The sequence below is a fragment of the Streptomyces diacarni genome, assembly GCF_003323715.1.
GTDB lineage: Bacteria > Actinomycetota > Actinomycetes > Streptomycetales > Streptomycetaceae > Streptomyces > Streptomyces diacarni.
The window spans coordinates 170,526-226,701 of record NZ_QOIN01000047.1 but is presented as its reverse complement, the minus strand read 5'-3'; the positions used below and the strand labels follow the sequence as shown (position 1 = coordinate 226,701).

Below are 56,176 nucleotides of genomic sequence, written 5' to 3'. Positions count from 1 at the left end.
GGCCGGCGCGGCGCGAAACGGAGCGACACGAAGCGGCACTGTGCCGCCCGGCGGTCCGTGGGCTTCGTGACGCGAAACGGCACTGCGCGGCCCGGCGCCCGCGCGCTCCGGGCCACTGCGCGCGCCGGTCCGCCGCCGCTGAGCGGCGGACCGCCACCGCCGGACGAGGGCCCGCGTGGATCTTTCACGATCCACGCGGGCCCTCGCGCGTTCCTGCCGGACGGCGTCTCCGGCGCGGCGGTCAGCTCTTTCGGGTGACGCCGGCCGATGAGTCCCCGCCCTCCGCCTCAGTGCCCCCGTCAGAAGCCGTGCCCCCGTCAGAAGCCGTGTCCTCGTCCGACGCGGCGTCCTCGTACGCCCGCAGAGTCGTCACCACCAGGGCCCGCTCGAGCGGGGAGAGGGTCCTGAGCGCGTGGCGCCAGGCGTCGGCGCCGCGCGCGAGCCAACCGGAGATCGTGGTGCGCTTGCCCTCGGCGATGCTCACGATGCGGCGCCGCCGGTCGTTCTCGTCCTCTCGCCGCTCCAGCACCCCTTTCCGACTCAGCTCGCCCACCATGAGGCTGACCGTGGTGGGTGCCACCTCCAGCCGTGCCGCCAGGTCGCTGACGGTGCTCGGGCCGTCGAAGAGGAGGAGTGAGAGCAGGGAGAGGTGGCGGGGCGCCAGCGCGAGGGACTGCAGCTCTTCGGGGACGGGGAGGCGCTTGACCCGGCCGACGATGCGGGGCATCAACTGCAGGAGCGCCCGCACGGCTTCGTCCTCGGCGAGGCCCCCGTCCCGCCGGGGATCCTGCTCGGTTTCCCTTCTGTGGCCGTCCGTTGACATCGCGCTGGCCTCCCATTAGCTTTGCAACCAAAGATGTTTTGACATCAAAGAGGAATCGGGCTTCTGCATGGTAGTCGCCCGTTTCCTCACCTTGCCGATAGGGGGAGAAGCCATGCCGCACTTCGAAGTGCAGATTCACGAGGCGGTTCTGGGAGGGGAGGACTCGCCGGTGAGCGCCCGGCTCGTGGAGGAGCTGACGGAGGCGGCGTTGACGGTCTATCCGGAGTCGTTCCGCGAGATCGTCGCCGTCGAGTTGATCGGCGTGGAGCAGGGGCGCTGGGGAGTGGGCGGGAAGCTGACGGAAGAGCCCTCCCCGTTCGTCACCCTGCGCTCGAAGGAGGCCATGTTCCACCATCCGAACTTCGCCCGGGCTCCGGAGAAGCTGATATCCGCGATCACGGACGCCGTCGTCGCGGTGCTCGGAGAGAGCGTGCGGGAGCGGGTGACGGTGCGGTTGGTGGGTGTTCCCGCGGGGCGCTCGGGCGTGGGTGGCCGGCTGGAGTGAGGCCCCGCGCCAGCGAGAGCGTCACGGTCAGGGAGAGCGCGGCGATGAGGGTCATGGCGGTGGCGGGGGAGGTCCGTTCGGCGACGGCGCCCGCGAGTGTGGCTCCCACGCCCTGCATGGCCAGCATGCCGGAAGCGTGCAGCCCCAGCGCGTGCCCGCTCAGGCTCTCGGGCGTCAACTCCAACAGCCGCTCCTGGAGCAGCAGGCTGGCGGCGAAGCCGACCGTCGCCAGCGTCACCAGCCCGGCCGCGAGGGGCAGGGGTGGGCGCAGGACGAAGAGGAGGAAGGGGGTGGCCAGCAGCGCGAGCATCGGCGCGGGCAGTCGTCTGCGCCACCGCTGGGGCACGAAGCGGCCCATGGCGGTGTCCCCGGCCAGCATGCCCACCGCGCCGCAGGCGAACAGCAGCCCGGCCTCGTGCGGAGCGTAGGGAACGTAGAGGGATTCGCAGCCGACTACCAGCCCGTTGGGCACCCACAGCCCCAGGTAGACGGAGCGGCGCGCGGGGGAGGACCACAGCAGGGAGTTGGTCCGCCAGGTCGCGGCCACGGACGGGCGGCCGGTGGCGCGAGGCGGGCGCCGACGGAGCCCCAGCCACGCGGTGCCGGCGCTCGCCAGGTAGAGCGCGGCACCGGCCAGCAGGGTGCCGCGCGGAGAGAGGAAGGTGACGAGCACTCCACCGAGTGCGTATCCGCAGATCTGGGTGATGCCGGTCGACATGTTGAGCACCGAACGCCCCAGGAGGTAACCGTCCTTGGCGAGGATTTCGCTGAGGAGTCCGTATCGCACACCGCCTCCGAGCGAGGCCAGCACACCCAGGGCGAGCAGTACGGAGAACGAGGCGACGACGGGCAGTCCCGGCACGGCCTGTGCGGCGGTCCCGAGGGCGAACGCGAGCGGCAGCCCGGCCAGTGCGGCGCGGGGTGGTACCCGGTCGGCGGCCGACAGCAGCGTCGTCGCGCCGATGAGCTGGGCCAGGGAGGGCCCGAACATGGCGAGGGAGGAGAGCAGAGGGGAGCCGGTGGCCGCGTAGATGAGCGTGCCCAGGGCCAGGCCGCTCACCGTGTGGCCCGCGACGTGCAGTGCGCTGGTGAGGAAGAGAGGGGCGAACTCGGGCGCCCGGAAAAGTTCGCGGTAGGTGCGCATGGAGGGAGTGTGGGGCGGCTCTGCGGAGGCGGTTACTGTTTCGCACCAGGGCGAAACGACGGCCGAAACAGCGGACGAAACAACGAGGGCACCAACGAGCGCCCCGAGGGGCGAACCGGCGGACGAGCCAACGGACGAGCCGGCGGACGAGACAACGGACGAGTCGGGGGGACGAGCCGGCGGACGAGTCGGGGGGACGAGCCGGCGGGTCACGGTCAACTCGGCCCGCGTCACGGCCGGGCGGTCACTTTCGGTTCGGGCGGCTGACGGAGGTGGGCTGTGGGGTGGTGGCAGATCAACGCCGACGTGCTCGCGGGCAGCCGCTTCGTGATCTCGCCGCTCGCGGAGGCGATCGCCGCTCTCAAGGTGCTGGAGAGCGGCAGCCCCACCCATCCCGGCGAGCGCGCCTGGCTCGACGCGCACCTGTCCGCCTACCGTGCCCGCCAGGCCGCCGACCCGGTCACGGCGCTGCTGATCCGCGCGGCCCTCGGATCCACGTGGAACGCCGACTTCCTCACGCCCACCCCCGAGCCCCGCGAACGCCCGCGCACGGAGGCCTCGTTCGAGGAGGAGGTCGAGCGCATCCGCGGGACGCCGCCCGCTGCGGCACGCGCCGACCTGCTGGTCTCGCTGGGGACGAGTGGCCCGCTGCCACCGCCGCTGCGCCGGGACGACCTGCCGCCCCGCACGGCGGACACCCTCACCTGGGTGTGGCGCGCGACGGTGCTGCCGTACTGGCCACGGCGCCGGCGGGCGCTGGAGGCCGACGTGGTGGCGCGCACCGCACAGCTCAGCCGCGGCGGCTGGGCGGCGGCGCTGGACGCCATGCGGCCCGGCATGCGCTGGCTCGGTGGCAGCCGGCTCCAGATCAACGCGTGGGACAACCCGCCCCGCGATCTGGCGGGAGGCCGCCTGATGTTCGTCCCGGTGACCCCACGCACCGGGTGGGTCTCCTGGGAGGCCGCCCCCTGCCGTCACGGCACCCCGGCGGACGGCCACGGGGTCGAACCCGGTGCCGGCCTTGACGACGCCCCGGACCCCGGCGGGCCCGACAGCTCGCGGACCGGGGCCCGGCCCCGAGGTGCGGAGGCCCGGCCCCGAGGTGTGGAGGCCGGGCCCCGGTACGCGGTGGTCTATCCCTGTGCCGGTGCGCTTGCCGAGGGGGAGGGACCGCCTGCTCCGCACGCTCTGGGGGTGCTGCTCGGGCGGGCGCGGGCTGCGGTGCTGGTGCTCCTGGAGTCCCCCATGAGCACCACCCAGCTCGTGGGCCTCACCGGTCAGAGCCTCGGGTCGACGGGCCGCCACCTGAAGGTCCTCCGCGATGCCGGGCTGGTGCACCGGCGGCGGGCGGGCCGCTCCGTCCTCTACTACCGCACGGCCGCGGGCGACACCCTCGTACGGGCTCAGCCCCGGCCCTGACCGCGGCCCAGGCCCAAGCCAGGACCCCCGTCAGGCGGGGGCCGGCCCAGGCGGGGGCCGGCCCAGGCCCGGGGGCGCCGGCCCACGGGTTCAGGCGCTCTCGAAAGGTGCGCTCAGACGCTCTCGGAGGGGGGTTCGTCCTGCTGGGACTGGGAGTCCTGCAGGTGGCGGCGGAGCTGCTTGATGGAGACGGTGCGGTCCTCGGGCGGGGTGTCGCGGGGGACCGGGCGGTCGAAGTGGCCGAGGTCGATCTCGTCGTGGTTGGCGCCCGCTCTGCGTTCCAGACGCAGCGGGTAGGGCTTGCCGTCGGCGGAGACGTGCATGGTGACGCGTGCCTTGTCCTGGGTGCGGGTGACGGGGACGGAGCGGTGGCCGCCGACCTTGCCCTCGTCGCCGCGCTTCCAGCGCGGTCCGGGTGTGGACATCGCGCCGGATGCGGCCCGGAAGGCGTCCAGGTCGCAGGCGGTGGTCAGGCCCTTTCCGCCGAGCTCGGGGTCGCGTGCGGTGCCCTTGATGTAGCGGCCCTCGAACTTCTTGGCGACCTTGTCGCCGGCCTCGGGGCCGAGCTGGGCCTTCCAGTACGCGGCGTCGGGCTTGAGCCAGATCGTGTTGCCGTGCTTGATCAGCCGCATGCTCCCGCCGTGCGGAACCGACATTTTCCCGGAGCAATTCGCCTTCTCGTCGAGGGTGAGATTGAGCCGGAGGTCGGGGGCCTCCATTCTCAGCCGCAGAGAGCGTGCGGAATTCAGCTCCTTCGAGGCTTTTTCCGCTATTTCCTCTCCTGACAACTCTGCGATGTCCGGCCCGTCACGGTCCGTCGCCGAGGGGGCGGCGTTCGCCGGGGCCAGAAGCCCGCCCGAGGCCGTCGTCGCAGCGCAGACGGCCACGACAAGTGCTGTGCGGTGCTGCTGTCGCATGGGGGTGGCTCCGATCCGCCATCGGGGAGACAGGCGCGGTCCGTCGGTCGGCAACCTGCCGTATGCGGACAAAGACGTACTCACCGTACGTTCCGCCGGGGGGTGGCGCACTTCGGCCAGTGATGAAGCCCACTTGGCAGCGAATTCTGGACATGAGATCGCGGAGACGGGGCAGGGTTCCGGATTGCCATCTCCCCAAAGGCATGGCAAAAGCCCCCATCGGGGGCACCGGGGCCGCCCCAGCTGTCGGCAGGGAGGTGCCCCAGGGAAAGCAGGAGCAAGGAAGGCAGTACCGAAGGTGTCCGTATCGGAGAGCATTCACATTGACGGCACGTGGCGCACGGCCGCCGACGGCGGCACGCGGGAGGTGCTGGACCCCGCTGACGCCACCACGCTCGCCGTCGTCGCCGAGGGTGACACAGCGGACACCGACGCGGCCGTCGCCGCCGCCCGCCGCGCCTTCGACCAGGGCCTGTGGCCGCACACCCCGACCGCCGAGCGCGCGGCCCTGCTGCGCCGGGTCGCCGACCTGCTCCAGCGCGACCGCGAGGAGATCGCGCTGATCGAGTCCCGGGACACCGGTAAGACGCTGGAGGAGGGCCGGGTCGATGTCGACGACGTGACGAACGCCTTCCGCTACTTCGCCGACCTGGTGATGAACGAGTCGGGCGGCCGCGTCGTGGACGCGGGAAGCGCGGAGGTGCACAGCGTCGTCGTCCACGAGCCGGTCGGTGTCTGTGCGCTGATCACGCCCTGGAACTATCCGCTCCTCCAGGCGAGCTGGAAGGTCGCCCCGGCGCTGGCCGCGGGCAACACCTTCGTGATCAAGCCCAGTGAGGTCACCCCGATGTCCACCGTTCACCTGGTGAAGCTGCTGGTGGAGGCCGGGCTGCCGGCGGGCGTCGCCAACCTCGTCACCGGCGCGGGGCTCCCCGTGGGCCAGCGGCTGGCCGAGCACCCGGACGTGGACCTCTTCTCCTTCACCGGCGGCCTGGTCAGCGGCACGAAGGCGGGGGCCGCGGCGGTCGCCGGCGCCAAGAAGGTCGCGCTGGAGCTCGGCGGCAAGAACCCGAACGTCGTCTTCGCCGACGCCTGCGCCACGGACGAGGGCTTCGACACCGCCGTCGACCAGGCGCTGAACGCCGCCTTCATCCACAGCGGCCAGGTCTGCTCGGCCGGCGCCCGGCTGATCGTCGAGGAGTCGGTCAAGGACCGCTTCGTGGCCGAACTCGTCTCCCGCGCCCAGCGCATCAAGCTGGGCCGCGGCACCGAGGAGGGCGTCGAGTGCGGGCCGCTGGTCTCCCAGCAGCAGCTGGAGAAGACGGAGGGCTATGTCGCCTCGGCGCTGGCGGAGGGCGCTGAGCTGCGGTGCGGCGGTGAGCGGCCGAAGCCGTCCGAGGTCCGTCCGGCCGGCGGCTACTTCTACGCACCGACGGTGCTCGACAACTGCCACCGCGGCATGCGGGTCATCCGCGAGGAGACGTTCGGCCCGCTGCTGACGGTCGAGACCTTCAGCACCGAGGACGAAGCTGTCACGCTGGCCAACGACACCGAGTACGGCCTCGCGGGCGCCGTCTTCTCCGGTGACACGGCGCGGGCACGCAGGGTCGCGGCGCGGCTGCGGCACGGCACGGTGTGGATCAACGACTTCCACCCCTACCTGCCGCAGGCCGAGTGGGGAGGCATGGGCAAGTCCGGCGTCGGCCGCGAACTGGGCCCGCACGGGCTGGCCGAGTACCGCGAGACCAAGCACGTGTACGAGAACCTGCGGCCGGCCCCGGTGCGCTGGTTCGGCGGCTGACCGACCGGGCCTCGCGCCCTCTGCCGCCCGGGCCCCGCGCCCTCCGACCCCAGCCCCCCGGATGTGGACCCCCTCAGCAACCTCACCTCCCGACCTCCCGTACCGAACGACGGACGACAGCGCAGCGCCACGGTGGCTCACCCCCTGTTTCCGGGCCACCGCGGCGCACCCGTATCAACCGCCGTTCCCCCCTCCGCCCCGAAACCCCCGCAAGTCCCCTGAAACCCCTTCGAACCCCCATCCCCCGAGTCCCCGCAAGTTCCAAGGAGCAGTACCCCATGTCCAGCTATGACTACGTGATCGTCGGAGGTGGGACGGCCGGATCGGTGATCGCCTCGAGGCTCACCGAGGACCCGGACGTCACCGTCGCCCTCATCGAAGGAGGGCCCTCGGACGTCGACCGGCCCGAGGTGCTCACCCTCCGCAAGTGGCTGGGCCTGCTGGGCGGCGAGCTCGACTACGAGTACACGACGACCGAACAGCCGCGCGGCAACTCGCACATCCTGCACAGCCGCGCCAAGGTGCTCGGCGGCTGCTCGTCGCACAACACCCTGATCTCCTTCAAGCCGCTGCCCTCCGACTGGGACGAGTGGGAGGCGGCGGGGGCCGCGGGCTGGGGCGCGAAGGACATGGAGCCCTACTTCGGCAGGCTGCGCAACAACGTCGTGCGTGTCGCGAAGAAGGACCAGAACGCCATCGCGCAGGACTGGATCGACGCGGCGAAGGAGGCGCTGGACGTCCCCGAGGTCGTCGGCTTCAACGACGAGCCGTTCGATGAGGGCGTCGGCTTCTTCGACCTGTCCTACCACCCGGAGAACAACAAGCGTTCCTCCGCCTCGGTCGCCTACCTGCACCCGCACATCGAGGCCGGTGACCGCCCCAACCTGCACATCCTGCTGGAGACCTGGGCGTACAAGCTGGAGTTCGGCGGCGGCGAGGACGGTGCCGGCAAGACCGTCACCGGCGTGCACGTCCGCTCCAAGGACGGCGAGGAGCGGCTGCTGACCGCGGGCCGTGAGGTGCTGGTGTGCGCCGGCGCGGTGGACACGCCGCGGCTGTTGATGCACTCGGGCGTGGGGAAGAAGGAGGACCTCCAGGCGCTGGGCATCCCCGTGGTGCACGACCTGCCGGGCGTGGGGGAGAACCTCATCGACCACCCCGAGTCGGTGATCGTGTGGGAGACGGACGGGCCGATCCCGGACAACTCCGCGATGGACTCCGACGCCGGCCTGTTCGTCAAGCGGGACCCGGACCACAAGGGCCCCGACCTGATGTTCCACTTCTACCAGATCCCGTTCACCGACAACCCCGAGCGGCTGGGCTACGAGCGGCCCGAGCACGGCGTGTCGATGACCCCGAACATCCCCAAGTCCCGCTCCCGCGGCCGCGTCTACCTCACCTCCGCCGACCCCGAGGTCAAGCCGGCGCTCGACTTCCGGTACTTCGAGGACGGAGCCGACTACGACGGCAAGACCCTGGTGGACGGCATCAAGCTCGCCCGCAAGGTCGCGCAGGCCGAGCCGTTCGCCAAGTGGCTCAAGCGCGAGGTCTTCCCCGGGCCCGAGGTGCGCGACGACGAGGAGATCAGCGAGCTGGTGCGCAAGGCCGCGCACACCGTCTACCACCCGGCGGGCACCTGCCGGATGGGTGCTCAGGACGACGCGCTCGCCGTCGTCGACCCGCGGCTGCGCGTGCGCGGCCTGTCCGGCATCCGCATCGCGGACGCCTCCGTCTTCCCGACGATGCCCGCCGTCAACCCCATGATCGGTGTGCTGATGCTCGGCGAGAAGGCGGTCGATCTCATCCGACCCGATTCGACAACGGCACCGGGAGGTGTTGCGTGATGTCCGAGACCGCTGAGGCCACTGAGTCCGCTGCGAACGCCGCGAACGACGAGAGCAACGACGCGCCCAGGACCAACGAGGCGAGTGCTGACAGCCCCGTCATCTCGATCCGCAACCTGTGGAAGGTGTTCGGGCCCAAGAGCGCCAGGATGCGCCTCCCGCACGACGAGCAGGTCAAGGGGCTGTCCCAGACCGAGCTGCGGGAGAAGACCGGCTGCACGGCCGCCGTGCGCGACGTCTCCTTCGACGTCCACAAGAGCGAGGTCTTCGTCGTCATGGGCCTGTCGGGGTCCGGCAAGTCCACGCTGGTGCGCTGCCTGACCCGGCTGATCGAACCCACCGCGGGAAGCCTCGACTTCAACGGCCAGGACGTGCTGTCCATGGACAAGGACACGCTGCGTGAACTGCGCCGGCACCGCGCGTCCATGGTGTTCCAGAACTTCGGCCTCCTGCCGCACCGCACCGTGCTCGACAACGTCGCCTACGGCCTGGAGATCCAGGGCGTCGGCAAGGCGGAGCGCCGTGAGCGCGCCGCCGAGATGGTCACCAAGGTCGGCCTCGACGGCCTGGGCGAGCGCCGCCCCGGGCAGCTGTCCGGCGGCCAGCAGCAGCGCGTCGGCCTCGCCAGGGCGCTGGCCGTCGACCCTGAGGTCCTGCTGTTCGACGAGCCGTTCAGCGCGCTCGACCCGCTGATCCGCCGCGACATGCAGGAGGAGGTCATCCGGCTGCACCGCGAGGAGGGCCGCACGATGGTCTTCATCACCCACGACCTGTCCGAGGCGCTGCGCCTGGGCGACCGCATCGCGCTGATGCGCGACGGCGAGGTCGTCCAGCTGGGCACGCCCGAGGAGATCGTCGCCAACCCGGCGGACGACTACGTGCGCGACTTCGTCCGCGACGTCCCCCGCGAGCAGGTCATCTCGGTGCGCCGCGCCATGCGCAAGGCCGAGAAGACGGAGGCGGGCAAGGGCACCGAACTCGCCCCCGACACGCTGGTCGCCGACGCCATCGAGGCCGTCGCCCGCAGCGGCGAGAGCGCCCGCGTCGTGGAGAACGGCCGCACCATCGGCGTCGTCGACGACGCCCGCCTGCTGAGCGTCGTCGCCGGACTCGACGAGGACGCCGTCGAGGGCCGCGGCGAGGACGGCGAGCCCAAGGAGGTGGCCGCCGTATGAGCACACACCATCCCGCGCCCGTCCCGGGCGTGCGCGACAGCCGGCCGGCCGAGGGGCTGATATGAGCACCACCACCCTCCCGCAGCCGAGCGAGGATAAGGAGAAGGAGAAGGCCACCGCGGCCGCACCCGCCACCACCGAGGTGAGCGGCGCCCGCGCGCTGCTGGCCAGGCCCGCTCTCGCGGCGTTCGGTCTCGTCCTCGTCGCCCTGATCGTCGGCGCCCTCGCGCTGGACGGCAACTGGCCCGGCGCGCTCAACTGGTCCTCCGGCATCAAGGACGGCCTGGACTGGCTCAGCAACTGGCTGACCGACAACCGCGCCACCAGCCCCCTGTTCCTGTACTTCCTGCTGCACATCAGCAACTGGTCCGAGGGCGGTGTCGACTACGTCTTCACCTTCCTCAACAACCTGGGCTGGCTGGGCGTGACGGCGCTGGCCACCGCCGTCTCCTGGTACGTGTCGGGAGCCGGGCTCAAGGTGCGCTCGCTGCGCATCGCCCTGCTGACCCTGTGCACCTTCGGCGTCTTCGGCGTTCTGGGCGTGTGGGAATACGCCATGTCGACGCTGGCCCTGATGGTGGTGGCGGTCGCCGTCTCCGCCGTCATCGGCGTGCTGCTCGGCCTGATCGCGGGCCTGTCGGAGACGGGCAACCGGATCCTGCGCCCGGTGTTCGACACCATGCAGGTGATGCCGGCGTTCGCCTACCTGCTGCCGCTGGTGCTGATCTTCGGCATCGGCTCACCGGCCGCGCTGGTCTCCACCGTCATCTACGCCGCGCCACCCATGGCCCGCCTCACCGCGCTGGGCCTGCGCGGCGCCGACCCGGCCGCGCTGGAGGCCTCCCGTTCGCTGGGGTCCGACCCCTGGCAGCGGCTGTGGACCGCGCGGCTGCCGCTGGCCCGCAAGGAGATGCTCCTCGGCCTCAACCAGACGATCATGATGGCGCTCTCCATGGTCGTCATGGCCTCCGTCATCGGAGCGGGCGGCCTCGGCGACAAGGTCTACCAGGCGCTGTCCAAGGACAACGTGGGCCTGGCCCTCATCCCCGGCAGCTGCATCGTGCTGATCGCCATCTGGCTCGACCGGGTGACCGCAGCGGCCGGCGACCAGCTCGACACCTCCCCGGGGAGCACCCGCACCGGCGGTGACGCCGGCGCGATCGCCCTGGAGAAGCTCGGCGGCTGGCTCGCCTGGGGCGTCTTCGTCGTCTTCGCCGCCGTCGGCACCCTCTTCGGCCCGATCGGGGAACGCTCCTGGCCCATCGACTGGACCGTCTCGATCTCCTCGCCGCTGACCAAGGGCATCGAGTCGTTCACCAAATCCATCTCCGACGGCATCCCCGTCATCGGCGGCACCGACGTGTGGGCCTCCCACTTCACCTCCTGGATCCTCAACCCGATGCGCGACGCCATGCAGGCCTCGCCCTGGTGGGGCGTCCTGCTGCTGGTGGCCGTCCTGGCCTGGATGGCGGGCTCCTGGCGCGCCGGGCTGACCGGTGTCCTCTCGCTCGCCGTCCTCGGCGCCCTGGGCCTGTGGGACAAGTCGATGGACACCCTCTCGCAGGTGATCGTCTCGGTGCTGTGCACGCTCGTCGTCGGCGTCGTCATCGGCATCCTGGCCGCCCGCTCCCGGTGGGTGATGCGGCTGATCCGGCCGATCCTCGACATCATGCAGACGATGCCGCAGTTCGTCTACCTGGTGCCCGTGGTCGCGCTGGTCGGCGTCGGCCGGCCCGCCGCGATCCTGGCGGCCGCCGTGTACGCGCTGCCCGCCGTCATCCGCATCACCACACAGGGCCTGCGCACCGTGGACCCGGCGGCCATGGAGGCGTCCCGCTCGCTGGGCAGCACCGGCTGGCAGCAGCTGCGCCAGGTGCAGCTGCCGCTGGCCCGCCCCTCCCTGATGCTGGCCTGCAACCAGGGCGTCGTCCTGGTCCTCGCCATGGTCGTCATCGGCGGCCTGGTCGGCGGTGGCGCCCTCGGCTACGACGTGGTCTACGGACTCCAGAAGAGCGACCTGGGCGTCGGCCTCTCGGCCGGTATCGCCATCGTCTGCCTGGGCCTCATGCTCGACCGGCTCACCCAGTCCGCGGGCACCGGCAAGCGCGGAGGTACGAAGTGAAGCGCACACGCATCATCAGGGGCGGGGTCGCGGCAGCCGCGGCCCTCGCCCTGGCCGCGGGCCTCAGCTCCTGCGGCAAGGCCGACCCGTACTACAGCGGCTCGCCGAACACCGTCACCCTGCCCATCGCGGCCTGGGCGGGCTCCGAGGCGAACGTCGCGGTGGCCAAGCAGATCCTGGAGAAGAAGCTCGGCTACCGGGTCAAGACGCTCCAGATGGACGAGCCCGTCATGTTCGACGCGCTCAACACCGGCCGCGCCGACGCCATGATGGAGGACTGGCGCGGCGTGCCGAAGAAGGAGAAGAAGTACGTCGAGGAGCTCAAGACCGTCGTCAACGCGGGTGAGCTCGGCGTGACCGGCCACATCGGCTGGTACGTGCCGACGTACTTCGCCAAGGAGCACCCCGAGGTCAAGGACTGGAAGAACCTTCCCAAGCTGAAGAAGTACTTCCAGACCCCCGAGAGCGGGGACAAGGGCCAGATGCTGGAGGGCTCCCCCTCCTTCAGCACCTACGACGCCCAGATCATCAAGAACCTGGACCTGCCCTACAAGACGGTCTACGCCGGCAGTGAGGCGGCCCAGGTCAAGGAGATCCAGAAGCGGGCCGCCAAGAAGGAGCCCTTCCTCACCTACTGGTGGACGCCGCAGTGGCTCAACTCCAAGGTCCCCATGACCGAGGTGAAGCTGCCCAAGCGCACTCCAGGGTGCGACAAGGTGCCCTCCAAGGTGGACTGCGCCTACCCCTACACCGCGCTGACGAAGTTCATGAACCGCGACTTCGCCGAGAACGGGGGCAAGGCAGCCGAGTTCCTCAAGAAGTTCCACTGGAGCACCGAGGAGCAGACCAAGGTCGTCAAGTGGATGACCATCGACAAGATGGACACCGACGAGGCCGCCGCCAAGTGGGTCGAGCAGAACCCGGACAAGTGGAAGAAGTGGATGCCCAACTGATCCACCGCCGCCACCGCTTCCGGTAGCGCACCCGCCCCCGTGACGGCCTCCGTCACGGGGGCGGACGCGTCTCGGCCGTGGGCCGCCGGGCCGGACGGCGCCGTACGCCGCCGGGCCGGACCACGCCGCATGCCGCCGAACCGGACCTCGCCGTGTGCCGCCGGGGCCGGACGGACCGCGGCCTGCCCCGACGAGGCCGGTCGCACCGTAACGCCCCCCGAGCCCGAAGGGCGCGGCACCCCGCTGGGGCAGAATTGGGCCGTGAGCCAGGCCGACCTCCCGCCCCCGCCGCCGTCCCGCCCCCGCGGCGCGGCGGCACCCGCGGGCCGCGGACGGCACCGGGCCACGCGCGCGGGGCGGCGCCCCCTGATACCCGCCGCGCTGGTCACCGCCTGCGTCGGCGTCCTCGTCGCCGTGGCACTCACCGGCACGGACGTGGCCACCGGCGGCACCGGAGAGGTGCGGATACCCGGCGGCGGCGTCACCACCCTGCTGCGCTCGGTGCTGTTCGCCGCGCTGTGCGTACAACTCGGCGAAGTGGCCGGGCGGCGGCTGGCGCGCGACGTCTCCCGCTCCCTGCCGGACACCCCGGCCAACGGGCCACGGCAGCCACCCGAATGGGCGGCGGGGGCGGCCCTGGCGGGCATGACCGCCGCCCTCGCACTCGCCTCCATGGCCGCGGCAGGCGACGGCCGCCTCGCCGCCGGGCTCCCCGAACTCAGCGAGATCTACGCGACCCGGGAGGGGCTGCTCGCCTTCTGCGAGGCCAACGGCTTCCTGCTCGCCGCCCTCTGCGTCTTCCTGCGGCGCCCCACCTGGGCCGCCGCGCCGCTCGCCGGAGTGCTCGTCGCCGAAGCGCTGCGCGCCCACCCCGAGAACTACACCCAGGCCCTCGGCGTCGGCCTCACCCTCGTCCACCTGGCCTGCACGGTGCTGTGGACGGGCGGCCTCGTCCACGCGCTGCGCACCATGCGCGCCTGGCACGGCGAACCCGGCGCTGCCCGCGCCCTGCTGGCCGCCTACGCGCGGCGGGCCTTTTGGCTGTTCGTCGCCCTGTGCGGGACGGGAACGGCCAGCACGCTGCGCAAGCTCCCCTCCGTCTGGTCCTTGACCTCCTCGGCCTGGGGCCGAACGCTGCTGGTCAAGCTGGCCGTCGTGGGCGCCGTCGCCCTGTGCGCGCTCGTCGCCCGGCGCGTCCTGATGCGGGACCGCACGCGGTTGACCTACGCGCAGGTGTGGCGCCCCACCGCGTGGGAACTGGCCGCGCTCGGCGCGGTGCTCGTCCTCTCGGCCCTGCTGACCGCCGCCCCGGCGCCCCGCGCCGGCTGACGAGGGGCGCGGCAGGTCACGGGAGCCGGCCCGTGCGCAGCTCGGCCGCCATCGACCGCACCCCCTCCGTCGCCCGCGCGGCGAGCCCCCCACCGAAGGTGACGCGGCCGACCCCGGCCCCGGCGAGCTCGGCGACGCCGGGCCCGCCGGTACGGGCCAGACCGTTGACGGGAACCCCGAGTTCGCGGACGAGGACCGCCAGATCGGCGGGCGGCGCCCCGATCGGGTACACCCCGTCGGCGCCGGCGGCCACGTACGCGCGCCCCCGCCGCAGCGCCTCGGCCAGCGGGTCGGCGACGCCGCGCAGGTGGGCGTCCACGCGGGCGTTGAGGAACGGTTCCGGACCGAGGGCTTCCCGTACGGCGGCCAGGAACTCCGCCTGCGCTTCGGCGTCCACGAGGCGCCCGCCCGCCGAGTCCTCCAGATTGCATCCGACGGCGCCCGAGGCGTGGAGCCGCTCGGCGAGCTCGGCCGGCGCCAGCCCGTAGCCCCTCTCGACGTCCGCGGTGACGGGTACATCCAGGGCATGCACCGCCCGGGTGATGCGGCCGATCGCGGCGAACATCTCATCGCCCGGGCAGTGCCCGTCGGCGTGGCCGAGGGACGCCGAGACGCCCGCGCTCGGCGTCGCGAGAGCGGGGAAACCCGCCTCGGCGAAGGCGCGGGCGCTGGCGGCGTCCCAGGGGCCCGGCAGTACCAGCGGGTCGCCGGGCGCCCTGTCGCGGTGCAGCGTGCGCAGCCTCTTGGCGGTGTCCATCAGGAGGCGCCCTCTTCCAGGCTCTTGGGGACCTCCCGGATCGCCACGTTGAACCGGTTCCAGGCGTTGATCGCGACGATCTGCCCGAGGAGCGCGGCCAGTTCCGCCTCGTCGAAGTGGGCCGCGGCGCGCGCGTAGACCTCGTCGGGAACGAAGCCGTCCGTCAGGCGGGTGACCGCCTCGGTGAGGGCGAGCGCGGCGCCCTCCCGCTCGGTGAACAGGTCGCCCGCCTCCTCCCACGAGGCGAGCAGGTCCAGACGCAGCTGCCGCTCGCCCTTCTCGCGGGCCTCGGTCAGGTGCATGTCCAGGCAGAAGGCACAGCGGTTGATCTGCGAGGCGCGGATCTTGACCAGCTCGGCGACCACCGGGTCCAGGCCGGCGGCGGCCGCGGCCTGCTGGAAGCCGGACATGCCCTTCATCAGTCGCGGTGCGGTCTGCCAGATGTTCATACGCCGTGTCGTCATGCCCCCGAGCCTAGGCAGGAATGGGCCACGCGTATGGTCCACTTCCATGGCGGATTCATGGGCCACTTCGCCGCCGTCCGGCGGCAGCGACCTCCACCTCGACCTCGCACTCTCCACCGGCTCCGGCGCGCGACGCCCCCGGGCTGCCCTGCTGGCCGCCCTGCGCGACGCCGTCCGCTCCGGAAGGCTGGCCCCCGGCACCCGGCTGCCGTCCTCCCGGAGCCTGGCCGCCGACCTGGGCCTTGCGCGCAACACCGTGGCGGGCGCCTACGCCGAACTGGTCGCGGAGGGATGGCTGTCCGCCCGCCAGGGCTCCGGCACCCGCGTCGCCGAACGCGCCACGCCGGCACCCCCGTCCCGCCCCCGCGAACGCCGCAGTCCCGGGCGCGCCGCTTCGTACCGCGCGGGGCAGCGCCGCGGCCCAGCCCACCCGGTGGGGGGCACCCTGCAGGAGCGGGCCCGTGCGGCCCTCGCGGAGCGCAGGCGCCAGCGGCCCCCGCACGACCTGCGCACCGGCGCGCCCGACGTCTCGGCGTTCCCCCGCTCGGCGTGGCTGACGTCGGCCCGCAGAGCGCTGACCGCCGCACCCGCCCACGCGTTCTCGCACGGCGACCTGCGGGGCACCGCCGAGCTGCGGCGCGCACTGGCCGACTACCTGGCGCGGGCGCGCGGCGTACGCGCCGACCCCGGACGCATCGTGGTGTGCGCGGGCTTCGCACAGGGCGTCTCCCTGCTGTCGAGGGTCGTCGCCGGGACGGCCGCCGTGGAGGAGTACGGCCTGTTCTTCCACCGCGAGCTGCTTCAGGCACGGGGCGCGCCCGCCCGTCCACTGCCCGTGGACGCGCACGGCGCGCGCACGGAAGTCCTCGACGCGGACCCCGGGTTCGCCGACGTCGGAGCCGTGCTGCTGACCCCCGCGCACCAGTACCCGCTCGGTGTGCCGCTGCACCCGGACCGGCGGGCCGCCGTCGTCGACTGGGCGCGGCGCAGCGGCGGACTCGTACTGGAGGACGACTACGACGGCGAGTTCCGGTACGACAGGCAGCCCGTGGGAGCTCTCCAAGGACTCGACCCCGAACGCGTCGTCCACCTCGGCACCGCCAGCAAGGCGCTGGCACCGGCGCTGCGGCTGGCGTGGATGGTGCTGCCCGACCACCTCGTGGACGACGTCCTGGCGGCCAAGACGCCCGCCGAATGGGCCCAGGGCAGCCTCGACCAGCTCACGCTCGCCGACTTCCTGGAACGCGGCGCCTACGACCGGCACGTGCGCGCCATGCGGCACCGTTACCGCGCCCGGCGCGACCGGCTCGTCGAAGCGCTGGCCGCCCGCGTACCCGAGGCGCGCGCCACCGGCATCGCCGCCGGACTGCACGCCGTTCTCGCCCTGCCGCCCGGCGTGGGGGAGGAGCGCGCGCTGCGGGCCCTGGAGCGGGCGGGCGTCGGCCTCGACGCGCTCACCGGCTTCCGGCACCCGGCCGCGCAGGGCCCGGCCGCCGCGGGCCCGTCCCTGGTCGTCGGCTACGGAAGCCCCGCCGAACACGCGTACGGGGCGGCGCTGGACGCGCTGTGCACCACCCTCGCCTCGCTGCGCCCCGGAGCGGAACCCGCACCCGGCCGAAGAGGGGCTTGACGCACCGCACGGCGTACGTGGAGGCTCCACGGGCCCGTACGGAAGCCGTCCACGGGCATCCGGTGGCCCAGACGGCAGACGGCAGACGGCAGACGGGGGTGTGCGGCGCCATGCCGACAGTGGAGGAGAACGGTCTCAACGTCATCGCCGAGGCCGAACGCAAAGGGCGACCCGCCCAGCTGTTCTGGCCGTGGTTCGGCTCCAACGTCTCCGTGCTCGGACTCGGCTACGGCTCGTTCGCGCTCGGCTTCGGCCTCTCCTTCTGGCAGGCGCTGTTCGCCGGCATCGCCGGCATCCTCGTCTCCTTCCTCCTGTGCGGGCTGATCGCCGTGGCCGGCAAGCGCGGCTCCGCACCGACGATGGTCCTCAGCCGTGCCGCCTTCGGAGTCCGCGGCAACCGGCTGCCCTCCGCCGTCTCCTGGATACTGACCGTCGGCTGGGAAACCGTCCTGGTGACGCTGGCGACCCTGGCGACGGCCACCGTCCTCGACCGCCTCGGCTGGGGCGGCGGCACGGGCACCAAGATCCTCGCCCTGCTCGTCGTCTCCGCTCTCACCGTCGCCGCCGGAGTCATCGGATTCGACCTCATCATGCGGCTCCAGACCGCCATCACCGTCGTGACAGGCGCCCTGACCATCGGCTACGTGGTGCTGGTGGCCGACGAGATCCACTGGAACCGCGTCGCCGCGCTGCCCCACGGCTCCACCCAACAGGTCGTGGGCGCACTCGTGTTCGTGATGACCGGGTTCGGGCTCGGCTGGGTCAACGCCGCCGCCGACTACTCGCGCTACCTGCCCCGGCGTACACGTGGCACGGCCGTCGCCGCCTGGACCACGCTCGGCGGCTCGCTGGCGCCCCTCCTGCTCTTCGTCTTCGGCCTGCTGCTGGCCGGCTCCTCCACCGACCTGAACCAGGCGGTCGCCGCCGACCCCATCGGCGCCCTCACCACCCTCCTCCCGCTGTGGTTCCTCCTCCCCTTCACCCTGGTCGCCGTGGCGGGCCTGGTCGGCGGCGCGGTCCTCGACATCTACTCCTCCGGCCTCGCGCTGCTCGCCGTCGGCGTGCGCGTCCCGCGCTATGTCGCCGCCGGAATCGACGGCGCGCTGATGGTCGCGGGCACCGTCGCCCTCGTCTTCCTCGCCGACGACTTCCTGTCCACCTTCACCGCGTTCCTCACCACCCTCGGCGTCCCCATCGCCGCCTGGTGCGGCATCATGCTCGCCGACCTCGCCCTGCGCGCCCGCCCCTTCGACGACGCCGACCTCTTCAGGGCGGCAGGCCGCTACGGCGACATACGGTGGCTCCCCGTCACCCTCCTGGCCGCCGCCACCGCCGTGGGCTGGGGCCTGGTCGCCAACACCGGCGCCACCTGGCTCGACTGGCAGGGCTACCTCCTGGCGCCCCTGGGCCTGGGCGGCCGCGACGGCACCTGGGCCGGCGCCAACCTGGGCCTGCTGGTGGCGCTGGCGCTGGCCTTCACCGTCACGCTGGCGACCCAGCGCCGCACCGTCCGCGCACAGGAAGCCGCCGGGCCCCGACAGTAGCCGCACGCGGCAGCCCACCGCCGGGCCCGACGGCTGTCACACCCGGGTGCGACGATTCCTCCCGCGCTCGCCCGCACGAGCGCCGCCTCTTGCCCTGCCACACCACCGAATGGGAGCAGCACGATGGGTACATGGGACGCCGGCCCCTTCGACAACGACGCCGCGGCCGACTTCGCCGGCACCCTCGACGACGCGGCGCCCCACGAGAGGCACGCTCTCCTCGCAGCGGCCCTCCGTGAGGCGACCGGAACCGCCGACTACCTGGACGCCGACCTCGGCCAGGAAGCCGTCGCCGCGGCCGCCCTGGTCGCCGCCCAGCACCCCGAAGGCGCCCCCGCCGCCCGGGCCACCGGCCCGCAGCATCCCCTCCCCGACCTGACCGACCTGCGCCCCCTCGCCGTCCAAGCCCTCGACCGCGTCACCACACAACCGTCCGAACTCCTCGACCTGTGGACCGAGTCGCCCACCTCCCCCTGGCCCCCGACGATCACCGCCCTCCGCCACACCCTCACGGCTCCGGCCAGCTGAGACAGAGCGAACCCGCGTCACTGACCCGTCACTTACCCGGCGGGCGGCTGTAACGCTCCAGCGCGGCCTTGCCGGTGGAACTGTCGAGGAAGACCAGCTCCCACGGCCCCGAGTTCACGTCGAAGTCCTTCCCGAAGCCGAGCCACTTGCCGGTCATCCGCCGCCCGGTCGGCTCGACGAGGAGCTGAAGCGCGCCGTGGTAGCGGGCGCCCGCGTAGTAGCCACCGGCCGCGGTCTGCTCCGTCCATGTCCCGGTGACCACGTTGCGGTCCACGGTCATCTCCAGCGCCAGCGGCGAGCCCGGGTTGCTCGACCCGTCCGGCAGCGATTCCCCGGTGAGCCGGTTCCCGTGCTGCACCAGCACGACGTGATGGACCCCGGTGAAGGTGGCGCCCCGACCCGAGCTGAAGTACTCGTAGCGGCTCAGCCAGACGCCGCCGTAGTGCGGGGGCGGCTGCTGCTCGTGCCGCGCCCGGGCCCCCGCGCCACCGGCCGTTCCCGCTCCCCCGACTGATCCGGCTTCCCCGGCTTGCAGGTCGTGTCCGCCGTGCCCGTCCTCCCGCACGCGGGCGCCCGGCACCGGGAGGCTGAACCCGAGCGACTCCACCGGCCGCCCGGTGACCCGCTCCAACGCGCGCGCGTACACGGGGCGTGGAGTGCGGCTGATTCCTGCCTCCCAGCGCTGGACGAGCCGCTTGCTCGCGTCGTTCGGCTCCCCGGCCTCTTCTCCGGAGCGCCGCAGCACCCTGGCCAAATCGTCCTGGCTCAGGCGCAGCCCGATGCGCACGGCACGCAGGACGTCGTTCGGAACATGCTCGGCTGTGGCCATGGGCCCACGTTAGGACCAAGCGCTCGCGTATGACACCGGTTTGACGCCTTTGGGTGACTCCGGTCGGGCGCCCCGAACGTCGTCGCACTGTCCCGCCGACGGCGACGACCATGAGCGGCACCCGTGGAGAGGAACACAGAATGCCGGAGAAGAGTGAGCCGCTGTTCCACGAAGACATGCGGCTGCTGCCATGGACGACGGACACCGGGAAGCCCTGCTACCTGGCGGCGGACGCCGAGGGCGGGATGATCTCGGCGCTGGCCGACGGGACGGAAGCACGGCAGACGCGGGACGCGGTGCTGGCGTTGCGGGAAGCCGAAGACGTCCTGGCGAACCCCGCCGCCGGAGCCCTCGCTCTCCGGCTGGCGCCGCACACGTGCGCGCGCGCCCTCGCGAACGCCCTGCGCGTCGCGGAGAGCCGAGGGCTGCGGCTGGGTGCTGTCGATCCGGACGGCACCTAGGCAGGCGTCATGACTCCAGCACCGCGCGCAGTTGTTGCAGGCCCCAGTCGAGGTCTTCCTTGGTGATGACCAGGGGTGGGGCGAGGCGGATGGTGGAGCCGTGGGTGTCCTTGACCAGGACGCCGCGGGCCAGCAGTTTCTCGGAGATCTCACGGCCCGTGCCGTGCGAGGGGTCGATGCCGACGCCGGCCCACAGGCCGCGTCCGCGGACCTCGCGGACGGCCGCGCCCGGCAGCAGGGCGAGTTCGCGGTGGAGGTGTTCGCCCAGTTCCGCGGCGCGCCGCTGGTACTCGCCGCCGCGCAGCATCTCCAGCACCTCCAGTGCGACGGCGCAGGCCAGCGGGTTTCCGCCGAACGTGGAGCCGTGCTCGCCCGGACGGTGAACGCCGAGGACCTCGCGCGAGGAGACGACGGCGGAGACGGGCACGACGCCGCCGCCCAGCGCCTTGCCGAGCACGTACATGTCGGGGGCCACGCCCTCCTGTTCGCAGGCGAAGGTGGCCCCGGTGCGGCCCAGTCCCGACTGGATCTCGTCGGCGATGAACAGCACCCCGCGCTCGCGGGTGAGTTCGCGGACGCCGGCCAGGTAGCCGGGCGGCGGCACCAGGACGCCGGCCTCTCCCTGGATGGGCTCCAGCAGCACGGCGACCGTGTGTGCGTCGAGCGCGGCCTCCAGCGCCGCGAGGTCGCCGTACGGCACGGTCTCGAAGCCCGGCGTGTAGGGGCCGTGGTCCGCGCGGGCCTCCTCGTCGGTGGAGAAGCTGACGATCGTCGTCGTACGGCCGTGGAAGTTGTTGTCGGCGACGATGATCTTCGCCTGCCCGGCGGGCACGCCCTTGACGCGGTAGCCCCATTTCCTTGCCGTCTTGACGGCCGTCTCCACCGCTTCGGCGCCGGTGTTCATCGGCAGCACCATCTCCATCCCGCACAGGTCGGCGAGTTCGGAGGCGAAGTCGGCGAAGCGGTCGTGGTGGAAGGCGCGGGAGGTCAGGGTGACGCGGTCGAGCTGGGCCTTCGCCGCCTCGATCAGGCGAGGGTTGCGGTGGCCGAAGTTCAGCGCCGAGTACCCGGCCAGCATGTCGAGGTGGCGGCGGCCCTCGACATCGGTCACCCACGCGCCGTCCGCGGTGGCGACGACGATGGGGAGCGGGTGGTAGTTGTGCGCGCTGTGGGCCTCCGCGGTGGCGATGCTCTGCGCGCTCGTGGCGGTGGAGAGGGTGGACATCGTCGTCTCCGTCTCTGTGCGTACCGGTGCCGCGGGGTGGGGCGGCACCTCCCATCTTCCCTCGGCGCCCGTGCCGCCGTCCCTGTCCGGGGGACGCTTGTCCCGGTGGGGTGGGCGCGGGGCCCTGTGTCCGCGCGGTGCCGCGGGGGCGTACGCCGGAGCGGTACCGCGGCCCGCGGGGCCCCGGCACGGGGCCACGGGGAGGCGCACCGGGCGCCGGCGCACGGGCGGGACGGCAGGGGAGAGCCACCCGTGCGCCGCCCGTGCGTCAGCTCACCCGTAATCGGGTCACGGGAGGGCGTGCGCACCTGAGAGAATGGCGGCATGGCCAATGATCGTCCTCGTGTGCTGTCCGGGATCCAGCCCACCGCCGGTTCGTTCCATCTGGGCAACTACCTCGGTGCCGTACGCCAGTGGGTGGCGCTCCAGGAGACCCACGACGCCTTCTACGCGGTCGTCGACCTGCATGCCATGACGATCCCGAAGGACCCGGCCGAGCTGCGGCACAACTCGCGGATGGCCGCGGCCCAGCTGCTGGCCGCCGGGCTCGACCCGGAGCGCTGCACGCTCTTCCTGCAGAGCCACGTGCCCGAGCACACCCAGTTGAGCTGGATCGTGGAGTGCCTGACCGGTTTCGGTGAGGCGGCGCGGATGACGCAGTTCAAGGACAAGTCGGCCAAGCAGGGCACGGATCACACCAGTGTGGGCCTGTTCACGTACCCGGCGCTGATGGTGGCGGACATCCTGGTCTACCGGGCGCATCAGGTGCCGGTCGGTGAGGACCAGCGCCAGCACCTGGAGCTGACGCGCACGCTCGCGGAGCGCTTCAACGGGCGGTACGGGGCGACGTTCCCGGTGCCCGAGGTGCACATTCCCAAGGAGACGGCGAAGATCTACGACCTGCAGGACCCCGGGGTCAAGATGAGCAAGTCGGCCTCCACTCCCAAGGGCATCATCGAGCTGCTGGACGAGCCGAAGACCACCGCGAAGAAGATCAAGAGCGCGGTCACCGACACGGACACCGTCATCCGGTTCGACCAGGACAAGAAGCCCGGTGTCAGCAACCTGCTGACGATCCACTCCACCCTCACAGGGGCCGGAATCCAGGAACTGGAGGATAAGTACGCGGGCAAGGGCTACGGTGCGCTGAAGACGGATCTCGCAGAGATCGTCACGGACTGGGTGACACCGTTCCGCACGCGGACGCAGGAGTTCATGGACGACCCGGCGTCGCTGGACGGGATCCTGTTGGACGGCGCGGAGAAGGCCAGGTCCGTGGCGTCGGACACGCTGCGGGACGTCTACGACAAGGTGGGCTTCGTGCCCGGCAGGCGGTGAAGGGAGAACTGATGGGCGCGGGAGCGACCGACGCGGGAGCGACCGTCACCCTCGGTGTATCGCTCGCCGTCCCCGAGCCGTACGGCACGCTGCTGCAGGAGCGGCGGGCCTCTTTCGGTGACGCGGCGGCGCACGGTATTCCCACCCACATCACGCTGCTGCCGCCGACCGAGGTGCCCGCCTCGGCGCGGCCGGCGATCGAGGCCCATCTGGCGGGCGTCGCCCTGGCCGGGCGGTCCTTCCGCGTGCGGCTGTCGGGCACGGGGACGTTCCGGCCGCTGACTCCGGTCGTCTTCGTGCAGGTCGCCGAGGGCGTCGCGGCCTGCACGCGGCTCCAGGAGCGGGTGCGGGATCCGGAGGGCCCACTGGCGAGGGAACTGCACTTCCCGTACCACCCGCATGTGACGGTCGCGCACGGCATCCCGGAGGCGGCCATGGACCGCGCCTTCACCCAGCTGGCCGACTTCGAGTGCGCCTGGACGGCCGGCGGCTTCGCCCTCTACGAGCAGGGGACGGACGAGGTGTGGCGGCTCCGGCGGGAGTTCCCCTTCGCCCCGCGGCCCGGCATGCCGCCGGGCCCCGCCCGCCCGCAGGGCCCCGCGCCGGCCGCGGCCTCGTCACTCGACGTGACGCTGCCGCCGGCCGCCTGCCGACCGCCTCACCAGCGCCGCACCGCCCTCCGCCCGTCCGCCACGCTGTAGCCGGTCTGGGCCCGTGCTGTAGCCGGTCTCTGCCGGTGCCGTAGTGCCCCCTGTCGGCCGACCGGCTGATCCGGGCTGATCACGGACAGTCGCCGCCTGCGGCGGTGGCTGGAAAACGCCGTGACGGGGCAGGGGGCACGTGTGGAAAAACTGACGAAGCTGCCGCTGGTGGGCCCCCTCGTCGCGTGGTTCTTCACCACCCGGCTCTGGCACGTCTACGCGCACCTGGACGCCCGCAAGTGGACGCGGCTGGCCGCCGCGATCACCTTCACCAGTTTCCTGGCGCTGTTCCCGGTGCTCGCCGTCGGCGCCGCCGTCGCCGCCGCGCTGCTCCCGGACGACCAGATGCGGCAGCTTCAGGACACCCTCACCGACCAGGTGCCCGGCATCTCCGACCAGCTTCAGCTCCAGTCCCTGGTCGACAACGCGGGCACTGTCGGCACGGTCGCGGGCGCGGCGCTGCTGTTCACCGGCGCCAGCTGGGTCGGCGCGCTCCGCGAGAGCCTGCGCGCCGTGTGGGACCTGGAGGAGGACCCCGGCAACGTCGTCCTCCGCAAGGCCACCGACCTGGGGACCCTGCTCGGTCTCGGCCTGGTGGGGCTGGTCTCCTTCGGCGGTTCGGCCTTCGCCGTCACCGCCGTGACCCGGGTCGCCGAGTGGCTCGGTCTGACCGAGGGCGGCGTCGGTACGGTGCTGCTGCGCACCGCCGCCTACGCCGCCGCCATCGCCGCCGACTTCCTGCTGCTGTGGTACGTGCTGACGCTGCTGCCCCGCGTGAAGCCGCCGCGTCGCGCGGTGCTGGCGGCGGCCCTGCAGGGTGCCGTCGGCTTCGAGCTGCTGAAGCTGCTGCTCGGCGGCTACCTCCAGCAGGTGGCCGCCAAGAACATCTACGGCGCCTTCGGTGTGCCCATCGCCCTGCTGCTGTGGATCAGCTTCATGACGAAGCTGCTGCTGTACTGCGCGGCCTGGACCGCCACCGCGCCGGCCCCGGGCCACGGCCCGGACACGCAGCAACCGGTCAAGGAGCTCTTCGACGACGGCGACGACGGCGACGACGGCGACGACGGCGACGACGCTTCCGACGGCGACGGCGACGGCGACGGCGACGGCGACGGCGACGGTGGCGGTGGCGGCGGGTCCGGGTCCGAGGACACACCCGGCGACCGGGCCCGGGCCGGTTCCGGCACCGGTTCCGGCACCGGCGTCGTCGCCGACGACAGCGCGGGCGACCGCGACGTCAGCGGCGGTGGCGACGCGCCAGGTCGGGAAGCGGCCACCGGCGGTGCACCCCGTACGCCACCAGACCGAGAAGGACCAGAACGCCCGCGGTGATCCCGATGGCCGTGCCGGCGCCGCCCGAGGGCTTGCCGTCGGTGTGGGCGGCCGCGTGGGCGTCCGAGGAGCCGCCGGCCTCGCCGCCCTTCGGGGTGCCCCCGCCGCCGCCCGCGCTGCTGGGTGCCGCCAGCTCGCCCACCGGCTCGACCTTTCCGGCGGCGTCGAAGCCCCAGTCCAGCAGCCTGGCGGTCTCCTTGTAGACGCCGTGCGGCTCCTCGCCGTCCGGGTGCATGACGGTCACCAGCAGCACCCGGTCGCCGCGCTGGGCGACGCCGGTGAAGGTGTTGCCCGCGTTGGTCGTCGAACCGTTCTTCACGCCCGCGATGCCCGGGTACGGGTCGATGCCCACGTCCCCCGTGAGCAGGCGGTTGGTGTTCTGGATCTGGAAGCTGCCGCGCTTGGTCTTGCCGTCCTTCTTCTCCGTCTCGCCGGGGAACTTCGCGGTCGCGGTCGCCGCGTACTCGCGGAAGTCCTTGTTCTGCAACCCGGCCCTGGCGAAGAGCGTCAGGTCGTAGGCGGAGGAGACCTGTCCGGGGCGGTCGTAACCGTCCGGGCTGACGACCTTGGTGTCGTTCGCGGTGAGCGCGCGCGCCTTCTCGTTCATCTCCTCGACGGTCTTGTCGACGCCGCCGTTCATCGCGGCGAGCACGTGCACCGCGTCGTTGCCCGAGCGCAGGAAGACACCGAGCCACAGGTCGTGCACGGAGTACGACTCGCCCTCCTTGACGCCGACCAGGCTGCTGCCCTCGCCCATGCCCTCCAGGTCGGCGGGCACGACCTTGTGCTCGCGGTCGCTGGGCAGCTTCGGCAGCACCGTGTCGGCGAACAGCATCTTCAGTGTGCTGGCCGGGGGCAGCCGCCAGTGGGCGTTGTGCGAGGCGAGCACCTGGCCCGACTCCGCGTCGGAGATGACCCACGAGCGCGCCGAGAGCTTGGTCGGCAGCTTCGGCGCGCCCGCCTTCAGGTTCACCTGGGTGCCGGGGCGGCCGAGCTGTGCCCCGCCCACGGTCGACATCTGGGCCGGCGGCCTGGGCTCTTTGGCGGTGTCCGCCGGGTTCTTCTCGTCGGCGTGCGCGGGCATCGCGGCGGGGACGGTCAGCAAGGAGAGCGCGAACGCCGTGGAGGCGAGCGCGGCGGCACGGCGCGTGCGCGGGGCGCGGGGCACGCCCGAGCGCGGGGTGCGGTCTGAATAATGCGAAGAAATGGGCACCCTGCGAACGTACAGGCCCCTGCGCGCGTTGGGGACGCCGAGCCCCGGCACACACGCCTCCGGATCCGCCAACTCGCCCAGTGCGCTAGGCCAGGAGAGGGTCCGGGGTCGCCCGCCCGGCCGACACCGGACCGGACCCGCGGCGGGGCCCCTCACGGGGCCGGCCGCAGCGCGACATCGTGCCGCATCGTGCCTGCCGCACCGGACACCAGCAGGAACTCCGCACTGGGCGCGTGCGAGGCGCTGGAGATCACCAGGGTGTGGCCGCCCGGCGCCAGACCGGTCACCTGGTAGGCGCCGCCGACCGTACGCACCAGCGCCTGCCGCTTGCCGCGCGCGTCGACCACGGTCAGCCACGCCTCGCAGCCGCCCGGGTGGAGCGGGCAGTGCACGAAGCCGTCGACGGTCACGGCACCAACGGCCCCGGGCCCGGGCCCGGGCCCGGCCCCTGCCTCGTGCCCGGCCTGGTCGGCCCAGTCGGCCCCGGCCCCGGGCCCGGCTTCGGCTGTCGGCAGGAGGGCGGGTGCGGGTGCGGCTGCGGTGCGTTCGCCGGAAGCGCCCGGCGCCTGCCCGGCGGGGGAGACCGGACCGGACCGCTCAGCGGCACCCGCCCGACCGGACCGCCTGTCCGCGTCGTCCGGCCGCGTGTCCGCGTCGTCCGGCCGCGGGTCGGTCCCGTCGAGTCGCGGGTCCTCGTGGCGCGCGGCGGAGGCGGCGAACGCCTGGGCTGCCAGGGCACGGTGCAGGTCTTGGCGGTGCGCCCGGGAAGCGGACGGCGGCCGCACGCCTGAACCGGGTACGGGGTGCGCGTCCGGGGCGGCGGCTTCCCCTGCCGCACCCTCGTGCGGGTCCACGGCGGGGGCGAGGGCGATCCGCATGCCGCGGTTGTCGGCGAGGCTTGCCAACACCTCGTCGAGGGCGGCCAGTTCGCGCAGCGCGGCCCGCACCGAACGGTCGGCGCCCGACCGGTCGGGCGCCGACCGTTCGGTGCGGGATCCTGAGAGCGCCGGCGGCGACGCCTCCAACTCGCGGATCAGCGGGCTGACCCGTACCCAGGTGCCGTCGCCGTCTTTGCCCCCGCCGGTGGCGAGCTGCCGGTCGAGGGAGCGCAGGGAGCCGGCGAAGACCTCGGTGATCCGGTCCACGCGGACGCGCAGCTCGGGGGCGGCGTCGAGGTCGACGTCCGCGGCCACGGCCAGCGAACGGGCATGCCGGGTGGCGGTGCCCAGCAGCGCCAGGAGGTTGTCCCCGGTGCGGCCCCGCGCGCCCAGCGGCATGCGCACCAGCGGGCGGACGACGGACTGCATCTGGTACAGCGCGGCGTCCACCGCGCGGGCGGCGCCGCGCAGCCGGATGGGGGCCTCCGGCTCCTTCCAGCGGGTGGCGACCTGCGCGATCAGGTCCTCCAGCGCGGACAGGTAGCCGCGGGCCGCCTCCCGCCGCACCTTCGACGTGGCGACGGGGAAGACCGCGGCGGCGCACGCGGTGGCGACCAGCACGCCCAGCCCGTTCTCGACGAGGCGCTCGGCCAGCAGCCGGTCCATGCCCTCGTACGGGGTGGTCAGCCCGTACAGCTGGGTCAGCGCGACGACCAGGCCGACGACCCACAGGGCGTACGCGCGCGACATGCCCCAGGCACCGAACGTGATGCCCGCGACGATGACCGTCAGCATCGCGTAGACGTGCCCGTGCCCGACCGCGTGCAGCAGTGCGATGCCCAGGACCGCGCCGATCGCGGTGCCCACCATGCGGTGGCCGAACTTGCGCAGCCGCTCATGCGTGGTGTTCGTACCGAACAGCGTGATCATCACGCCGACCAGGCCCCAGTAGAACCGCTGCCCGTTGATGGCGTCGGCGAGCGGAATGGTGATCGCGGCGGCGAGCCCCGCGGTCAGCGGGGCCCTCAGATACGGGATAGCGCGGCGCCAGCCGGTGTCCGGGACCTGCGCCTCGGCGACCCGCTGCGCGGCAGGGCCGGACGCGGCGGGACGCCCGCGCTCCAGCAGGACGGTCTGCTTGAACGGCACCCTGGCGCGGGCGGTGGGCGCGTTCCAGCCCAGGCTGAGCCAGCAGGCCAGGGCGTCGGCGAGCGCGTCCAGCAGGTCGGCGACGCGCCGCGCCGCGGCCCGCACCTCGGCCTCCTCGCCGCCCCCCTGCCCCCGGGCGGCACCGGCGGGTGTGGGCGCGGTCGCCTGCTGCCGGATCAGTTCCGCCGCGGGACGCAGCGCGTCGGCCCGGCCCAGGTGGGTGTCGCGGGCGAGAACGAGCCCGACGACCAGCGCCTCACGCAGCCGGGACGGCACGTGCCGCTGCGTCAGCTGCTGGGTGGCCTGGCCGATGCCCTGGAGCGCCAGCTCGGCGTCGAAGAGGTATTGGTGCAGCAGCTCGGCCGCCTCGGGCTCCGCGGCGACCTCGGGCTGGGCCAGATTGCCGTCGATGGTCAGGGTCGTCACGTTGAGCCGCCGCAGGGCGCGGCGCATGCGTCGGGTGGCGACGGCCGCGTCGGCGTCCGGGTCCAACGCGGTGGCGGCGGCGTCCGCCACCCGGCGGGCCTCCACGACAAAGGCGCGCTGAGTGCGCAGCAGATCCTCGCGCGGCATCGGGTGGCACAGCACAAGCCGCACACCCAGGACGGCGACCGCCGTGGTGACCGCGATGACGAGCAGCCAGCCACACGAGTGCAGCGGGATCGGCGTCATCATGCCCACCAGAAAGGCGTTGAACATCATCATGCCGGTCAGCAGCGCGATCGTGCCGAACTTGAGCAGGAAGAACAGCAGGGCGATCGCCACGCCCATCAGGCACAGTTCGAGCACCCGGTCCTGGTGCAGCCAGGCGGAGACCGGCAGGATCGCGGAGAAGGGGATCGGCAGCCACAGGATGGCGCGGGTCAGCCGCAGCGGGGTGTTCTCCGCGACGGCGAACGAGCTCATCAGCCCGATCATGCCGCCGACCATCATGCCCAGCATGGCCGAGACCCCGGTGGCCGCGGACATGCCGTACCCGACGGCCAGGGCGGTGACCATCGAGGTGAGCGTGCGCCATCCCGCCTGGAGCTGGCCGAGCCCGGGATCGGCGGCCAGCACCCAGTCCCACCAGTGACGCGGCCCGCTCACCCGGCGCGGGGCGGGCGGGGCGGCTGCGCCGGGGGCGGCGTCGTCCGGGGCGACGCCGCCCGTGCCTCTTCCCCCGCCCGTGCCTGGTCCCGTGCTCGTGGGCACGCGGTCACCGGCGTCGCTGCCGGCCGAATCGGCGGGCCCCTCGGTGCCGGGGGACGGGCGTGCTGTCCGGGGGGTCATGGTGGCTGATGTGCTCAACTGGCCTCCGATTCCAGGGACGTCAGGAGGGTGCATACGGCTTCGCGGGCGACCGCGACGGTGTGCTCGGGGTCCTCGGCGTGCGTGTGGAGCCCCTGGAGCAGCGCGGCGGCCATGCGCCGGCGCCCCTGCTCCAGCAGCTCACGGCCGAGCGGGGTGATGTGGGCCTCGGTGGCGCGGCCGTCCCGAGCGCAGGACCTGCGCTCGACCAGCCCGCGCGTCTCCAGCTCCTTGAGGACGGTGGTGACCCGCGGCTGGGTCAGCCCGGTGTGCGAGGTCAGCTCGGACACCCGGCGCGGCCCCTCTTCGAGGGCGTCCAGCGCGGTGGCCGAGCTGCGGGGGAGCCCGAAGTCCCCGGTCCGGAACAGGAGCCGTGAGAGCCTCCCGATGCCGCTCAGCAGGCCACGCGCCGCCTGCTCGATCCGCTGCTCGTCGCCCGTCGACGCAGTTTGCATTCCTTAAATATATAAGCGAACGATGAAAACTGTTTGCCATTTACACCTTTCGGTGCTGTGGAAGTCGTCACATGGGTGAGGGTGGGGTTGCGTGACGCGTGTGGCCGCAGGGGCTTCGGCCCCCCCGGTGCCCGCTCCACTCGACTTTGCGTTCCTTTTGCAAACAGGCGTGGCGCGCGGGGCATCTTGCGGCGGTGCCCACGGCGGGATCCCTCGCAGCTACGCGCGGCTACGCGGCTACGCGGCCTCGTGCTCGGCAAGCAACTCCGCAACCTCCGGAACGTCTGCGTAACGCCGAAGGCTCTTCAGTACGACGCGAACCCGTTCCGCTGTCCGTTCGCTGGTCACGTCAGAGGAGAGACCGATGACCCTCTCGGCTGTTCCCGCCGCGGCTTCCGGCTCGTTGGCGTCCGCGTAGGCAACGGCAAGCCACGACAGGTAGAGAGCCATTTCTCGTGTGTGTGTCGCGTCGTACGCGTTGAGTACGTCTCTGAGTAGAGGAACCGCGCGCAACGGCCGGTGCAGTTCGGTGTACACGCGGGATTCCATGACGCGCAGTTCCCCGGCGTCCACCCAGTACAGGTAAGCGGGCGGTTCGCTCCCTTCCCCGTCCTCGCTGAGTGCTTCCGACGCTTCTCCCAGGGCCCGGATGGCTTGCTGCGCGTTGTCGACGCCCCCCCGCTTTCGTGTGGGCCCAGGCCACACGATCCAGGTACAGCGCACGTGCTTTCGGCGCCGCCGTTTCCCCCGCGTCGTGCAACGCCACCCTGGCCAGCACAAGGCCGTCTTCTTCCCGTCCTGTGTTGCTGAATTGGTAAGCGAGTGATCCGGCGACGTTCCCGGCCAACGTGTAGTCCTCCGCCTGCCTGGCCGCGCTTACCCCCAGCCTGTAGATGCGTTCCGCCTCGCCGTGCTGCCCCGCGTCACTGGCGATCCACCCGGCAATCTGCGCCAACTCGCCAATCTGTCGCAGGAACTGTCGGCCGACCTTTGCCGTATGAATGCCTTCCCGGTACAGCCGTACAGCGGAGCGCAACTCTCGCAGTGCGGGCCGGATGAGATCACCGCCGGCCAGTACGTCGTCAGCGAGACGGAGACCGTGCACACGCTTTTGCAGGTCGACCACCTGCCCCATGCCGATGCGGCGCCCCTGGCGAATGCTGAGAGGAGTCAGGGGGTCGTCGCCCTCGGGGAGGAAGTCGGCCAGCGTCGGCAACGGGTCTCCGACAGGCGCGGGCGTCCCGCCGGTAGCCCGCGTACTGGTCACGAGGTCCGAGCATTCACGCCGCTGCCGTGGCCCTTGCCAGCGCATCCTCGTGTTCTTTCACCCAGGGGGCACTGCGGAACTGCTCCGGAAGCCCCGCGAGGCCGGTACGGATGTGGTCCGCAGCGTCCCCGTACCGCCCCAACTCCAGTGCGCAGAGACCCATGTTGAGTCGGTTGAAGGAGGGCGTGAGCCAGTACGCCGTTTCCGGCGGGGGCAGGGCCACCGCGGCGTCGGTCAATCGCTCCGCCACATCCGTGAGTCTCAGCGCTGCGTCTGTCTCACCCATCGCGGCGAGCCCGGCGGCCGACTGGAGATAGTCGCCGATGCGCTGCGCCGGGTGTGCCCCTTGCGTGTTCGCCGCCGCACCGAACCAGCGGGCAACCGCGCGCGGCCTTTCCTGCCGGCGGGCAACGTACCCACGAAAATTCAAGGCCTGCGCTGCGAGCGTCCCGTTGCCGACGTCGTCGGCGATTTCCCATGCGTCGTTCAGCAGGCGTACTGCCTCGCTGTCGTTGCGCACCTGCGCATGCATCCACCCCGCGAATTGCGCCCATTCCGAGGCGACCTCTGCGAGTCGGTCACGCTGCGTCCCTCTCGCCCCTTTCAGCATGCGCACGACTTCCCGCATCTGTGCCATGGTCGCCGGAATGACGGAGGCAGGCTGTGCGCTGTCGTCCAAGCGTCGGTAGGCGGCGAGAACAGCGGCCAACGCGTCCACCGCTCCCGCTTCGACGCGCGAGGGGTTTCCAGCAGTACGAGAGATGCGTGCCTCGCCGTCTTCGCTTACCACGGTTGCGGCCAACGCGCCGTCCGCTCCCACGAGTGCGTCGAGGGCTTTTGCGAGCTTCCCCGACGGTTTCTGCTTCCCGCTGAGTACGCGGGACAGATACGCGGGATCGTAGTGCGTCGCACGCGCCGCCGCTTTCAACGAATACCCGGCGTCGTGCAGGAGGCGGTGAGCAAGAACCGTGAAGCCACTCATCGTGCGTCCCTGGGGGTTGACCGGCTGTCCCGCCATGGTAGTCAACTCCGGTCAACTTCCGCGTGAGCGCTGCGAGTCGAAGAGTTGGCAGACGACAGACCCCCGCGACCGCGTGACCGGTCCGGGGGCGTGGCCGACGACTTACGGGAGTCGCTGACGTGATCGGCGTTACCGACACACGCGATCCGCGTGTTCGAAAAGGCTGTCTGGATTGCGCGTGGTACCGGGCGCAGCTCTCGCGGGGCGACACGAGCGAGATCACGGCGGACATCTCCGCGCTGTTTCGAACGCCACCTGCGTGCGGGGCGCCACACGCCGCGCACCGTTCGGAGCGTACCGACATGTGGAAGCTAGGGGATCCCGTGCGGGACGTGCGTACCGGCGCGGCGGGCACCATCGCTCAGGTCACCGGGCCCGCGCCCCACATCTACCGCCTGGCCGTCCCCGTTCCCGTCGGTCCTCCGCTGGCCCTCTACCGCTACGGGGATGAACTGCGTCCTATGCCTGCGGCCGTGGGCGCGGACGCGCCACCGTGTTCGCGGTACAGGGTCGAAGTGGTCGAAGGCCGCTCCTACCTGATCGATCCCGCCGGTCACCGGGTGCACACTCCGGACGGGCGTGCGCACTGGCCGGATGAGCCGACGGCGCAGGCGGTCGCCGACACGTTCAACGGCTAGCTCGGCGAATAGCCCCATTCCCGCGGCCCCCCGGGCGCATGGGTGGGGCTCTTTGCAGTCAGCGGCGATTCGCGCGGATGCCTCGGAAGCCGAGCACGCCGATCGCCGTGCCCAGCAGGAAGGAGACGATGGCGAGTGTCAGGTGAACCCAGAAATAGCCGGTCGGATCCCCGTTGTCGAAAGCCAGGCCGCTGGCGTCCTTGAACAAATTCTTCGCGAAGGTGACCCACACCACCCAAGACCAGACGCCGAAGGCGAACAGGAACCAGGAAACCAGGCGTCCGATCTTCATGGATTGTTCCTTTTCGTTCAGGGGCTTGCGGCACCACCGTACGCACTCGCCTCCCTGTGGTTCGCCGCCAGGGGTCCCACACCGTCCGGCGGGCAGCGGACAGGCGTTCGGGGGTGGCGGGGGTCGACCGGCTACCTTGGACCCACCTGCTGCCGGCGATCACCCGCTGGAACGGCGATCGGTCCGAGAGGCTTGAGGGCGGCCCGGCGTAGCTGACGGGGGCGGGCAGGCCCGAGAGCGAGGGGGAGGAACAGCCATGGCGGCTGTGTTCGTACTGGTGGGGCTCGTCGTGCTGTGCGCGCTCGTGGGCGCCCACCTCTACCTGTGGCGGCGTTTCGTCCGCGACGTGACGGCGCCCGGCGGCTGGTGGCGGCGTACCGGGACGGTGCTGGCGGTACTGCTGCCGCTGACCACGATCGGTGCTCTGGTCTCCGGCCAGGCCGGAGCCCCCTTTCTGCTCGAACAGATCCTCGCCTGGCCCGGCTACCTGTGGCTGGCCTGCCTGCTGTACCTGATGCTGGCGCTGCTCGCCGCCGAGTTGGTGCGGTACGTACTCAGGCGTACGCCGTGGGGGCGGGCGCGGGCCACCGCCCCCCGTACCGGCGGTCCCGAGCCGGCACCCGCCCCGGAGCCGGCGCCGTCGGAGTCCGCACCCGCGGGCCCCGACCCCGCGGGCCCCGACCCCGCCCCCGCAACCGGCGGCACCGCCGGTTCCCTCACCGTTCCGCTCTCCGCTCCCGTACCCACCCGGCGGGTCTTCCTGGCGCGGACTCTCGCGCTCACCGCCGGGGCGGCCGGGCTCGGTACCACCGCGGCCGGGGCCTACGGCGTGCTGAACGGGCCGACGCTCAAGCATCTGACCATTCCGCTGGCCAAGCTGGGCGAAAGAGCGTCCGGGTTCCGGATCGCGGTCGTCAGCGACATCCACCTGGGGCCCATCCTGGGCCGGGCGCACACGCAGCGGATCGTGGACACGATCAACCGCACGCAGCCGGACCTGGTGACCATCGTCGGCGACCTGGTCGACGGCACCGTCGGCGACCTGGGTCCCGCCGCCGAGCCGCTGCGCGCGTTGCGTTCCCGCCACGGCTCGTACTTCGTGACGGGCAACCACGAGTACTTCGGGGACGCCCACGCCTGGGTCGATCACCTGCGCGAGCTGAACGTCCATCCGCTGGAGAACGCCCGCCGCGAGCTGCCCGGATTCGACCTGGCGGGCGTCAACGACATCCAGGGCGAGGCGCAGGGCGAAGGCCCCGACTACGACAAGGCGCTCGGCGACCGCGACACCTCACGCGCCGTCGTGCTGATGGCGCACCAGCCGGTCATGGTGCACGAGGCCGCCGACCACCACGTCGATCTCCAGCTCTCGGGCCACACCCACGGCGGACAGCTGTGGCCCGGCCCCTATCTCGCCGCCCTCGCCAACCCGACCGTCGCCGGGCTGGATCGCTACGGCGACACCCAGCTGTACGTCACCCGCGGCGCCGGCGCCTGGGGCCCGCCCGTCCGCGTGGGCGCGGAATCGGATGTCACCGTCGTCACGCTGGCCGCCAAGAGCTGAGAAGGCGCCTCGAAGGCGCCTCGAAGGCGCCTCGAAGGCGCCGGGGGAAGGCGCGCCTCAGTTCAGCAGCTTCACCACCTTCGGCCACGAGTCGGCGCGGGCCCGCTGGTCGGCCTCGGAGGTGCGGGTGACCGCACCGTCCGCGCCGCCCTCCTGGCCCGGCTGGGCGTAGGGGAACCAGTTGACGTGGTGTCCCGCGTCCGGATAGACGAGCTTCTTCGCACCCTGTCCCGCCATGCGGCCCGCGGCGGCCTGCGAGCCCCACATCTTGTCGTTGCCGCCGGCGACGGCGAGCACGCTGCCGCGCACGTGGTCGAGGGGGATGGGCCCGGTGGGGATCGCCTCGCCGTGGTCGGTCCAGGCGGTGGTGCCGGTCAGGTACGGGCCGTTGACCTTGGACGAGGGCGCGTACGCGATGACGTCGTGGAAGACCTCGGGGCGCCGCTGGCCGAGCAGCTGCGCCGCCTCGCTGCCGCGCGAGTTGCCCATGACGGCCAGCCGGTCGGGGTCGGCCCCGTCCTGCTTGCGCAGCAGCTCGCCGGCGCGGGTGAAGTAGTCGAGGTCGATGTCGTCGATGCCGTTCGGGCGGTCCGAGCCCTTTCCGCAGCGGAAGTAGCACACCGACATCGCCGGGTGCCCGTGCGAGGCGAGCAGCGCGGCGGTGTAGGTGCCCGCGTTGCCGCCCTCGGAGCCGCCGAAGACGAGGACGGGCGCCTGGCGGGCCCCGCCCTTGGGCGGCAGGTACAAGTCCCCGTCGACCTTGTTCTCGTCGACGGTCAGCTTGCGGTGGGTGGTGCCCTCGGTCAGCCACTGCCGCACCAGGTCGCGGCGGGCCACGCGCTGCCCCTTGTGCTCGCCCGTGGTCGCGGTCGCGGTGAACCGTACGGTGTAGGCGCGCTGCTCGGCGGGCGGGCCTGGATGGTAGGAGAAGGCCTTGCCGCTGCCGGTCATCTTCGCCGTACGCCCGCCCGCGGGCAGCATGCCGGACAGCAGCCGCCCGGTGCCGTCGCGCCCGAGGTCGACGGTCCCCTCGCTGTCGGCGGTACGTGTGACCGTGGCCGCCCATGTCCCGTCACGCTGGTCCTTGGCCTGCGCCCGGACGGAGACCCGGGTGCGGGGCGTGAGCCCTTCCAGCCGCACGGAAGTGGGCTGGTCCGCGCGGGCGCGGGGGTGGTCGGTCTCGAAGCGCACTCCGTCCCGGCCCGAGGGCTTGGCGGCGTTGCCCGCCGAGGTGCCGCCGTCCTCGCTCGCGCAGCCCGCCGTGGCGAGTGCCACGACGAGGGCCGTCGCGGCGGTGGTCCGTACGTTCGCCATGCGTCCCATCCGGCGCACGATACGGTGCGCGCCTCCCGCCCGCCGTGGTCCCCCTCCCTCCGGCCCGTCCTCCCAGCGCCCCTCGGCCCTTCCCGCCCGGTCTCCTCAGCCCTGCCTCCGGGCCTCTCCCGGCCCTCCCTCCGGTGCGCTGAGCGCCCCCTCCCTCCGGGTGCCGACCGTCCCCGTCGGCTGTCAAGCGTCTCCCTCCCGCCGGCTGCCGACCGTCCTGCCTTCGCGTCCCGGATGCCGTGGCCGTCACCCGGGCGTGGCACCGGCGGGCGGGCCGTCCGCCGCCTGCGGGCCCGGGCCCGGGTCCGACGACGAGGCCCCCGGCGCGACGTCCGCGACGTCCGCGACGTCCGCGCCGCCCGCCGGGCGCGGCCCGTCGGAGGTGAAGCGTCGTACGGCCGGGACCGCGGCCGTGACCGCTCCGGCCGAGGCCAGCACGGCGGCGGCCGTCAGCGGCACGGCGGTGCCCCACTGGGAGGCGGCCCAGGGGCCGAGGGCGTAGCCGACGGGCATGGCGGCGAGGGAGAGCAGCCAGTCGTAGGAGGTGACGCGGGCGAGCGCGGTCGGCGGGATGGCGTTTTGCACCGTCGTCTGCCAGGTCGGGTTGAGGTAGCCGAGCCCTGCCATGGCCACGCCGTACGAGGTGATGGTCCACGGCGCTGGCGCGGCGGCGGCGAACAGGGCGAGGGGGAGGCAGAAGAGCAGGCCGAGCAGGTTGACGGTGAGGACGGGGCGGCGCGGGTAGACGCGGGAGGAGAGCGCGTTGCCGACCAGCAGGCCCACGCCGCCGGCCTGGACGACCGCGACCCACACGCCTTCCCCGCCGAGTTGTTCCACGGCCACGGCGGGGCCGAGGACGAGCAGCAGGGAGATGGCGACGTTGTGGACCGCGTGGGCCAGCAGGCTGGGCCAGTACCAGGCGCGGCTGATCACCTGTGTCCAGCCTTCGGCGAGGTCGGCCCGGAACGAGCGGGCCGCCAGTGGTATGTGGGTGACCCGCAGCAGCGTCAGGAGGCAGGCGCTGAGGGCGAAGGTGGCCGCGTCCAGGAGGAACGCCCAGCCGGGGCCCACGGTCAGGACGAGGAGTCCGGCGAGGGCGGGGCCGCCGAGTCTGCCGGCGCTCTCGGCGGTGGCGACCAGTGCGTTGGCCCGCTGCCGGTCCGCCGCCTCGACGGTGCCGGTGACCAGCGGGTACAGGCAGGGCATGGCGAAGGCGGAGGCGGCGCCGCCGACTGCTTCGGCGGTGGCGAGTACTGCCAGCGAGGGGTCGCCGCCGAGTAGTTGCAGGCCGACGAGGAGTTGTGAGGCGCACCGTACGAGGTCGGTCGTCAGGGCGACGGTGCGGGCGCGGAAGCGGTCGGCGAGGACGCCGCCGACGGGCAGCAGCAGCAGTTTGGGCAGCATGGCGCAGCCCAGGACGAGGGCGAGGGCCGCGGTGGATCCGGTGGCCCGCAGCACGGCGAGGCTGAGTGCGGTGGGGATGACGGCGTCACCCAGCAGGGAGAGGGCGCGCCCGGTGAACAGGAGGCGGAAGTCGCGGTGGCGTAAGGGGTGGGGGCGGCGGTTGCCGGCTTCGGCGGGCGGCATGGTCGCACGGTAGGGCGGCCGGAGGCGGGAGGGGAGGGCGTTTTGCCGGGGGCTGAAAGGTTGTGCCAGGGTGCATGTGTCAGGCTGCCTGACACATCTGGTCCGCGCGCCGCACACCGCCACCCCCCAGGGAGATCCCATGACCATCGAGTACGCCACCCGCTACCGCGGTACCTCCCGCATCCCCGCCGAACCGGGCACGCCGTACGTCGTCGAGAAGGGCGAGGGCGACCGCGCCCACCTCTTCGGCGACCTGATCACCGTCTACGCGGGCGGCGAGCAGACCGAGAACCTCTTCAACTTCTTCACCGTCGAGGGGCCCAAGGGCGATCTCATCCCCGCCCACGTCCACGCGGACACCTACGAGGTCTTCTACGTCACCCAGGGCGCGGTCCGCCTGTTCGTCGAGGACACCGCAGGTGAGCAGCAGGAACGGCTGCTCACCCCCGGGGACTTCGGGTTCGTGCCGAAGAACTGCCCGCACGCCTACCGCATGGAGCGGCACCACAGCCAGGTCGTCGGCGTCGCGGCGGGCCCCGGCGGCACCTTCGAGCGGTTCTTCGAGAGTATGGGGACGCCCACCGAGCGCCACGGCGCGCCGCCCGAGCCGGTCGTTCCCGCGCCGCACGCGTTCGCCACCGTGCCCGAGCGGTACGACGTGCGCTTCCTGCCCGACCACCAGTGGAGGACGACGTGAACCCCGTCGACCCCGCCTTGCTGAAGGCGATCCCGGCACCGCACCCGGACGTCGCCCCGCTGCCGCCCGCCGCCGTCCTCGACGACGGCGTGCGGATGCTGCGCGGCGTGCCCTACGCGCTGCCCGAGCGGGTGCGCCCGTTGGAGCTCGACCTGTGGCTGCCCGCCGCAGGGTCCGGAAAGGACCCCGCTCCCGTGGTGCTGTACGCGCACGGGGGAGCCTGGATGCGGGGGCGGCGCGACGATCTGGGGATGCGGACCCGCGACTGGCGTCCCGGCCCGTTCGCCCGGATCGCGGCGGCCGGATGCGCGGTCGCCTGCGTCGACTACCGGCTCAGCGGCGAGGCGCCCTTTCCCGCCCCGCTCACGGACCTGCGCGCGGCGCTGCGGTGGCTGACGCTGCGCGCGGCCGAACTGGGAATCGACACCGGCCGCACGGTGGCCTGGGGCGAGTCGGCGGGCGGCCACCTCGCCTCCCTGCTGGCCCTGGCCCGCCCCGAGCCGGGGCCGACGCCCCCCGTGCCGCACCTGGCGGGCGCCGTCGTCTGGTACGGGCCCAGCGATCTCACCGCCCCGCGGGGCGGCTTCTCGCCGGCCGGCCCCGGCACCCCCGAGGCCCGCCTGCTGGGCGGTGTCCCCGCCGACGTGCCCGCACTCGCCCGGGAGGCGTCCCCGTTGCGGCAGGTGCACGCGCAGGCGCCGCCGTTCTTCCTGGTGCACGGAGCGGCCGACACGATGGTGGACCCCTCGCACAGCGAGGACCTGGCGGCGGCGCTCCGTCAGGCGGGCGGCTCCGCCCGCCTCCGCCTCGTCCCCGGCGCCGACCACGGCTGGTTCGGCGCCGAGGAGCACGAGGTGGCCGACGTGTTCGGCGCCTCGCTGCGCTTCGTCCGCGACGCGGTGTCCTGACGCACCTCGGCTGCCGCGCGGCCGTCATGGCAGGCCGGCTGCCCGGTGCGCCGCGCGGCCGTCACGGCAGGCCGGCCGTCACAGCAGTCCTGCCTCCTCCAGGCGGGCGCGCACGCGGGCGGTCTCCGCGGGGGTGTGCGGGCGCATCGGGGTGCTGACGACGGGCGTGTCGATCAGCCCGAGGAGCGCGAGCGCGGTCTTGAAGCCGCCCAGCCCCCCGGTGGTGCCGGAGGCCGTCCCCGGCTCGACGGCGTCGACGAGCGCGAACAGGGCCGCGAGCCGGTCCTGTTCGGCCCGCGCGCCCGCCCAGTCCCCGCGCCGCGCCGCCTCGCAGAGCCGCACGTAACCGCGCGGGTCCACGTTGCCCAGGCCCGGCACAACGCCGTCGGCGCCCGCCAGCAGCATGCCGTCCACGACCACCTCGTGCCCGGTCAGCACGGAGAAGGCCCCCCGATCGCCCAGGGCGCGGGCGCCCAGCAGCAGCTTGCGGAAGGAGACGTCGTCGCCGCTGGAGTCCTTCACGCCGGCCAGCACGCCCTCGGCGGCCAGTTGGAGCAGCAGGCCTGGCGCCAGCTTGGTGTGCACGCACACCGGGACGTCGTAGGCGAACAGCGGCACCCCGATCGCGGAGGCCACCGCGCGGAAGTGCGGGGCGAGTTCGCCGGCGTGGGTGCGGGTGTAGAAGGGCGCGGTGGCCACGATCCCGGCCGCGCCCGCCTTCTCGGCGACCCTGGCGCGCTCGACGACGCGCCGGGTGGCGGTCTCGATGGCTCCGGCCAGCACGGGCACCTGCCCGGCCGCCGCGCCGATCACCGTCTCCAGCACGGTCTCCTGCTGTTCGTGGGTCAGATAGGCGGTCTCGCCGGAGCTGCCCAGCGCGAACAGCCCCGACACCCCGCCCTCGATCAGGTGGCCCACCAGGCGCTCCAGCGAGGCGGTGTCGACCGCGCCCTGTTCGGTGAGCGGGGTGACGACAGGCGGGATGACGCCGGTGAACGAAGAGGCGGTGGTGCTCACTTGCTGCTCCTTGCCAGGGTGGTCGTGGAACCGGGTGCGGGTCCCTCACCGGTGGCCGCGTCCGGCGCACCGGTCATCGGGTGGACGCAGTGCCACCGGTGTCCGGCCTGCCCGAGGGACTGAGCGGGGAAGGCCGCCGTGCAGGCGTCGTCCGCCTTCCAGCACCGGGTGCTGAAGGGGCAGCCGCGCGGCGGGTGCGTGGCGGACGGCACGGGTCCGCTCAGCACGACGCGCTCGGTCGTCTCCAGCAGGCTGGGGGTCGCCGAGAGCAGCGCTTCGGTGTACGGGTGGGCGGGGGAGGCGGTGACGTCCGCCGAGGGGCCCTCCTCGACGATCCGGCCCAGGTAGAGCACGGCCAGCCGGTCGGAGAGGTAGCGCACGGTCTGGATGTCGTGCGAGATGAAGACCATGCCCAGGCCGAGCCTTTCGCGCAGGTCCACCAGGAGGTTGAGGACCTGGGCGCGTACGGAGACGTCCAGCGCGCTGGTGGGCTCGTCCGCCACGATCAGCTCGGGTTCCAGCGCCAGCGCGCGGGCGATGGCCACGCGCTGCCGCTGCCCGCCGGACAGCTGCCCCGGCAGGGAGGTGCGGGTGTGCGGAGGCAGGCCGACGAGGTCGAGGAGCTCGGTCACCCTCGCGTCCCGCTGCGCCGGGGTGCCCTTGCGGTGGACGTCCAGTGGGTCGCGCAGGATGCGCTGGACCGGCAGCCGCGGGTTGAGGGCCGTGGACGGGTCCTGGAAGACGACGCCGACCGAGGAGCCGAACTCGCCGCGCCGCCGCGCGTCCGGCAGCCCCCACAGGTTCTCGTCGCGGAAGGCCACCGTGCCCTGGGAGGGTTTCTGCAGTCCCGTCAGCACCCTGGCCAGGGTCGATTTGCCGCACCCCGACTCGCCGACCAGGCCGAGGATCTCGCCGCGCCGCACCTGGAGGGAGACGTCGGTCAGCGCGTGCACCGTGTCCCGGTGGAAGAGGCCGCCGCTGCGGGCGCGGTGGCGGACGTGGACGTTCTCGAGACGGATCATCGGGTGCTCCCCTCCAGGCTCGGCTCGTCCGCCGCGCCCTGGGCGGGGTGGTGGCAGGCGAATCCGTGCGCGCTTGTGGTGCTGGTGCCCCTGTCCACCAGGGCGGGCGTCGTGGTGCGGCACACGTCGGTGGCGGCGGCGCAGCGCGAGGCGAAGCGGCATCCGGCGCCGAAGCCGCGCGGCGCCGGCACCACGCCGGGCACCTGGTGCAGCCGCCGGGCGCCGGCCTCCAGGGAGACGACCGAGCCGAGCAGGCCGCGGGTGTAGTGGTGTGCGGGTGCGGTCAGCAGCGCGTCGGTCCCGCCGGTCTCGGCGATGCGGCCGGCGTACATCACCGCCACCCGGTGGGCGAGGTCACCGACCAGGGCCAGGTCGTGGGAGACGAGGACCATCGCGAAGCCCAGCTCCTTCTGGAGCCGCTCCAGCAGCTCGACCACCTGGGCCTGGACGGTCACGTCCAGGGCCGTGGTGGGCTCGTCCGCGATCAAGAGCCGGGGGTCGCGGGAGAGCGCCATGGCGATCAGGACGCGCTGGCGCTGGCCGCCGGACAGCTCGTGCGGGTAGCTGCGCAGGGTGCGCTCGGGGGAGAGGCCCACCAGCTCCAGCAGTTCGGAGGGCGTCTTCGTGCCGCCGCGCGAGGTGAGGCGGCTCAGCTGCTTGCCGACGAGCACCGAGGGGTTGAGGGAGGAGAGCGCGTCCTGGTAGACCATCGCGATCTGCGGGCCCATCAGCGTCCGCCGCTCGCGGGAGCCGAGCCGCAGCAGGTCCTTGCCCTGGTAGTGGATGCTGCCGCTGGTCTGCGCGTTGGGTGCCAGCAGGCCCATGACGGCCAGGCTGGTGATGCTCTTGCCGCATCCTGACTCGCCGACCAGGCCGAGCGTCTCCCCCTCGCGGACGGTGAAGGAGACGTCGTCCACGACGGCGACGTCGCCGTAGCGGTCGGGGAAGCGGATGGAGAGGTTCCGCACGGACAGCAGCGTGGGGGCGTCCTGGGGCACGGGCTTGAGCGCCGGCGGGTGTGCCCGCCGCCGCTCGGCGAGCCTGGCCAGCGCCTGCCCCACGACCGCGGCACCGGCCGCCTCGCGGTCGTAGGCGTCGGCCGTCCGCGCGTCCGCGGCCTGCCGGGCGGGGGCGGCGGTGTCCGAGCCGTGGGCGGGCGCGGCGGCGGCGTCGGTCATGCCTTCGGAGAGGATGTTGAGCGCCAGCACGGTCACCAGGACGGCGAGGCCGGGGAAGAAGGTCGCCCACCAGCCGCCGGCCAGCAGGATGTCGCGGCCGTAGGACAGCACGCTGCCCCAGCTGGGGTCGGGGTCCTGCACGCCGGCGCCGATGAAGGAGAGGCTGGCCTCGAAGATGATCGACTCGGCGACCATGACGGTGGCGAACACCATGACGGGTGCCGCGCAGTTGACGGCCACGTGCCGCAGCACGATGTGGCCCCGCCTGGCGCCGATGACGCGTTCGGCGGCGACGTAGTCCTCGCCGTACTGCTCCATGACGTTGGCGCGCACGACGCGGGCCAGCGAGGGGGTGTAGACGACGGCGATGGTCAGGATGATGACGGGGATGCTGGTGCCGAAGACGGCCACCAGGACGGCGGCGAGCGCGATCGGCGGGAAGGACATCACCACGTCGAGCACGCGCATCACGGTCTCGTCGGCCCACTTGCGGGAGGTGGCGGCCAGCGAGCCGAGGATGCCGCCGGCCACCAGGGCGACGGCGGTCGCGCCGAGCCCGATGACCAGCGAGTAGCGGGCACCGTGCAGGACCCGGGCGAAGACGTCGCGGCCCGCCCGGTCGGTGCCGAACAGGTGCTCGGAGCCGGGCGCTTGTACGGGCTGGTCCATGGCCAGCGGGTCCTGTGTCAGCAGCGGGGCCAGCACGGCGCCGAGGACGACGAGAAGCAGGACGCCCAGGCTGACGCGGGAGGTAAGCGGCAGGGAGCGGAAGCGGATACCCGGGCGGGCCAGCTTCCTTACACGCGCACTGAACATCTCACACCGTCCTGATACGCGGGTTGACCAGCAGATAGAGAAGGTCGACGAGAACGTTGACGACCAGGAAGGTCACGGCGATCGTCAGCACGGTGCCCTGCACCAGCGCCGTGTCGTTGCCGGTGACGCCCTCCAGGATGAGTTTGCCCATGCCGGGCAGGTCGAAGATCGCCTCGATGACGACGGCGCCGCTGAGCATGTAGCCGACTTTGATGCCCAGCACGGTCAGCGGGTTGACCAGCGCGTTGCGCAGCGCGGAGCGCAGCACCACGCCCTCGGGGAGTCCGTTGCCGCGCGCGGTGCGTACGTAGTCGCGCTCCAGCTCCGCGACCAGCGAGGTGCGCACCAGCCGGGCCAGCGAGGCGGAGACGGCCAGCGCGATCGAGACCGCGGGCAGCGTCATGGTGTGCAGCCAGCCCGTGAACGAGTCGGCCGGGTTGGTGTAGCCGCCCGTCGGGAAGAGCGGCGTGTTGAGCGCGAACTGCTGGATGAGCAGCACGCCGAGCCAGAAGGAGGGGATGGCCACACCGGCCATCGAGACCACCCGCACGACCTGGTCGGGCCAGCGGTCGCGCCACACGGCGCCGATGACGCCGAACACCACGGCGAAGACCACCGCGAGGACGAGGCTGAAGAGCGTCAGCTGGAACGTCAGCGGGAAGGCGGTGGTGATCCGGTCCGCCACGGGCGTGCTCGGCGGCACCGTCGAACCGAGATCCAGGTGCAGCAGGTCCCCGAGGAACCGGAAGTAGCGCACGAACAGCGGGTCGTTGAGCCCGTGCTCCTCGGCGAAGGCCTCGCGTGCCTTGGCGGAGGCGCCCTCACCGAGCGCGTTGTAGGCGGGGTCGGTGGGCGAGAACTGCATGACCACGAAGACCATCAGCGTGATGCCGAGGATCATCACAGGCAGCATCGCGATCCGGCGCGCAGCGAGCCGGAGGAAAGCAACCATCGTCGTGTCCCTAGCGGGTGAAAGGTCGGTGGGCGGTGGCCGGGCGGGCCGCGGCCCGGGAGAGGACCGGCGCGGTGCCGGCTGCCGCCGGGCCGTGCCGGAGGTGAGCGGCGGTGCCGGGCGGTGGCCGGCGCGGTGCCGGGCGGCGCGGCCCGGTCAGGCGCGGGCGGTGTCGAGGAAGGAGAGCCCCGTGGTGGGCAGCGGTGCGAACCGCGTCAGCTTCTCCTCGTCCCAGGCGCTGGGAAGCCTGCGGTGCAGCAGCGGGTAGAGCGGCACGTGCTCGGCGACCAGGTCCTGGGCCCTGGCCCACAGCCGGTCGCGTTCCTTCGCGCTCTCGGCGCGTGCGGCGTCGTCGAGGTGGGAGGTGAGCTTCCGGTAGGCCGGGTCCTTGGCCCACTTGTAGCGGGTGGTGGGCCACAGGCCGTTGTAGAACCAGCGCATCAGCAGGTCGACGTCGTTGCCGAAGACCGAGGGGTCGCCGGGGGCGAGCAGCGCCTGGTAGCCGCCCTGGTCGACCTTGGCGTACTGGGCGGGGGACTGGGCGATGTCGAGCGAGGTGCGCACGCCCACGGCGTCCCAGCCCTCCTTGATCAGGGGAGCCGCGTCGTTGACCCAGGCGGTGTCGGTGACCAGCAGCTTCACCGAGAGCCCGCGGACGCCCGCCTCGTCGAGCAGCTTCCTGGCCCGGGCCGGGTCGTAGTCGTAGACCGCCTCGGCCCTGCGGTGGTCGGGGTGGTCGCGCTGGAGGTAGCCCACGGCCGCGTCCGCGCCGCCCAGCAGGGCGATCCGGATGAGCTTCTCGGTGTCGACGGCGTAGTGCAGCGCCTGCCGCACGCGCTTGTCGTCGAACGGTTTGCGGGAGCAGTTGAACATCAGGAACAGCAGCCCGAAGGAGGGCACCGACTGCACGGTGCTGAATCCCTTCATGCGCGGGATGTCCAGGTACGGTACGTCCTCGATGGCCTGGACCCGCCCCGACTCCAGTGCGCTGACCCGCGCGGAGGGGTCGGAGATCAGCCGCCAGACCATCCTCTTCGCGCGGGCGGGGTGCTCGCCGTTGTACTTCTCCCACCTGGCGAACGTGATGCGGTCCTCGCGGACGGCTTTGACGAACCGGTAGGGGCCCGAGCCGACCGGATGGGCGTCGAACCGCTTGGAGTCCTTCTCCACGATCTTCTTCGGCACGATCCTGACCACGGAGATCCGGGAGGGGAACAGCGCGAAGGGATGCTTCAGCGTGAACTCGACCGTGCGTGCGTCCACGGCCTCGACCTTGTCGAGGAAGGGGATGAACTGCGCCATCACGGAGGCGTTGTCGGGGTCCATGACGCGCTCGAAACTGAAGACGACGTCCTCGGTGGTCACCGCGGAACCGTCGTGCCAGGTGGCGCCGTCCCGGAGGGTGGCGCGGTAGGTCCTCTCGTCGAGCTTGTTCGGGAGCGCGGTGGCCAGCCCGGGGCGTGCCTCCAAGGTGGCCGGGTCGAGGTCGACGAGGCCCTCGAAGAGGTGCATGTTGGCGGCGAAGGGCGTGGCGCCGGAGGTGATCATCGGGTCGAAGCCGGTGGACAGGGTGTAGGAGATGCCGGCTTCGATCGTGTCGCGGCCGGCCTCCCGGCCCGCGAACACCGTCGAGTCGGGACCACCGCACGCCGACAGGCTCGCCGTGAAAGCGGTCGCGGCGCCGAGGGCGCCGCTCATGCGGAGGAAGGTCCGTCGCTCGACGGCGGCGGGTTTCCGATCCGGCATAGTTCCTCCACACGAGGGGGTGGGGCAGGTGCACAGCACACAGAAGAGGCAGCGTCAGACGTATGATGTCTGATGATGGCCCGGAAGCTAGCCCGGTGACGGAAGAAGGGTCAAGAGGGTGGGAGGTTACGAAATGAACGCGGGTCGCACCGGCCGGCAGTTGCTACGGCAGGAAGTAACCGAGGGGATCAAGCGCCATATCCTCCACAACCGGCTCAGGCCGGGCGATCCCCTGCCCACCGAGGCCACGTTGTGCGAGGAGCTGGGCGCCAGCAGGTCCAGCGTGCGGGAGGCCGTCAAGACCCTCCACGCCCTCGACATCGTGGAGGTGCGGCACGGCCACGGCACCTACGTCGGACGGCTGAGCCTGTCGGCGCTGGTCGAGTCGCTGACCTTCCGCGGCATGCTCAGCGTCGACGACGACATGCAGGTGATGGCCGACCTGCTGGAGGCGCGCGAGCTGTTCGAGCGCGGCATGGTCGTGAAGTTCACCGGCGCCGCCGACCACGCCTACCTCGACACCCTGGACGGGCTCGTGCACCGGATGCGCGAGAGCGGGGCCAAGGACGGCACCGGATTCGTCGAGTCGGACCGCGCCTTCCACGCCCACCTCGTCGGGGCCTCGGGCAACGCGCTGATCGGCCAGCTGTCCATGGCCTTCTGGGACGTCTACACGGTCGTGGCACCGTACCTGAACGTCGTCAGCGCCGAGGACGAGCAGGACACCATCGCCGCGCACCAGCGCATCGCCGACGCCGCCCGCGCGGGCGACCCGGAAGAGCTGGCCGCCGCGCTCGCCGACCACTACGCGCCGCTGCGCCGCAGACTGGCCGACTCCCGCGCCGCACGGGCCGGCGGGGTTCCGCACGACGGACAGGAGGCCGTCCCCGCGGGATGAGCCGAAGTCCGCGCTCTTGACGCACCCGGGAGGCCTCTCTAGGGTCCCACAAACATGAGACGTCTGACGTCATCTCACCCGGGTGGAGCTGTCACGCGGGACGTCGGACAGAGAGGCCAGCCCTGCCGATGCCCTCCCCGGACCCCGCACGCCTGTCCGCCGTCCCGGCCCTGCGCGAACCCGACGACTTCGACGCCTTTTGGACCCGCACCCTGCGGGAAGCCGACAGCCGCGCCCAGCCGCCCCGCTTCACCCCCGCGGACTGCGGACCCGCGCTCCTGGACACCTACGACGTCACCTTCACCGGTTACGGCGGCGCCCCCGTCCGCGGCTGGCTGAGAACGCCGGCCGGAGCCGAGGAGCGCGCCGGCCGCACCGGGCGCGGGCTCGCCTGCGTCGTGGAGTTCCTCGGGTACGGGCGCGGCAGAGGCCTGGAGCACGAGAACACCCTGTGGGCCTGCGACGGCTATGCCCACCTGCTCATGGACACCCGCGGCCAGGGCTGGTCGGCGGCCGTCGGCGACACCCCCGACCCGGTGCCCGCACCCCACGGGGCCGTACCCGGCTTCCTCACCCGCGGTCTCGAGAGCCCCGAGGACCACTACTACCGGCGGCTGTTCACCGACGCCGTCCGCTGCGTCGCCACCGCGCGCGCCCACCCCGCCGTCGACCCGGCCCGCATCGCCGTCACCGGCGTCAGCCAGGGCGGCGGCATCGCCCTGGCCGTCTCCGGACTCGTACCGGGGCTCGCCGCCGTCATGCCGGACGTGCCGTTCCTCAGCGACATCCCGCGCGGCGTCGCCGAAGCCGAACAGCCGCCCTACACCGAGATCGCCGCGTACCTGAGCCTGTACCCGGACCGCACCGAAGGCGCCTTCGCCACCCTCGCCTACCTGGACGCCGCCGTGCACGCCTCCCGCGCGAGCGCCCCGTCCCTCTTCTCCGTCGCCCTGCGCGACGGCATCTGCCCGCCGGCAGCCTGCCGCACCGCCTTCGACCGCTACGCGGGGCCGAAGCAGATCCGCACCTACCCCTTCAACGGGCACGAGGGCGGCGGACCCCACCACCAGCGCGCACAACGCGCCTGGCTGCGCACGATCCTGCCCTGACCGGCCGCCCCGCGGTCGTACACCCCCACCGGAGAGGACCCCCGCATGCGCACATCCGCCAGAGCTCTCGCGGCGCTCACCGTCCTGGCAGCCGCCGGAACCGCCCTCACCGTCCCCGCCACCGCCACCGCGGCGCCCGCCGGACTCAACGCCAGGGCCGCCATGAACTGCTCGACCGGGCAACTGCAACTCATCCTGGAGAACCAGTCGGGCTCCGAGCAGACCTTCACCGTCGAGGGACCCGACGGCGGGGCCAGCTACACCCGCACCGTCGCCGCCGACTCCAGCACCCAGCTGGAGTGGAAGCGCGCGGACGGCACCGCCTACCACCTGGTCACCACCGGGTCGGGCGGCTTCCAGCGCACCCAGCGGGGCACCGTCGGCTGCGGCCTGGAGTCCGGCACCCCGCAGCTCAACACCACCAAGCTGTTCGGCACCGACACCACCTTCCACGGGCTGCTCGGCGACGACGGCAAGGAGTACGACGGCACGGCCGAGTCCGTGCGCATACCCGCCTTGGCCACCACCAACGACGGCACGATCCTCGCCGCCACCGACGCGCGCGTCGAGGGCAGCGGCGACCTGCCCGGCAACATCCAGGTGGGGCTGCGGCGCAGCACCGACAACGGGGCGAGCTGGGACGACGCCCGCATCATCGCGCACGCCGACAAGACCGACACCGGCACAGGCGACGCCAGCTTCCTCGTCGACCGGGAGAGCGGCAGGGTCTTCCTCTTCTACAACTTCGCCCGCCCGGGCACGAACTTCTTCCAGGACGGGCCCGACGGCGGCCAGCACCTCACCTACCTCTCCAGCGACGACAACGGCAAGACCTGGAGCGACCCGGTCGACGTGCACGCGCAGATCAGGCAGCCCGGATGGAAGAACCAGTTCGCCTCCTCAGGGCACGGCATCCAGACCTCCGACGGGCGCCTGCTCCAGCCAGTCGTCTACCGCGACGAGCGGGGCACCCACACCGGCAACCTCATCAGCGACGACCACGGCAGGACCTGGCGGGCCGGCGCCGAGGCGGGCAGCGACGTCAACGAGAGCAAGGCGATCCAGCGGAGCACCGGCGACATCGTCCAGAACATGCGGCACAACAACGGCGGCGCCCGCTACTACGCGACCTCCCCCGACGCGTCGGGCGCCTTCGGCGCCATGACCCGCGCCGACGCGCTGCCCGACCCGGGCAACAACGCCGACGAGATCTCCTACCTGCGCCCCGGCGCGGGCAAACCCGGCCTGACAAAGACCGCGCTGTTCAGCAACACCGCTGCTACGAGCGGCCGCAACGAACTCACCGTCCGCCTCAGCGAGGACGACGGCGCCACCTGGCCCCACCGCGCCGTGATCAAGCCCGGCCAGGCCGGCTACTCCACCATGGCGGTACTCGACGACGGCTCCCTCGCCACCCTCTACGAGGTCGGCAACACCGGCGGTCTCCACTTCGCCCGCTTCACCCCGACCTGGCTACGCGGCTGACCTTCCCCATACCCGCCCCTTCCCGAAAGTCCTCAAGCGCCGGACGGGCTGAAATCAGCCCGTCCGGCGCTTGAGGACCGGGGGCCTGGGGGCGGAGCCCCCAGGAAACGGAACGTCAGAAGCGACGCGTGATCAGCGCGCGCTTGACCTCCTGGATGGCCTTGGTGACCTCGATGCCGCGCGGGCACGCGTCGGTACAGTTGAAGGTGGTGCGGCAGCGCCACACCCCGTCCTTGTCGTTGAGGATCTCCAGCCGCTGCTCACCGGCCTCGTCACGCGAGTCGAAGATGAACCGGTGGGCGTTGACGATGGCCGCGGGGCCGAAGTACTGGCCGTCGTTCCAAAAGACCGGGCAGGACGACGTGCACGCCGCGCACAGGATGCACTTGGTGGTGTCGTCGAACCGCTCCCGGTCCTCGGCGGACTGGTACCGCTCGCGGGTCGGCTCGTTCCCGTTCGTGATCAGGAACGGCATGACGTCCCGGTACGCCTGGAAGAACGGGTCCATGTCGACCACGAGGTCCTTGAGGACCGTGAGGCCCTTGATCGCCTCGACGGTGATCGGCTTGTCCGGACCGATGTCCTTGATCAGCGTCTTGCAGGCGAGCCGGTTGCGCCCGTTGATCCGCATGGCGTCCGAACCGCAGATGCCGTGCGCGCAGGAGCGGCGGAACGTCAGCGTCCCGTCGATCTCCCACTTGATCTTGTGCAGCGCGTCCAGGACGCGCTCCTTCGGGTCGATCTCCAGCGTGAAGTCCTGCCACTGCGACGCGTCGGAGACCTCCGGGTTGAACCGGCGGATCCGCAGCGTCACCGTGATCAGGTGCGAGGCGCTGTTCTCGGCCGAGTCGACAGGCCCGGCGGAGTCGTTCTTCTCTAGTGTCGCTGTGCCCATCAGTACTTACGCTCCATCGGCTGGTAGCGGGTCTGCACGACCGGCTTGTAGTCCAGCCGGATCGACTCGGTGCCGTCGTCGCCCACCTCGCGGTACGCCATGGTGTGCCGCATGAAGTTGACGTCGTCGCGGTTGGGGAAGTCCTCGCGGTAGTGACCGCCGCGCGACTCCTTGCGGGCGAGCGCGGAGACCGCCGTCACCTCGGCCAGGTCCAGCAGGTTGCCCAGCTCGATGGCCTCCAGCAGGTCGGTGTTGAACCGCTTGCCCTTGTCCTGGACGCTGATGTCGCGGAAGCGCTTGCGCAGGGAGCCGATCTCCTCGACGGCCTCCTTCAGCGTCTGCTCCGTACGGAAGACCATGACGTTCTTGTCCATGGTCTCCTGCAGCGCCCTGCGGATCTCGACCACGCGCTCGCTGCCGGTGGCGTCGCGCAGGTTCTCGATCTCGTCGAGCACGAACTGCGCCGGCTCCTCGGGCAGCTCGACGTGGCTCGCCGTCGCGCTGTACTCGGCGGCGGCGATGCCCGCCCTGCGGCCGAAGACGTTGATGTCCAGCAGCGAGTTGGTGCCCAGCCGGTTCGCGCCGTGCACGGACACGCAGGCCACCTCGCCCGCCGCGTACAGGCCCGGGATCGGGGTGGTGTTGTCGGACAGCACCTCGCCCTGCACGTTGGTGGGGATACCGCCCATCGCGTAGTGCGCGGTCGGCTGGATCGGCACCGGGTCGGTGTACGGCTCGATGCCCAGGTACGTGCGGGCGAACTCGGTGATGTCCGGCAGCTTGGCGTCCAGCTGCTCCGGCGGCAGGTGGGTGAGGTCCAGGTAGACGTGGTCCTTGTCGGCGCCACAGCCGCGGCCCTCGCGGATCTCGGTGTAGATCGCGCGGGAGACGACGTCACGCGAGGCGAGGTCCTTCATGACGGGCGCGTACTTCTCCATGAAGCGCTCGCCGTCCTTGTTGCGCAGGATGCCGCCCTCACCGCGGGCGCCCTCCGTGAGCAGAATGCCCATTTTCCAGATGCCGGTCGGGTGGAACTGGAAGAACTCCATGTCCTCCAGCGGCAGCCCCCGCCGGAACGCGGCGGCCTGCCCGTCACCGGTCAGGGTGTGCGCGTTGGAGGTCACCTTGAAGAACTTGCCGTTGCCGCCGGAGGCGAAGACGACGGCCTTGGCCTGGAAGACGTGCACGTCGCCGGTGGCCAGCTCGTAGGCCACGACACCGGCGGTCTTCCTGACGCCCTCGTCCTCGTTCATCAGCAGGTCCAGGACGTAGAACTCGTTGTAGAACTCCACGCCCTCCTTGACGCAGTTCTGGTACAGCGTCTGGAGGATCATGTGGCCCGTGCGGTCCGCGGCGTAGCAGGAGCGGCGCACCGGGGCCTCGCCGTGGTTGCGGGAGTGCCCGCCGAACCGCCGCTGGTCGATGGTGCCGTTCGGCGTGCGGTTGAAGGGCAGGCCCATCTTCTCCAGGTCGAGGACGGAGTCGATGGCCTCCTTCGCCAGGATCTCGGCGGCGTCCTGGTCGACCAGGTAGTCACCGCCCTTGATCGTGTCGAAGGTGTGCCACTCCCAGTTGTCCTCCTCGACGTTGGCGAGGGCCGCGGCCATGCCGCCCTGGGCCGCGCCGGTGTGGGAGCGGGTCGGGTACAGCTTCGTCAGCACGGCGGTGCGGCTGCGCTTGGTGGACTCGATGGCCGCGCGCATGCCCGCGCCGCCCGCGCCGACGATGACGGTGTCGTACTTGTGGATCTTTACGTTGTTCACGGTGCTCATCGGGAAAACCTCAGCCTTCAGCCCCGGTACGTCAGCGGATGTTCGGGTCGAAGGTGAAGATCACCAGCGTGCCCAGCAGGACGGTGAAGACGGTGGCCACGTACAGCAGCATCTTCAGCCAGAAGCGGGTGGTGTCGCGCTCGGCGTAGTCGTTGATCACCGTGCGCAGCCCGTTGGCGCCGTGCAGCATGGCCAGCCACAGCATCGCCAGGTCCCACACCTGCCAGAACGGCGAGGCCCAGCGGCCCGCCACGAAGGCGAACCCGATCTTGGACACGCCGCCGTCCAGCACCAGCTGGATCAGCAGGTGGCCCAGGACGAGCACCACCAAAACGATGCCGGACAGGCGCATGAACAGCCACGTCTGCATCTCGAAGTTGCCGCGCGAGGCCTTCGGCGTCTTCGCCGTGCGCTTGCGCGGCGGCTCGATGAGCGGCGCGGGGTGGTCCACGTCGAACAGCGCCACGTCGTCGGTGGGGCCATCGGCCCCGTCCGCGTTCTTGGCGTTCTTCGCGGGTTCGGTCGTCTCGGTCGTCGACATCACGCATCAGCTCCCGAACAGCGTGCGCAGCGTGTGCTGCAGCACCGGGTAGAAGGCACCGGCCATGAGGACGATCCACACGCCCATCACGGTCCACAGCATCTGCTTTTGGTACCTCGCGCCCTTGGACCAGAAATCCACGGCGATGACCCGCAGGCCGTTCAGCGCGTGGAAGAGGATGGCGGCCACCAGGCCGTACTCCATCACATTGACCAGGGGCGTCTTGTAAATGGCGATCGTGTCGTCGTACGCCTCGGGCGAGACGCGGACGAGCGCGGTGTCGAGGACGTGCACGAACAGGAAGAAGAAGATGAGGACGCCGGTGACTCGGTGAGCCACCCAGGACCACATTCCTTCCCGGCCGCGGTACAGCGTTCCAGCCGGCACGGAAATACCCTCCGGGAGCGGACATTGGGGCCTGCCGGCTTTGGGAGGTCGGGCGGGCCCGGCCGGGTACGGTCCACCGGCCTCAGTCATCGTAGCGACGCGCTGTCGGCACCTTCGCCCAGGGGTGTGCAGGTGTGATCAATCAGGCACGGACGGCCTAGGGTCTATCGTTTGGATCTTGCTGGGCTCGCGGGCCCCGGCACGCACTCTCGCGGCGTTGTCGTCAGTCGCCGCTGCTCCGCAGGGACTCCTTCCTCCGCCTTGCGAGAGCACGCACCGGAACCCGCTCCCTGACCCAGCCATATCCAAACGAAAGACCCTACCTACGATGTGAGCGGCGCCACTCCCGTGCGGTGCTGCCGCCGGTCGCCAGCCGGCCCAGCCTGCCCCGGGCCAGCCGCCGCAGCTCCTCAGCGGTGACCGCCCACTCCTCGTCGGCGTCGTTGTCCAGCCGGGTCCTGATCCCCGCCAGGACGTGATCCAGCCGCTCCTCCACCGCGAAGTCGTCCAGACAGAAGAGGAAGGCGTGCCCGAACTTCTCCTCGTACGCGCCGTGCGCCGCCCGCAGAGCGGTGTGCGCGGCGAGCACGCCCACCTGCGGTTCGCCCTCCAGCGGGTGGGCGCCCGGCTCCCCGGCCAGCGCCTCGCGCAGGTCGGCGGGCGTCAGGTCGTAGCTGGCCTCGTCGGCCGCGGCCAACAGGGCCTCCACGTCGGGGTAGGGGCGGTGCTCGGCCAGCCGCCGCGCCCAGCGGCGGCTGCCGCAGCAGTCCAGGAGCAGGGACTCGGCAGGACCGGCGGCCGCCAGGTTGAGCCGATCCAGTGGGGTGTGGCGCCGCGCCCTCTCCGGTGTCCTGCGCTGCGTTTGGTCCTGCGAATGCTGCGGTTGTCCGTGCGTCGTCTGCCCGTGCGTCCTGCACTGCGTCTGCGAGGGCGTGGGATGGGTCATACGCTCCGTGCGGTCCGAAGGGTGGGTTCGAAGGCCCCGAGGGCGGCGGTCCGGTTCCGTCACGGTAGCCGTACGGAGGAATCCGCCCCCTTCCCGCCTGGGTTTTTCACCCGGAAGGGAACGCGTGGGAACGCATACCTGACGGGGGAGCACCGGAAAGGGGAAATACCGTATTCGTATGGGACGAAACTGGCGAAACAAGTCCGGCCGGTCAACCGCCGGCACCTCCGGCATGGCGGCCGGCACCTCCGGCACCGCGCTGGCGGTGGCGCTCGCCGTCGGCCTGCTCGGCCTGACCGGCTGCGGAGGAGGCGAGGACAGCGGCGACGGCGGTGAGGGCTCGCCCTCCGCCTCGCACGCGGACGGCGGATCCCAGCCGCCGGCCCCCAAGGGCCCGGACCGGGTGGGCGCCGCGCCCTCCGTCGTCCCCTCCGTGCGCGACTGGAAGGCCGTGCGCGGGCCCGGCTGGGAACGTACCAAGTACACCCGCGTCGTCACCGACAGCGGCTCCCTCAAGGACGAGGCGAAGCTGCTCGCGGACGAACTGAAGGTGGACGTCGCCCGGGGGCCCGCCCGGACGGGCGACATCGAACTCAAGCGCGACAAGAAGACCAAGGGCGGACGCGAGGGGTACGAGCTCACCAGCCGCGACGGCAAGGTCACCATCGCCTCGGCCGGCGACGCGGGCGTCTTCTACGGCACCCGCACCCTGCTGCAGACCTACCGGGCCCAGCACCGCTTCGCCGAGGGCACCGTCCGCGACACCCCGGACCGCCCGCAACGCGGCTTCTCCCTCGACATCGCGCGCAAGTACTTCAGCGCCGACTGGATCAAAGAACGCATCCGCGAGATGGGCGACCTGAAGCTCAACCAGCTCCAGCTGCACCTCTCCGACGACCAGGCCTTCCGCATCGAGAGCGACACCCACCCCGAGATCGTCTCCGACCCCCACCTGACCAAGAACCAGGTCCGCGACATCGTCAAGCTCGCCGAGTCCCGCCACATCACCGTCGTCCCCGAGATCGACTCGCCCGGCCACCTCGGCGCCGTCATCGACGCCCACCCCGACCTCCAGCTGCGCGGCGCCGGCGGCCAGAGCCCGCGCGGCGCCATCGACATCGCCAACCCGAAGGCGGCCGGGATCGTCGACGATCTGCTCGGGGAGTTCGCCGACCTCTTCCCCGGCAGATACGCACACGCGGGCGGCGACGAATACCAGGCGCTGATGTCGCAGAACCCGGAGGAGACCTACCCCGGGCTCGCCAAGGAGGCCAAGGACAAGTTCGGCAAGAAGGCCAAGATCCAGGACCTGGCCACCGACTGGCTCAACGACCGCGCCGCCACCCTGCGCAAGCACCACAAGATGCCGCAGGTCTGGAACGACGGCATGCACCGCGGCGGCGTCGTCACCCCCTCCAAGCCCCGCCAGGTCGCCTACTGGACCGGCCGGGAGGACGGCGAGCGGGAACCCGAGGAGTACCTGAAGGAAGGCTGGCAGGTGGTCAACATGAACGACGAGTACCTCTACTACGTCATCGGCCAGCCCAACAACTTCACCTACCCCACGGGCGAGCGCATCTACAAGAGCTGGACCCCAGCCGTGGTCCGCGGCACCGAACCCGTGCCCGACAAGTACGCCGGAGCGGACGACATCGTCGGCGGCCGGTTCGCCGTGTGGGGCGACCTCGCCGACGCGCAGACCACCGCACAGGTCGCCGACGGCATCCGACTGCCGCTCGCCGCCACGGCGCAGAAACTGTGGGACCCGCAGAAGCCGGAGCGGTCCTGGAGCCAGTTCGTGAAGCTCGTGGACAGGGTGGACTGAGCGGGGCGCTCCGCGCGGCTCGCTCCGCGCAGGGCGCGGGCCGGCGAACAGCCAAGCGGCACGCGGGCCGGCGAACAGCGAAGGCGACCGGGGTCGCCACCCCCCACAGGAGAGACCCCGGCCGCCGTCGGTCACGGGCTCACTACGCCAGCGGCTCGCCCGTACTCCCCTCAGCGTCACGGCCCCGCAATGTGTTACGCCGTCATGTCGGGGCCCTGGCACAGGGCTCCGAACTCGACACGCTGACGCCGGGCGACCGCCTCCTCACGCACCGCGCACCCCCGGCCCCGCCCCTCCCTCCGGCATGGACGAGCGTGCACACTTGGCCTTAGCGTGCTCCTCGCGCCGCGCCGGGACGACCGACCCCGGCAGCCCGGACGCGGACCACCGCAGGCGGCGGTACGTGGCCCCGGACGACGGCGCAGAGCACTGAGACCTTCGCGGAGTGGGGCGAGACACGAGCG

Annotated in this window: 48 protein-coding genes and 2 pseudogenes (1 of these 50 running past the window's edge); 24 read left to right on the top strand and 26 right to left on the bottom strand. The window is 72.1% G+C overall.

Annotated features, from left to right (window positions below):
• Positions 1–241 precede the first annotated feature (241 nt).
• Positions 242–823 (bottom strand): MarR family transcriptional regulator, encoded by a 582-nt coding sequence (locus DTL70_RS20240; protein ID WP_114023396.1) that lies wholly within the window; start codon positions 821–823, stop codon positions 242–244.
• A gap of 112 nt (positions 824–935) precedes the next feature.
• Here DTL70_RS20240 and DTL70_RS20235 point away from each other — a divergent pair, with 112 nt between their 5' ends.
• On the top strand, positions 936–1,328 hold the full coding sequence (locus DTL70_RS20235) for a tautomerase family protein (RefSeq protein WP_114023667.1): 393 nt from the start codon (positions 936–938) through the stop codon (positions 1,326–1,328).
• Here DTL70_RS20235 and DTL70_RS20230 read toward each other — a convergent pair.
• Positions 1,219–2,472 carry an MFS transporter gene (locus DTL70_RS20230; protein ID WP_114023395.1) on the bottom strand — a complete coding sequence of 418 codons (1,254 nt, stop codon included), beginning with the start codon at positions 2,470–2,472 and terminating at the stop codon, positions 1,219–1,221. The two genes, DTL70_RS20235 and DTL70_RS20230, sit on opposite strands and share 110 nt — an antisense overlap.
• A gap of 279 nt (positions 2,473–2,751) precedes the next feature.
• Between DTL70_RS20230 and DTL70_RS34375 the strand changes: the two genes are divergently transcribed.
• On the top strand, positions 2,752–3,891 hold the full coding sequence (locus DTL70_RS34375; RefSeq protein WP_245979488.1) for a winged helix-turn-helix domain-containing protein: 1,140 nt from the start codon (positions 2,752–2,754) through the stop codon (positions 3,889–3,891).
• Positions 3,892–4,004: 113 nt separating this feature from the next.
• Here the strand turns inward: DTL70_RS34375 and DTL70_RS34370 are convergent, their stop codons facing one another.
• Positions 4,005–4,523 carry a hypothetical protein gene (locus tag DTL70_RS34370; protein WP_245979487.1) on the bottom strand — a complete coding sequence of 173 codons (519 nt, stop codon included), beginning with the start codon at positions 4,521–4,523 and terminating at the stop codon, positions 4,005–4,007.
• A 583-nt stretch (positions 4,524–5,106) separates the two neighbouring features.
• Between DTL70_RS34370 and DTL70_RS20215 the strand changes: the two genes are divergently transcribed.
• The 6 genes from DTL70_RS20215 (at position 5,107) to DTL70_RS20190 (ending at position 14,032) form a co-directional block, all read left to right on the top strand.
• Positions 5,107–6,609, top strand: coding sequence for an aldehyde dehydrogenase family protein (locus DTL70_RS20215; protein WP_114023393.1), 1,503 nt, complete (start codon positions 5,107–5,109; stop codon positions 6,607–6,609).
• A 278-nt stretch (positions 6,610–6,887) separates the two neighbouring features.
• The gene (locus DTL70_RS20210; RefSeq protein WP_114023392.1) at positions 6,888–8,453 is read left to right on the top strand and encodes a GMC family oxidoreductase; all 1,566 of its coding nucleotides are present in this window, start codon (positions 6,888–6,890) and stop codon (positions 8,451–8,453) included.
• Complete coding sequence (locus DTL70_RS20205; protein ID WP_114023391.1) at positions 8,453–9,628, top strand: quaternary amine ABC transporter ATP-binding protein; 1,176 nt, start codon at positions 8,453–8,455, stop codon at positions 9,626–9,628. The genes DTL70_RS20210 and DTL70_RS20205 overlap by 1 nt, the downstream gene beginning before the upstream one ends.
• 61 nt (positions 9,629–9,689) lie before the next feature.
• Entirely contained in the window at positions 9,690–11,750 is a 2,061-nt protein-coding gene (locus DTL70_RS20200; RefSeq protein ID WP_114023390.1) for an ABC transporter permease, read from the top strand.
• Positions 11,747–12,703: an ABC transporter substrate-binding protein gene (locus tag DTL70_RS20195; protein ID WP_114023389.1), complete on the top strand. Its 957-nt coding sequence runs from the start codon at positions 11,747–11,749 to the stop codon at positions 12,701–12,703. The genes DTL70_RS20200 and DTL70_RS20195 overlap by 4 nt, the downstream gene beginning before the upstream one ends.
• Before the next feature lie 261 nt (positions 12,704–12,964).
• On the top strand, positions 12,965–14,032 hold the full coding sequence (locus tag DTL70_RS20190; RefSeq protein WP_245979486.1) for a CopD family protein: 1,068 nt from the start codon (positions 12,965–12,967) through the stop codon (positions 14,030–14,032).
• Positions 14,033–14,048: 16 nt separating this feature from the next.
• On the opposite strand, the gene DTL70_RS20185 is transcribed toward DTL70_RS20190, so the two are convergent.
• Together DTL70_RS20185 and DTL70_RS20180 are read right to left on the bottom strand one after the other, a co-directional pair.
• Positions 14,049–14,789: an isocitrate lyase/PEP mutase family protein gene (locus DTL70_RS20185; protein ID WP_114023388.1), complete on the bottom strand. Its 741-nt coding sequence runs from the start codon at positions 14,787–14,789 to the stop codon at positions 14,049–14,051.
• Positions 14,789–15,253, bottom strand: coding sequence for a carboxymuconolactone decarboxylase family protein (locus tag DTL70_RS20180; RefSeq protein WP_114023387.1), 465 nt, complete (start codon positions 15,251–15,253; stop codon positions 14,789–14,791). Before DTL70_RS20180 ends, DTL70_RS20185 begins: the two co-directional genes overlap by 1 nt.
• Positions 15,254–15,299: 46 nt before the next feature.
• On the opposite strand from DTL70_RS20180, the gene pdxR reads away from it, so the two are divergent.
• The 3 genes from pdxR to DTL70_RS20165 all read left to right on the top strand — a co-directional run bounded on the left by pdxR (position 15,300) and on the right by DTL70_RS20165 (position 18,955).
• A complete protein-coding gene (gene pdxR, locus DTL70_RS20175; protein WP_114023386.1) occupies positions 15,300–16,883 on the top strand; it encodes a MocR-like pyridoxine biosynthesis transcription factor PdxR in 1,584 nt (527 codons plus the stop codon).
• A 110-nt stretch (positions 16,884–16,993) separates the two neighbouring features.
• Entirely contained in the window at positions 16,994–18,427 is a 1,434-nt protein-coding gene (locus DTL70_RS20170) for a purine-cytosine permease family protein (RefSeq protein ID WP_114023385.1), read from the top strand.
• 123 nt (positions 18,428–18,550) lie between these two features.
• Positions 18,551–18,955, top strand: coding sequence for a DUF4259 domain-containing protein (locus DTL70_RS20165; RefSeq protein WP_114023384.1), 405 nt, complete (start codon positions 18,551–18,553; stop codon positions 18,953–18,955).
• Positions 18,956–18,983: 28 nt separating this feature from the next.
• On the opposite strand, the gene DTL70_RS20160 is transcribed toward DTL70_RS20165, so the two are convergent.
• Positions 18,984–19,784 carry a helix-turn-helix domain-containing protein gene (locus DTL70_RS20160; RefSeq protein WP_114023383.1) on the bottom strand — a complete coding sequence of 267 codons (801 nt, stop codon included), beginning with the start codon at positions 19,782–19,784 and terminating at the stop codon, positions 18,984–18,986.
• Positions 19,785–19,924: 140 nt separating this feature from the next.
• Here DTL70_RS20160 and DTL70_RS20155 point away from each other — a divergent pair, with 140 nt between their 5' ends.
• Positions 19,925–20,245, top strand: coding sequence for a hypothetical protein (locus DTL70_RS20155; RefSeq protein WP_114023382.1), 321 nt, complete (start codon positions 19,925–19,927; stop codon positions 20,243–20,245).
• 7 nt (positions 20,246–20,252) lie between these two features.
• Here DTL70_RS20155 and rocD read toward each other — a convergent pair whose 3' ends face one another.
• Positions 20,253–21,470 carry an ornithine--oxo-acid transaminase gene (gene rocD, locus DTL70_RS20150; RefSeq protein ID WP_114023381.1) on the bottom strand — a complete coding sequence of 406 codons (1,218 nt, stop codon included), beginning with the start codon at positions 21,468–21,470 and terminating at the stop codon, positions 20,253–20,255.
• 324 nt (positions 21,471–21,794) lie between these two features.
• Between rocD and trpS the strand changes: the two genes are divergently transcribed.
• The 3 genes and pseudogenes from trpS to DTL70_RS20135 all read left to right on the top strand — a co-directional run.
• A complete protein-coding gene (gene trpS, locus DTL70_RS20145) occupies positions 21,795–22,808 on the top strand; it encodes a tryptophan--tRNA ligase (RefSeq protein WP_114023380.1) in 1,014 nt (337 codons plus the stop codon).
• A gap of 11 nt (positions 22,809–22,819) precedes the next feature.
• Entirely contained in the window at positions 22,820–23,509 is a 690-nt protein-coding gene (locus DTL70_RS20140; protein ID WP_114023379.1) for a 2'-5' RNA ligase family protein, read from the top strand.
• Between the two features lie 141 nt (positions 23,510–23,650).
• A pseudogene (locus DTL70_RS20135) lies at positions 23,651–24,616 on the top strand (YihY/virulence factor BrkB family protein); the annotation flags it as partial.
• A 130-nt stretch (positions 24,617–24,746) separates the two neighbouring features.
• Here the strand turns inward: DTL70_RS20135 and DTL70_RS20130 are convergent.
• The 6 genes and pseudogenes from DTL70_RS20130 to DTL70_RS20110 form a co-directional block, all read right to left on the bottom strand.
• Entirely contained in the window at positions 24,747–26,009 is a 1,263-nt protein-coding gene (locus DTL70_RS20130; RefSeq protein WP_425470386.1) for a D-alanyl-D-alanine carboxypeptidase family protein, read from the bottom strand.
• Between the two features lie 197 nt (positions 26,010–26,206).
• Positions 26,207–29,353 carry an FUSC family protein gene (locus DTL70_RS20125; RefSeq protein ID WP_220183639.1) on the bottom strand — a complete coding sequence of 1,049 codons (3,147 nt, stop codon included), beginning with the start codon at positions 29,351–29,353 and terminating at the stop codon, positions 26,207–26,209.
• 14 nt (positions 29,354–29,367) lie between these two features.
• Entirely contained in the window at positions 29,368–29,826 is a 459-nt protein-coding gene (locus DTL70_RS20120; RefSeq protein ID WP_114023378.1) for a MarR family winged helix-turn-helix transcriptional regulator, read from the bottom strand.
• A gap of 237 nt (positions 29,827–30,063) precedes the next feature.
• On the bottom strand, positions 30,064–30,531 hold the full coding sequence (locus DTL70_RS35235) for an NsdA family TPR-like regulatory protein (protein WP_484421904.1): 468 nt from the start codon (positions 30,529–30,531) through the stop codon (positions 30,064–30,066).
• A 40-nt stretch (positions 30,532–30,571) separates the two neighbouring features.
• A pseudogene (locus DTL70_RS35230) lies at positions 30,572–31,138 on the bottom strand (NsdA family TPR-like regulatory protein); the annotation flags it as partial.
• Positions 31,107–32,075 (bottom strand): helix-turn-helix domain-containing protein, encoded by a 969-nt coding sequence (locus DTL70_RS20110; RefSeq protein WP_114023663.1) that lies wholly within the window; start codon positions 32,073–32,075, stop codon positions 31,107–31,109. The pseudogene DTL70_RS35230 and the gene DTL70_RS20110, both read right to left, overlap by 32 nt.
• A 341-nt stretch (positions 32,076–32,416) precedes the next feature.
• Here DTL70_RS20110 and DTL70_RS20105 point away from each other — a divergent pair, with 341 nt between their 5' ends.
• Entirely contained in the window at positions 32,417–32,752 is a 336-nt protein-coding gene (locus DTL70_RS20105) for a hypothetical protein (protein ID WP_114023377.1), read from the top strand.
• Between the two features lie 58 nt (positions 32,753–32,810).
• Here DTL70_RS20105 and DTL70_RS20100 read toward each other — a convergent pair whose 3' ends face one another.
• Positions 32,811–33,044 (bottom strand): SCO4848 family membrane protein, encoded by a 234-nt coding sequence (locus DTL70_RS20100; RefSeq protein ID WP_114023376.1) that lies wholly within the window; start codon positions 33,042–33,044, stop codon positions 32,811–32,813.
• A 256-nt stretch (positions 33,045–33,300) separates the two neighbouring features.
• Between DTL70_RS20100 and DTL70_RS20095 the strand changes: the two genes are divergently transcribed.
• Positions 33,301–34,608 carry a metallophosphoesterase gene (locus DTL70_RS20095; RefSeq protein WP_114023375.1) on the top strand — a complete coding sequence of 436 codons (1,308 nt, stop codon included), beginning with the start codon at positions 33,301–33,303 and terminating at the stop codon, positions 34,606–34,608.
• A gap of 57 nt (positions 34,609–34,665) precedes the next feature.
• Here DTL70_RS20095 and DTL70_RS20090 read toward each other — a convergent pair whose 3' ends face one another.
• Both DTL70_RS20090 and DTL70_RS20085 read right to left on the bottom strand, forming a co-directional pair.
• Positions 34,666–35,931, bottom strand: coding sequence for an acyl-CoA thioesterase/bile acid-CoA:amino acid N-acyltransferase family protein (locus DTL70_RS20090; RefSeq protein ID WP_114023374.1), 1,266 nt, complete (start codon positions 35,929–35,931; stop codon positions 34,666–34,668).
• Between the two features lie 246 nt (positions 35,932–36,177).
• A complete protein-coding gene (locus tag DTL70_RS20085) occupies positions 36,178–37,518 on the bottom strand; it encodes an MFS transporter (RefSeq protein WP_114023373.1) in 1,341 nt (446 codons plus the stop codon).
• A 139-nt stretch (positions 37,519–37,657) separates the two neighbouring features.
• On the opposite strand from DTL70_RS20085, the gene DTL70_RS20080 reads away from it, so the two are divergent.
• Positions 37,658–38,215, top strand: coding sequence for a quercetin 2,3-dioxygenase (locus DTL70_RS20080; protein WP_114023372.1), 558 nt, complete (start codon positions 37,658–37,660; stop codon positions 38,213–38,215).
• A complete protein-coding gene (locus DTL70_RS20075) occupies positions 38,212–39,123 on the top strand; it encodes an alpha/beta hydrolase (RefSeq protein ID WP_114023662.1) in 912 nt (303 codons plus the stop codon). Before DTL70_RS20080 ends, DTL70_RS20075 begins: the two co-directional genes overlap by 4 nt.
• Positions 39,124–39,201: 78 nt before the next feature.
• Here DTL70_RS20075 and DTL70_RS20070 read toward each other — a convergent pair whose 3' ends face one another.
• The 5 genes from DTL70_RS20070 to DTL70_RS20050 all read right to left on the bottom strand — a co-directional run bounded on the left by DTL70_RS20070 (position 39,202) and on the right by DTL70_RS20050 (position 45,854).
• A complete protein-coding gene (locus DTL70_RS20070; protein WP_114023371.1) occupies positions 39,202–40,140 on the bottom strand; it encodes a dihydrodipicolinate synthase family protein in 939 nt (312 codons plus the stop codon).
• Complete coding sequence (locus DTL70_RS20065; RefSeq protein WP_114023370.1) at positions 40,137–41,162, bottom strand: oligopeptide/dipeptide ABC transporter ATP-binding protein; 1,026 nt, start codon at positions 41,160–41,162, stop codon at positions 40,137–40,139. The genes DTL70_RS20070 and DTL70_RS20065 overlap by 4 nt, the downstream gene beginning before the upstream one ends.
• Entirely contained in the window at positions 41,159–43,156 is a 1,998-nt protein-coding gene (locus DTL70_RS20060) for a dipeptide/oligopeptide/nickel ABC transporter permease/ATP-binding protein (RefSeq protein WP_114023369.1), read from the bottom strand. The genes DTL70_RS20065 and DTL70_RS20060 overlap by 4 nt, the downstream gene beginning before the upstream one ends.
• Position 43,157: 1 nt before the next feature.
• Positions 43,158–44,108: an ABC transporter permease gene (locus DTL70_RS20055; protein ID WP_114023368.1), complete on the bottom strand. Its 951-nt coding sequence runs from the start codon at positions 44,106–44,108 to the stop codon at positions 43,158–43,160.
• Positions 44,109–44,264: 156 nt separating this feature from the next.
• Positions 44,265–45,854: an ABC transporter substrate-binding protein gene (locus DTL70_RS20050; protein WP_114023367.1), complete on the bottom strand. Its 1,590-nt coding sequence runs from the start codon at positions 45,852–45,854 to the stop codon at positions 44,265–44,267.
• A gap of 133 nt (positions 45,855–45,987) precedes the next feature.
• Between DTL70_RS20050 and DTL70_RS20045 the strand changes: the two genes are divergently transcribed.
• The 3 genes from DTL70_RS20045 (at position 45,988) to DTL70_RS20035 (ending at position 49,346) form a co-directional block, all read left to right on the top strand.
• The gene (locus DTL70_RS20045; RefSeq protein WP_114023366.1) at positions 45,988–46,752 is read left to right on the top strand and encodes a FadR/GntR family transcriptional regulator; all 765 of its coding nucleotides are present in this window, start codon (positions 45,988–45,990) and stop codon (positions 46,750–46,752) included.
• Between the two features lie 128 nt (positions 46,753–46,880).
• Complete coding sequence (locus DTL70_RS20040) at positions 46,881–47,861, top strand: acetylxylan esterase (RefSeq protein ID WP_114023365.1); 981 nt, start codon at positions 46,881–46,883, stop codon at positions 47,859–47,861.
• A 45-nt stretch (positions 47,862–47,906) separates the two neighbouring features.
• Complete coding sequence (locus tag DTL70_RS20035) at positions 47,907–49,346, top strand: exo-alpha-sialidase (protein ID WP_114023364.1); 1,440 nt, start codon at positions 47,907–47,909, stop codon at positions 49,344–49,346.
• A gap of 115 nt (positions 49,347–49,461) precedes the next feature.
• Here the strand turns inward: DTL70_RS20035 and DTL70_RS20030 are convergent, their stop codons facing one another.
• From DTL70_RS20030 to DTL70_RS20010, 5 genes are all read right to left on the bottom strand, one after another.
• The gene (locus tag DTL70_RS20030) at positions 49,462–50,241 is read right to left on the bottom strand and encodes a succinate dehydrogenase iron-sulfur subunit (protein ID WP_114023363.1); all 780 of its coding nucleotides are present in this window, start codon (positions 50,239–50,241) and stop codon (positions 49,462–49,464) included.
• Complete coding sequence (gene sdhA / locus DTL70_RS20025) at positions 50,241–52,013, bottom strand: succinate dehydrogenase flavoprotein subunit (protein ID WP_114023362.1); 1,773 nt, start codon at positions 52,011–52,013, stop codon at positions 50,241–50,243. Before sdhA ends, DTL70_RS20030 begins: the two co-directional genes overlap by 1 nt.
• A gap of 31 nt (positions 52,014–52,044) precedes the next feature.
• Positions 52,045–52,554, bottom strand: coding sequence for a succinate dehydrogenase hydrophobic membrane anchor subunit (locus tag DTL70_RS20020; protein WP_245979485.1), 510 nt, complete (start codon positions 52,552–52,554; stop codon positions 52,045–52,047).
• Positions 52,555–52,560: 6 nt separating this feature from the next.
• The gene (sdhC, locus tag DTL70_RS20015; RefSeq protein WP_114015473.1) at positions 52,561–52,941 is read right to left on the bottom strand and encodes a succinate dehydrogenase, cytochrome b556 subunit; all 381 of its coding nucleotides are present in this window, start codon (positions 52,939–52,941) and stop codon (positions 52,561–52,563) included.
• 319 nt (positions 52,942–53,260) lie between these two features.
• Entirely contained in the window at positions 53,261–53,887 is a 627-nt protein-coding gene (locus DTL70_RS20010; protein ID WP_114023361.1) for a 2-oxo-4-hydroxy-4-carboxy-5-ureidoimidazoline decarboxylase, read from the bottom strand.
• 178 nt (positions 53,888–54,065) lie between these two features.
• Between DTL70_RS20010 and DTL70_RS20005 the strand changes: the two genes are divergently transcribed.
• Together DTL70_RS20005 and DTL70_RS20000 are read left to right on the top strand one after the other, a co-directional pair.
• Positions 54,066–55,712 (top strand): beta-N-acetylhexosaminidase, encoded by a 1,647-nt coding sequence (locus DTL70_RS20005; protein ID WP_114023360.1) that lies wholly within the window; start codon positions 54,066–54,068, stop codon positions 55,710–55,712.
• A 463-nt stretch (positions 55,713–56,175) separates the two neighbouring features.
• Position 56,176, top strand: partial view of an RNA polymerase sigma factor gene (locus tag DTL70_RS20000; protein ID WP_114023359.1) — a 1-nt sliver only. 752 nt of this gene lie beyond the right edge of the window; just 1 of its 753 coding nucleotides falls inside the window; only part of the start codon is in view: it crosses the right edge, with 1 base visible at position 56,176; its stop codon lies beyond the right edge, outside the window.

Coding starts and splice junctions, on each gene's coding strand:
- DTL70_RS20240 (WP_114023396.1), bottom strand. CDS start 823: ATGTCAACGGACGGCCACAGAAGGGAAACCGAGCAGGATCCCCGGCGG.
- DTL70_RS20235 (WP_114023667.1), top strand. CDS start 936: ATGCCGCACTTCGAAGTGCAGATTCACGAGGCGGTTCTGGGAGGGGAG.
- DTL70_RS20230 (WP_114023395.1), bottom strand. CDS start 2,472: ATGCGCACCTACCGCGAACTTTTCCGGGCGCCCGAGTTCGCCCCTCTC.
- DTL70_RS34370 (WP_245979487.1), bottom strand. CDS start 4,523: ATGCGGCTGATCAAGCACGGCAACACGATCTGGCTCAAGCCCGACGCC.
- DTL70_RS20210 (WP_114023392.1), top strand. CDS start 6,888: ATGTCCAGCTATGACTACGTGATCGTCGGAGGTGGGACGGCCGGATCG.
- DTL70_RS20205 (WP_114023391.1), top strand. CDS start 8,453: ATGTCCGAGACCGCTGAGGCCACTGAGTCCGCTGCGAACGCCGCGAAC.
- DTL70_RS20200 (WP_114023390.1), top strand. CDS start 9,690: ATGAGCACCACCACCCTCCCGCAGCCGAGCGAGGATAAGGAGAAGGAG.
- DTL70_RS20185 (WP_114023388.1), bottom strand. CDS start 14,789: ATGGACACCGCCAAGAGGCTGCGCACGCTGCACCGCGACAGGGCGCCC.
- DTL70_RS20180 (WP_114023387.1), bottom strand. CDS start 15,253: ATGACGACACGGCGTATGAACATCTGGCAGACCGCACCGCGACTGATG.
- pdxR (WP_114023386.1), top strand. CDS start 15,300: ATGGCGGATTCATGGGCCACTTCGCCGCCGTCCGGCGGCAGCGACCTC.
- DTL70_RS20170 (WP_114023385.1), top strand. CDS start 16,994: ATGCCGACAGTGGAGGAGAACGGTCTCAACGTCATCGCCGAGGCCGAA.
- DTL70_RS20165 (WP_114023384.1), top strand. CDS start 18,551: ATGGGTACATGGGACGCCGGCCCCTTCGACAACGACGCCGCGGCCGAC.
- DTL70_RS20160 (WP_114023383.1), bottom strand. CDS start 19,784: ATGGCCACAGCCGAGCATGTTCCGAACGACGTCCTGCGTGCCGTGCGC.
- DTL70_RS20155 (WP_114023382.1), top strand. CDS start 19,925: ATGCCGGAGAAGAGTGAGCCGCTGTTCCACGAAGACATGCGGCTGCTG.
- rocD (WP_114023381.1), bottom strand. CDS start 21,470: ATGTCCACCCTCTCCACCGCCACGAGCGCGCAGAGCATCGCCACCGCG.
- trpS (WP_114023380.1), top strand. CDS start 21,795: ATGGCCAATGATCGTCCTCGTGTGCTGTCCGGGATCCAGCCCACCGCC.
- DTL70_RS20140 (WP_114023379.1), top strand. CDS start 22,820: ATGGGCGCGGGAGCGACCGACGCGGGAGCGACCGTCACCCTCGGTGTA.
- DTL70_RS20125 (WP_220183639.1), bottom strand. CDS start 29,353: ATGACCCCCCGGACAGCACGCCCGTCCCCCGGCACCGAGGGGCCCGCC.
- DTL70_RS20120 (WP_114023378.1), bottom strand. CDS start 29,826: ATGCAAACTGCGTCGACGGGCGACGAGCAGCGGATCGAGCAGGCGGCG.
- DTL70_RS20110 (WP_114023663.1), bottom strand. CDS start 32,075: ATGAGTGGCTTCACGGTTCTTGCTCACCGCCTCCTGCACGACGCCGGG.
- DTL70_RS20105 (WP_114023377.1), top strand. CDS start 32,417: ATGTGGAAGCTAGGGGATCCCGTGCGGGACGTGCGTACCGGCGCGGCG.
- DTL70_RS20100 (WP_114023376.1), bottom strand. CDS start 33,044: ATGAAGATCGGACGCCTGGTTTCCTGGTTCCTGTTCGCCTTCGGCGTC.
- DTL70_RS20095 (WP_114023375.1), top strand. CDS start 33,301: ATGGCGGCTGTGTTCGTACTGGTGGGGCTCGTCGTGCTGTGCGCGCTC.
- DTL70_RS20090 (WP_114023374.1), bottom strand. CDS start 35,931: ATGGGACGCATGGCGAACGTACGGACCACCGCCGCGACGGCCCTCGTC.
- DTL70_RS20085 (WP_114023373.1), bottom strand. CDS start 37,518: ATGCCGCCCGCCGAAGCCGGCAACCGCCGCCCCCACCCCTTACGCCAC.
- DTL70_RS20080 (WP_114023372.1), top strand. CDS start 37,658: ATGACCATCGAGTACGCCACCCGCTACCGCGGTACCTCCCGCATCCCC.
- DTL70_RS20065 (WP_114023370.1), bottom strand. CDS start 41,162: ATGATCCGTCTCGAGAACGTCCACGTCCGCCACCGCGCCCGCAGCGGC.
- DTL70_RS20060 (WP_114023369.1), bottom strand. CDS start 43,156: ATGTTCAGTGCGCGTGTAAGGAAGCTGGCCCGCCCGGGTATCCGCTTC.
- DTL70_RS20055 (WP_114023368.1), bottom strand. CDS start 44,108: ATGGTTGCTTTCCTCCGGCTCGCTGCGCGCCGGATCGCGATGCTGCCT.
- DTL70_RS20050 (WP_114023367.1), bottom strand. CDS start 45,854: ATGCCGGATCGGAAACCCGCCGCCGTCGAGCGACGGACCTTCCTCCGC.
- DTL70_RS20045 (WP_114023366.1), top strand. CDS start 45,988: ATGAACGCGGGTCGCACCGGCCGGCAGTTGCTACGGCAGGAAGTAACC.
- DTL70_RS20040 (WP_114023365.1), top strand. CDS start 46,881: ATGCCCTCCCCGGACCCCGCACGCCTGTCCGCCGTCCCGGCCCTGCGC.
- DTL70_RS20035 (WP_114023364.1), top strand. CDS start 47,907: ATGCGCACATCCGCCAGAGCTCTCGCGGCGCTCACCGTCCTGGCAGCC.
- DTL70_RS20030 (WP_114023363.1), bottom strand. CDS start 50,241: ATGGGCACAGCGACACTAGAGAAGAACGACTCCGCCGGGCCTGTCGAC.
- sdhA (WP_114023362.1), bottom strand. CDS start 52,013: ATGAGCACCGTGAACAACGTAAAGATCCACAAGTACGACACCGTCATC.
- DTL70_RS20020 (WP_245979485.1), bottom strand. CDS start 52,554: ATGTCGACGACCGAGACGACCGAACCCGCGAAGAACGCCAAGAACGCG.
- DTL70_RS20010 (WP_114023361.1), bottom strand. CDS start 53,887: ATGACCCATCCCACGCCCTCGCAGACGCAGTGCAGGACGCACGGGCAG.
- DTL70_RS20005 (WP_114023360.1), top strand. CDS start 54,066: ATGGGACGAAACTGGCGAAACAAGTCCGGCCGGTCAACCGCCGGCACC.